At 56.4% G+C, this 55,411-nt stretch carries 66 protein-coding genes and 1 tRNA gene (2 of these 67 running past the window's edge); 47 read left to right on the top strand and 20 right to left on the bottom strand.

Features of this window, described 5'->3' with window-relative positions; all coding sequences use genetic code 11:
• Positions 1–555 carry the 5' end (the start) of a GspE/PulE family protein gene (locus SELIN_RS01535; RefSeq protein WP_013504947.1) on the bottom strand. 1,053 nt of this gene lie to the left of the window's left edge, so 555 of the gene's 1,608 nt are visible here — the first part of the coding sequence; the start codon lies at positions 553–555; its stop codon lies off the left edge, out of view.
• A 355-nt stretch (positions 556–910) separates the two neighbouring features.
• Here SELIN_RS01535 and sucC point away from each other — a divergent pair, with 355 nt between their 5' ends.
• The 4 genes from sucC (at position 911) to SELIN_RS01555 (ending at position 6,947) form a co-directional block, all read left to right on the top strand.
• The gene (sucC, locus tag SELIN_RS01540; protein ID WP_013504948.1) at positions 911–2,080 is read left to right on the top strand and encodes an ADP-forming succinate--CoA ligase subunit beta; all 1,170 of its coding nucleotides are present in this window, start codon (positions 911–913) and stop codon (positions 2,078–2,080) included.
• Positions 2,077–2,994: a succinate--CoA ligase subunit alpha gene (sucD, locus tag SELIN_RS01545; RefSeq protein WP_013504949.1), complete on the top strand. Its 918-nt coding sequence runs from the start codon at positions 2,077–2,079 to the stop codon at positions 2,992–2,994. Before sucC ends, sucD begins: the two co-directional genes overlap by 4 nt.
• Positions 2,995–3,025: 31 nt before the next feature.
• Positions 3,026–5,293 (top strand): NADP-dependent malic enzyme, encoded by a 2,268-nt coding sequence (locus SELIN_RS15400; protein ID WP_013504950.1) that lies wholly within the window; start codon positions 3,026–3,028, stop codon positions 5,291–5,293.
• Between the two features lie 127 nt (positions 5,294–5,420).
• Entirely contained in the window at positions 5,421–6,947 is a 1,527-nt protein-coding gene (locus SELIN_RS01555) for a DNA recombination protein RmuC (protein WP_013504951.1), read from the top strand.
• A gap of 977 nt (positions 6,948–7,924) precedes the next feature.
• Here the strand turns inward: SELIN_RS01555 and SELIN_RS01560 are convergent.
• The 8 genes from SELIN_RS01560 to SELIN_RS01595 all read right to left on the bottom strand — a co-directional run bounded on the left by SELIN_RS01560 (position 7,925) and on the right by SELIN_RS01595 (position 16,061).
• Positions 7,925–8,488, bottom strand: a complete 564-nt coding sequence (locus tag SELIN_RS01560; RefSeq protein ID WP_013504952.1) for a DNA-3-methyladenine glycosylase I — start codon at positions 8,486–8,488, stop codon at positions 7,925–7,927.
• A gap of 17 nt (positions 8,489–8,505) precedes the next feature.
• Complete coding sequence (locus SELIN_RS13660) at positions 8,506–9,006, bottom strand: NUDIX hydrolase (RefSeq protein ID WP_013504953.1); 501 nt, start codon at positions 9,004–9,006, stop codon at positions 8,506–8,508.
• A gap of 13 nt (positions 9,007–9,019) precedes the next feature.
• On the bottom strand, positions 9,020–9,934 hold the full coding sequence (locus SELIN_RS01570; protein WP_013504954.1) for a glutaminase: 915 nt from the start codon (positions 9,932–9,934) through the stop codon (positions 9,020–9,022).
• A 25-nt stretch (positions 9,935–9,959) separates the two neighbouring features.
• On the bottom strand, positions 9,960–11,015 hold the full coding sequence (locus SELIN_RS01575) for a serine hydrolase domain-containing protein (RefSeq protein ID WP_013504955.1): 1,056 nt from the start codon (positions 11,013–11,015) through the stop codon (positions 9,960–9,962).
• 161 nt (positions 11,016–11,176) lie between these two features.
• Positions 11,177–12,382, bottom strand: a complete 1,206-nt coding sequence (locus SELIN_RS01580; RefSeq protein WP_013504956.1) for an ATP-binding protein — start codon at positions 12,380–12,382, stop codon at positions 11,177–11,179.
• 92 nt (positions 12,383–12,474) lie between these two features.
• Entirely contained in the window at positions 12,475–13,194 is a 720-nt protein-coding gene (locus SELIN_RS01585; RefSeq protein WP_013504957.1) for a TIGR04282 family arsenosugar biosynthesis glycosyltransferase, read from the bottom strand.
• Positions 13,191–13,901, bottom strand: a complete 711-nt coding sequence (locus tag SELIN_RS01590; RefSeq protein WP_013504958.1) for a TIGR04283 family arsenosugar biosynthesis glycosyltransferase — start codon at positions 13,899–13,901, stop codon at positions 13,191–13,193. The genes SELIN_RS01585 and SELIN_RS01590 overlap by 4 nt, the downstream gene beginning before the upstream one ends.
• A 6-nt stretch (positions 13,902–13,907) precedes the next feature.
• Positions 13,908–16,061 (bottom strand): FAD-dependent oxidoreductase, encoded by a 2,154-nt coding sequence (locus SELIN_RS01595; RefSeq protein WP_013504959.1) that lies wholly within the window; start codon positions 16,059–16,061, stop codon positions 13,908–13,910.
• Positions 16,062–16,208: 147 nt separating this feature from the next.
• Here SELIN_RS01595 and SELIN_RS01600 point away from each other — a divergent pair, with 147 nt between their 5' ends.
• The 3 genes from SELIN_RS01600 to SELIN_RS01610 all read left to right on the top strand — a co-directional run bounded on the left by SELIN_RS01600 (position 16,209) and on the right by SELIN_RS01610 (position 18,265).
• Positions 16,209–16,769 carry a sigma-70 family RNA polymerase sigma factor gene (locus tag SELIN_RS01600; RefSeq protein WP_013504960.1) on the top strand — a complete coding sequence of 187 codons (561 nt, stop codon included), beginning with the start codon at positions 16,209–16,211 and terminating at the stop codon, positions 16,767–16,769.
• Position 16,770: 1 nt separating this feature from the next.
• On the top strand, positions 16,771–17,427 hold the full coding sequence (locus tag SELIN_RS01605) for an NrsF family protein (RefSeq protein ID WP_013504961.1): 657 nt from the start codon (positions 16,771–16,773) through the stop codon (positions 17,425–17,427).
• A gap of 64 nt (positions 17,428–17,491) precedes the next feature.
• Positions 17,492–18,265, top strand: coding sequence for a TSUP family transporter (locus SELIN_RS01610; protein WP_013504962.1), 774 nt, complete (start codon positions 17,492–17,494; stop codon positions 18,263–18,265).
• A gap of 51 nt (positions 18,266–18,316) precedes the next feature.
• On the opposite strand, the gene SELIN_RS01615 is transcribed toward SELIN_RS01610, so the two are convergent.
• From SELIN_RS01615 to SELIN_RS01665, 11 genes are all read right to left on the bottom strand, one after another.
• On the bottom strand, positions 18,317–19,012 hold the full coding sequence (locus tag SELIN_RS01615) for a potassium channel family protein (protein WP_013504963.1): 696 nt from the start codon (positions 19,010–19,012) through the stop codon (positions 18,317–18,319).
• Between the two features lie 19 nt (positions 19,013–19,031).
• On the bottom strand, positions 19,032–20,894 hold the full coding sequence (locus SELIN_RS01620) for a TrkH family potassium uptake protein (RefSeq protein ID WP_013504964.1): 1,863 nt from the start codon (positions 20,892–20,894) through the stop codon (positions 19,032–19,034).
• A 241-nt stretch (positions 20,895–21,135) separates the two neighbouring features.
• Positions 21,136–21,708, bottom strand: a complete 573-nt coding sequence (locus SELIN_RS01625; RefSeq protein ID WP_013504965.1) for a class I SAM-dependent methyltransferase — start codon at positions 21,706–21,708, stop codon at positions 21,136–21,138.
• A 14-nt stretch (positions 21,709–21,722) separates the two neighbouring features.
• On the bottom strand, positions 21,723–22,079 hold the full coding sequence (locus SELIN_RS01630) for a DsrE/DsrF/TusD sulfur relay family protein (protein WP_013504966.1): 357 nt from the start codon (positions 22,077–22,079) through the stop codon (positions 21,723–21,725).
• Between the two features lie 11 nt (positions 22,080–22,090).
• Positions 22,091–23,224 (bottom strand): cysteine desulfurase family protein, encoded by a 1,134-nt coding sequence (locus tag SELIN_RS01635; protein WP_013504967.1) that lies wholly within the window; start codon positions 23,222–23,224, stop codon positions 22,091–22,093.
• The gene (locus SELIN_RS01640) at positions 23,221–23,565 is read right to left on the bottom strand and encodes an ArsR/SmtB family transcription factor (protein ID WP_013504968.1); all 345 of its coding nucleotides are present in this window, start codon (positions 23,563–23,565) and stop codon (positions 23,221–23,223) included. The genes SELIN_RS01635 and SELIN_RS01640 overlap by 4 nt, the downstream gene beginning before the upstream one ends.
• Positions 23,566–23,794: 229 nt before the next feature.
• The gene (locus SELIN_RS01645; protein ID WP_013504969.1) at positions 23,795–24,415 is read right to left on the bottom strand and encodes a carboxymuconolactone decarboxylase family protein; all 621 of its coding nucleotides are present in this window, start codon (positions 24,413–24,415) and stop codon (positions 23,795–23,797) included.
• A gap of 13 nt (positions 24,416–24,428) precedes the next feature.
• Complete coding sequence (locus SELIN_RS01650; protein WP_013504970.1) at positions 24,429–25,109, bottom strand: DUF3047 domain-containing protein; 681 nt, start codon at positions 25,107–25,109, stop codon at positions 24,429–24,431.
• Positions 25,106–26,080: an arsenosugar biosynthesis radical SAM (seleno)protein ArsS gene (gene arsS / locus SELIN_RS01655; protein ID WP_013504971.1), complete on the bottom strand. Its 975-nt coding sequence runs from the start codon at positions 26,078–26,080 to the stop codon at positions 25,106–25,108. The genes SELIN_RS01650 and arsS overlap by 4 nt, the downstream gene beginning before the upstream one ends.
• A 349-nt stretch (positions 26,081–26,429) precedes the next feature.
• Positions 26,430–30,044 carry a hydantoinase B/oxoprolinase family protein gene (locus tag SELIN_RS01660; RefSeq protein WP_013504972.1) on the bottom strand — a complete coding sequence of 1,205 codons (3,615 nt, stop codon included), beginning with the start codon at positions 30,042–30,044 and terminating at the stop codon, positions 26,430–26,432.
• Between the two features lie 117 nt (positions 30,045–30,161).
• A tRNA-Ser gene (locus tag SELIN_RS01665) sits at positions 30,162–30,251 on the bottom strand.
• Between the two features lie 208 nt (positions 30,252–30,459).
• Between SELIN_RS01665 and rpsL the strand changes: the two genes are divergently transcribed.
• The 40 genes from rpsL to SELIN_RS01855 form a co-directional block, all read left to right on the top strand.
• Positions 30,460–30,834 carry a 30S ribosomal protein S12 gene (gene rpsL, locus SELIN_RS01670; protein WP_013504973.1) on the top strand — a complete coding sequence of 125 codons (375 nt, stop codon included), beginning with the start codon at positions 30,460–30,462 and terminating at the stop codon, positions 30,832–30,834.
• Positions 30,835–30,857: 23 nt separating this feature from the next.
• Positions 30,858–31,331, top strand: a complete 474-nt coding sequence (rpsG, locus tag SELIN_RS01675) for a 30S ribosomal protein S7 (protein ID WP_013504974.1) — start codon at positions 30,858–30,860, stop codon at positions 31,329–31,331.
• A gap of 13 nt (positions 31,332–31,344) precedes the next feature.
• Positions 31,345–33,420 (top strand): elongation factor G, encoded by a 2,076-nt coding sequence (gene fusA, locus SELIN_RS01680; protein ID WP_013504975.1) that lies wholly within the window; start codon positions 31,345–31,347, stop codon positions 33,418–33,420.
• 27 nt (positions 33,421–33,447) lie between these two features.
• On the top strand, positions 33,448–33,762 hold the full coding sequence (rpsJ, locus tag SELIN_RS01685; protein ID WP_013504976.1) for a 30S ribosomal protein S10: 315 nt from the start codon (positions 33,448–33,450) through the stop codon (positions 33,760–33,762).
• Between the two features lie 34 nt (positions 33,763–33,796).
• Complete coding sequence (rplC, locus tag SELIN_RS01690) at positions 33,797–34,426, top strand: 50S ribosomal protein L3 (RefSeq protein WP_013504977.1); 630 nt, start codon at positions 33,797–33,799, stop codon at positions 34,424–34,426.
• 22 nt (positions 34,427–34,448) lie between these two features.
• Positions 34,449–35,072 (top strand): 50S ribosomal protein L4, encoded by a 624-nt coding sequence (gene rplD / locus SELIN_RS01695; RefSeq protein ID WP_013504978.1) that lies wholly within the window; start codon positions 34,449–34,451, stop codon positions 35,070–35,072.
• A 1-nt stretch (position 35,073) separates the two neighbouring features.
• Positions 35,074–35,358, top strand: a complete 285-nt coding sequence (rplW, locus tag SELIN_RS01700; protein WP_013504979.1) for a 50S ribosomal protein L23 — start codon at positions 35,074–35,076, stop codon at positions 35,356–35,358.
• 22 nt (positions 35,359–35,380) lie between these two features.
• The gene (gene rplB / locus SELIN_RS01705; protein ID WP_013504980.1) at positions 35,381–36,205 is read left to right on the top strand and encodes a 50S ribosomal protein L2; all 825 of its coding nucleotides are present in this window, start codon (positions 35,381–35,383) and stop codon (positions 36,203–36,205) included.
• Positions 36,206–36,221: 16 nt separating this feature from the next.
• On the top strand, positions 36,222–36,503 hold the full coding sequence (rpsS, locus tag SELIN_RS01710) for a 30S ribosomal protein S19 (protein WP_013504981.1): 282 nt from the start codon (positions 36,222–36,224) through the stop codon (positions 36,501–36,503).
• A 21-nt stretch (positions 36,504–36,524) separates the two neighbouring features.
• A complete protein-coding gene (gene rplV / locus SELIN_RS01715) occupies positions 36,525–36,854 on the top strand; it encodes a 50S ribosomal protein L22 (RefSeq protein WP_013504982.1) in 330 nt (109 codons plus the stop codon).
• Between the two features lie 17 nt (positions 36,855–36,871).
• Positions 36,872–37,564 (top strand): 30S ribosomal protein S3, encoded by a 693-nt coding sequence (gene rpsC, locus SELIN_RS01720; protein ID WP_013504983.1) that lies wholly within the window; start codon positions 36,872–36,874, stop codon positions 37,562–37,564.
• A gap of 13 nt (positions 37,565–37,577) precedes the next feature.
• Positions 37,578–38,003 carry a 50S ribosomal protein L16 gene (gene rplP, locus SELIN_RS01725; RefSeq protein ID WP_013504984.1) on the top strand — a complete coding sequence of 142 codons (426 nt, stop codon included), beginning with the start codon at positions 37,578–37,580 and terminating at the stop codon, positions 38,001–38,003.
• Positions 38,004–38,201, top strand: a complete 198-nt coding sequence (gene rpmC, locus SELIN_RS01730; protein WP_013504985.1) for a 50S ribosomal protein L29 — start codon at positions 38,004–38,006, stop codon at positions 38,199–38,201. It begins immediately after the preceding gene.
• A 32-nt stretch (positions 38,202–38,233) separates the two neighbouring features.
• Positions 38,234–38,497 (top strand): 30S ribosomal protein S17, encoded by a 264-nt coding sequence (gene rpsQ / locus SELIN_RS01735; protein ID WP_013504986.1) that lies wholly within the window; start codon positions 38,234–38,236, stop codon positions 38,495–38,497.
• 16 nt (positions 38,498–38,513) lie between these two features.
• Positions 38,514–38,882: a 50S ribosomal protein L14 gene (gene rplN, locus SELIN_RS01740; RefSeq protein ID WP_013504987.1), complete on the top strand. Its 369-nt coding sequence runs from the start codon at positions 38,514–38,516 to the stop codon at positions 38,880–38,882.
• A gap of 100 nt (positions 38,883–38,982) precedes the next feature.
• Positions 38,983–39,303: a 50S ribosomal protein L24 gene (gene rplX, locus SELIN_RS01745; protein ID WP_013504988.1), complete on the top strand. Its 321-nt coding sequence runs from the start codon at positions 38,983–38,985 to the stop codon at positions 39,301–39,303.
• A gap of 18 nt (positions 39,304–39,321) precedes the next feature.
• Complete coding sequence (rplE, locus tag SELIN_RS01750) at positions 39,322–39,861, top strand: 50S ribosomal protein L5 (protein ID WP_013504989.1); 540 nt, start codon at positions 39,322–39,324, stop codon at positions 39,859–39,861.
• Positions 39,862–39,874: 13 nt separating this feature from the next.
• A complete protein-coding gene (locus SELIN_RS14405) occupies positions 39,875–40,060 on the top strand; it encodes a type Z 30S ribosomal protein S14 (RefSeq protein WP_013504990.1) in 186 nt (61 codons plus the stop codon).
• A 15-nt stretch (positions 40,061–40,075) separates the two neighbouring features.
• The gene (gene rpsH, locus SELIN_RS01755; RefSeq protein ID WP_013504991.1) at positions 40,076–40,477 is read left to right on the top strand and encodes a 30S ribosomal protein S8; all 402 of its coding nucleotides are present in this window, start codon (positions 40,076–40,078) and stop codon (positions 40,475–40,477) included.
• Between the two features lie 9 nt (positions 40,478–40,486).
• On the top strand, positions 40,487–41,029 hold the full coding sequence (rplF, locus tag SELIN_RS01760) for a 50S ribosomal protein L6 (protein WP_013504992.1): 543 nt from the start codon (positions 40,487–40,489) through the stop codon (positions 41,027–41,029).
• A gap of 19 nt (positions 41,030–41,048) precedes the next feature.
• Positions 41,049–41,414, top strand: a complete 366-nt coding sequence (gene rplR / locus SELIN_RS01765; RefSeq protein WP_013504993.1) for a 50S ribosomal protein L18 — start codon at positions 41,049–41,051, stop codon at positions 41,412–41,414.
• Positions 41,415–41,435: 21 nt separating this feature from the next.
• Positions 41,436–41,939, top strand: coding sequence for a 30S ribosomal protein S5 (rpsE, locus tag SELIN_RS01770; protein WP_013504994.1), 504 nt, complete (start codon positions 41,436–41,438; stop codon positions 41,937–41,939).
• 2 nt (positions 41,940–41,941) lie between these two features.
• The gene (rpmD, locus tag SELIN_RS01775) at positions 41,942–42,130 is read left to right on the top strand and encodes a 50S ribosomal protein L30 (protein WP_013504995.1); all 189 of its coding nucleotides are present in this window, start codon (positions 41,942–41,944) and stop codon (positions 42,128–42,130) included.
• Positions 42,131–42,132: 2 nt separating this feature from the next.
• Complete coding sequence (gene rplO, locus SELIN_RS01780) at positions 42,133–42,573, top strand: 50S ribosomal protein L15 (RefSeq protein WP_013504996.1); 441 nt, start codon at positions 42,133–42,135, stop codon at positions 42,571–42,573.
• Positions 42,573–43,874, top strand: a complete 1,302-nt coding sequence (gene secY, locus SELIN_RS01785; RefSeq protein WP_013504997.1) for a preprotein translocase subunit SecY — start codon at positions 42,573–42,575, stop codon at positions 43,872–43,874. Before rplO ends, secY begins: the two co-directional genes overlap by 1 nt.
• On the top strand, positions 43,874–44,521 hold the full coding sequence (locus tag SELIN_RS01790) for an adenylate kinase (RefSeq protein ID WP_013504998.1): 648 nt from the start codon (positions 43,874–43,876) through the stop codon (positions 44,519–44,521). Before secY ends, SELIN_RS01790 begins: the two co-directional genes overlap by 1 nt.
• 153 nt (positions 44,522–44,674) lie before the next feature.
• Positions 44,675–44,893 carry a translation initiation factor IF-1 gene (gene infA / locus SELIN_RS01795; protein WP_013504999.1) on the top strand — a complete coding sequence of 73 codons (219 nt, stop codon included), beginning with the start codon at positions 44,675–44,677 and terminating at the stop codon, positions 44,891–44,893.
• A 17-nt stretch (positions 44,894–44,910) separates the two neighbouring features.
• Positions 44,911–45,024, top strand: coding sequence for a 50S ribosomal protein L36 (gene rpmJ, locus SELIN_RS14410; protein WP_013505000.1), 114 nt, complete (start codon positions 44,911–44,913; stop codon positions 45,022–45,024).
• A gap of 12 nt (positions 45,025–45,036) precedes the next feature.
• Complete coding sequence (gene rpsM, locus SELIN_RS01800; protein ID WP_013505001.1) at positions 45,037–45,399, top strand: 30S ribosomal protein S13; 363 nt, start codon at positions 45,037–45,039, stop codon at positions 45,397–45,399.
• Between the two features lie 12 nt (positions 45,400–45,411).
• Positions 45,412–45,795, top strand: coding sequence for a 30S ribosomal protein S11 (gene rpsK, locus SELIN_RS01805; RefSeq protein WP_013505002.1), 384 nt, complete (start codon positions 45,412–45,414; stop codon positions 45,793–45,795).
• A gap of 10 nt (positions 45,796–45,805) precedes the next feature.
• Positions 45,806–46,432 (top strand): 30S ribosomal protein S4, encoded by a 627-nt coding sequence (rpsD, locus tag SELIN_RS01810; protein ID WP_013505003.1) that lies wholly within the window; start codon positions 45,806–45,808, stop codon positions 46,430–46,432.
• A 38-nt stretch (positions 46,433–46,470) separates the two neighbouring features.
• On the top strand, positions 46,471–47,535 hold the full coding sequence (locus SELIN_RS01815; RefSeq protein WP_013505004.1) for a DNA-directed RNA polymerase subunit alpha: 1,065 nt from the start codon (positions 46,471–46,473) through the stop codon (positions 47,533–47,535).
• A 2-nt stretch (positions 47,536–47,537) separates the two neighbouring features.
• A complete protein-coding gene (gene rplQ / locus SELIN_RS01820; RefSeq protein WP_013505005.1) occupies positions 47,538–47,957 on the top strand; it encodes a 50S ribosomal protein L17 in 420 nt (139 codons plus the stop codon).
• 97 nt (positions 47,958–48,054) lie between these two features.
• Positions 48,055–49,689 (top strand): phosphoglycerate dehydrogenase, encoded by a 1,635-nt coding sequence (gene serA, locus SELIN_RS01825; RefSeq protein WP_013505006.1) that lies wholly within the window; start codon positions 48,055–48,057, stop codon positions 49,687–49,689.
• A 2-nt stretch (positions 49,690–49,691) separates the two neighbouring features.
• Entirely contained in the window at positions 49,692–50,630 is a 939-nt protein-coding gene (locus SELIN_RS01830) for a bifunctional riboflavin kinase/FAD synthetase (protein ID WP_013505007.1), read from the top strand.
• Positions 50,631–50,644: 14 nt separating this feature from the next.
• Positions 50,645–51,619, top strand: a complete 975-nt coding sequence (locus SELIN_RS01835) for a chemotaxis protein CheV (protein WP_013505008.1) — start codon at positions 50,645–50,647, stop codon at positions 51,617–51,619.
• 135 nt (positions 51,620–51,754) lie between these two features.
• Positions 51,755–53,335 (top strand): peptide chain release factor 3, encoded by a 1,581-nt coding sequence (locus tag SELIN_RS01840; RefSeq protein ID WP_013505009.1) that lies wholly within the window; start codon positions 51,755–51,757, stop codon positions 53,333–53,335.
• A 209-nt stretch (positions 53,336–53,544) separates the two neighbouring features.
• Complete coding sequence (locus SELIN_RS01845; protein WP_013505010.1) at positions 53,545–53,859, top strand: helix-turn-helix transcriptional regulator; 315 nt, start codon at positions 53,545–53,547, stop codon at positions 53,857–53,859.
• Positions 53,856–55,127 (top strand): type II toxin-antitoxin system HipA family toxin, encoded by a 1,272-nt coding sequence (locus SELIN_RS01850; RefSeq protein ID WP_013505011.1) that lies wholly within the window; start codon positions 53,856–53,858, stop codon positions 55,125–55,127. Before SELIN_RS01845 ends, SELIN_RS01850 begins: the two co-directional genes overlap by 4 nt.
• A gap of 189 nt (positions 55,128–55,316) precedes the next feature.
• On the top strand, positions 55,317–55,411 hold the beginning of the coding sequence (locus tag SELIN_RS01855) for a nucleoside recognition domain-containing protein (protein ID WP_198007106.1). It continues 946 nt past the right edge of the window; the window shows 95 of its 1,041 coding nt (coding positions 1–95); its start codon is at positions 55,317–55,319; its stop codon lies beyond the right edge, outside the window.

Consider the following 55,411-nt stretch of genomic DNA (forward strand, 5'->3'; position numbering starts at 1 on the left):
GCCGGCAGCTTCGAAATGGATGTCGCTGGCTTCCATGTGCAGGGCGGCCTGCAGCAGGCCATTGACCATATCGATGGCCTGGTTGCTTCCTTCCGGGCTGGTGGTGTCATGGGTCTGCAGGGTGGCTGTCTGGGTGGAGGGCTGCGGGGGGAGCAGGTGTTCTTCCAGGAGGGACTGTGAGATGAGGGCTTTATGCACGGAGGTGTCGAAGTGGCGCCCGATGGTGTCGGCGGCGGCAAGATTGAGGGGGTCCACGATGCCCAGCAGGATGCCGCCGCTTTCGGTGCGGCTCAGGGGCAGAATGCCTTCATCCCTGAGCCATGCGGCCTCCAGACCCTCCTGAAGCGACCTGTCAATGGCGATTCTGTTCAGATCAACCATGGGAAAATGAAACTGGGTGGCGAGGGCTTGCAGGAGTTGGTCTTCTGCAATAAAACCCAGTTCACAGCACTGCTGACCAATGCGCATGCCGCTGTAGCGTTGCTGATTCAGTGCATTGTGCAGCTGTGCTTCGGAGATGCAACCCATCTCCAAGAGGATCTGCCCGAGTTTCATGGTGCCTCCTCGCCGGGGTTTCAAATGGAATTATAGTATCCGCGCGGATTATATCAAGTAAAACTCAAGCTTTTTAACGTAATATGAAAAAAACTTTTTGACTGCCGGGCTCGCTTCTGCGCCGAATTCCATGGCATAGTGAAACACAAAGCTTTTTTTTTGCCGTTGGTAACGGAAACGATGTTCTGGCGAAATGGTTTCGGTATAGTGTCAGACTGTTGTGCTGATTGTGCAGGTTGCTGAAGACTTCGTAAACAGGCAGACAATGGAAAGTGTCTCACTGCGGGCAGCAGGTGAGCGCCTTTCAACAGTCTGCAGCTAACTGGCCCAGAACCTTCATTGGCAGGGAGTGTGTATGAACATTCACGAGTATCAGGGCAAAGAACTTTTTGAGCAGTATGGCATTCCTGTTCCCAAGGGCAAAGTGGCCTACACCAACTGGCAGGCTGAAGACATCACCCGCAGCCTGGGCGGGAAATCTGTCGTTAAAGTACAAATCCACGCGGGCAACCGCGGTGCCAGTGGTGGCGTGAAGCTGGTAAGCAGCTCCAAGGAAGCCAAGGACCTGGCAGAACACTTTTTTAATACCCCTATCAAGACAGCTCAGACGGGCGGAAAATCCAAGCAGGTGCGGCGCATCCTGGTGGAAGAGCAGCGTGTCATCAACAAGGAATTCTACCTGAGCATGATCGTTGACCGCGAAGAGCGTCGCATTGCCATTATCGCCTCCACCGAAGGCGGTGTGAATATCGAGGAAGTCGCCGAGCAGCATCCCGAAAAAATTCTCATGGAGCACATAGAGCTCTCCATCGGCATTCTGGACTTCCAGATCCGCAAGCTGGCCTTTTCCCTCGGGCTGGCCGGGGAGCAGATCCGCCAGTTTTCCACCATTGTCAAAGGTCTCTATAAGCTCTTTACGGAAAAAGACTGCAGCCAGATTGAGATCAACCCCCTGATTGTCACCGACGATGGCAGCCTGTTGGCCCTTGATGCCAAGGTGAATTTCGATGAAAACGCCCTGATGCGTCATCCCGAAATTCTTGAGCTGCGGGATTTTGCCGAAGAGGACCCCCTGGAAGTGGAGGCCAGCCGCTATAATCTCAGTTACATCGCCCTTGACGGCACCATTGGCTGTATGGTCAACGGCGCTGGCCTGGCCATGGCTACCATGGACATCATCCAGCACTATGGCGGCGAGCCGGCCAATTTCCTGGATGTGGGAGGCGGTGCCAATACAGAGAAGGTTTCCAACGCCTTCAGCATCATTCTGCGCGACGAAAAGGTCAAAGCCATCCTGGTCAATATTTTCGGTGGCATCATGAAGTGTGACATCATTGCCCAGGGTGTGGTGGAAGCCGCGAAGACCATGGATGTCAAGGTACCCATTATCATTCGCCTGGCGGGAACCAACCTGGAGGAAGGCATGAAGGTTATCGAACAGTCGGGGCAGAACCTGATTGTGGCCAAAACCCTGGAGGAAGCCGCCAAGCTTGCGGTGGAAAAAGCCAGAGGAGGTGTGGCATGAGTATCCTGGTCAACTCCGATACCCGTGTTATCACCCAGGGCATCACTGGCAGCCAGGGGCTGTTTCACACAGAAATGGCCCTGAAGTATGGCACCAGAATGGTGGGCGGCGTAACCCCCGGCAAGGGTGGCACGACGGCCCTGGATGGCAAGGTTCCCGTCTTCAACTCCGTGGCCCAGGCCGTAAGCGAAACCGGTGCCAACGCCTCCATGATCTATGTTCCGCCCCTCTTTGCCGCCGACGCCATCATGGAAGCGGCCGACGCGGGCGTGGAAATCATCGCCTGCATAACCGAGGGCATTCCCATTCTCGATATGATCCGCGTCAAGGACTTTCTGCGCACCACGCCGGGCATCAAGCTGATTGGCCCCAACTGCCCCGGCATCATCACCCCCGACGAGTGTAAAATCGGCATCATGCCGGGATATATTCACAAGCGGGGCCATATCGGTATTGTCTCGCGCAGCGGCACCCTGACCTATGAGGCGGTCAACCAGCTCAGCTCCCGCAATCTGGGACAGAGCACAGTGGTGGGTATTGGTGGCGATCCCATCAACGGCTTGACGCATCTGGATATCATGAAGCGCTTCGCCGCTGACGATGATACTCTGGCCGTGGTGATGATTGGCGAAATTGGCGGTTCCAATGAGGAAAAGGCTGCCCAGTGGGTGGCGGAGAATATGCGTCACAAGCCGGTCGTTGGCTTTATTGCCGGCGCCACGGCCCCCGAGGGCAAGCGCATGGGCCACGCCGGGGCCATTGTCAGCGGCAATACCGGCTCGGCCCAGTCCAAGATCAGTGCCATGAAAGACGCCGGTATCCGCGTTGCCCCTACCATTGTTGATATCGGGACCATCATGGAGCAGTTCCTGCTCGATATGGACCTGTTGGATAGCTGCAGGATTTCATCTTAAGTAAATACAAAGAGGAAAGTGAGGAAGAACGATGACAAAAAAGGATATATACCAGGAGTCCCTGGAATATCACAGCACCGGCCGTAAGGGAAAGATCGAAGTAATCGTGACCAAGCCTTTTGAGACCCAAAAAGACCTGTCTCTGGCTTACAGCCCCGGCGTTGCCCGCCCTTGCGAGGAAATTGCCAAGGATCCGGAAGCCGCCTACGAATACACTGCCAAAGGGAACCTGGTAGCCGTTATCTCCAACGGTACTGCCGTCCTGGGCCTGGGTGACATCGGCGCCCTGGCTGGCAAGCCCGTTATGGAAGGCAAGGGTTCACTGTTCAAGAAGTTTGCTGATATTGATGTTTTCGACATCGAACTGCAATCCAAGGATAAGGACGAGATCGTCCGCACCTGTGAGCTGATCTCCCCCACCTTCGGTGGCATCAACCTGGAAGACATCGGCGCGCCCGACTGCTTCTACATTGAGGAAACCCTGCAGGAGAAAGTGGACATCCCCGTTTTCCACGACGACCAGCACGGCACCGCCATCATCTCCGCCGCCGCTCTGCTCAACGCCATCGAGATCACCGGCAAGGATATCAGTAAAATCAAAGCGGTTTTCAACGGTGCTGGCGCTGCCGGTATCGCCTGCGCCCAGCTCTTCGTCGACCTGGGCCTGCGCAAGGAAAACCTGGTGGTATGTGACTCCAAAGGAACCATCTACAAGGGCCGCACCCAGTCCATGAACCCATACAAAGAGCGCTTTGCCGTCGAAACCGACGCCCGCACCCTGGAAGAAGCCATGGTGGGAGCCGACCTGTTCTGCGGCGTGAGCGTCGCTGGAGCGGTCACCAAGGAGATGCTCAAAACCATGGCCCCCAATCCCATTGTCTTCGCCATGGCCAACCCCGAGCCAGAAATCACCTACCCCGATGCCGTCGAAGCTCGCCCTGACTGCATCATGGCCACCGGCCGCAGCGACTACCCCAACCAGGTTAACAACGTCCTGTGCTTCCCCTTCCTGTTCCGCGGAGCCCTGGATGTGCGCGCCACCAAAATCAACGCCGAAATGAAGATCGCCGCTGTACGCGCCATCGCCGCCCTGGCCAAGGAAGAGGTTCCCGATTCCGTCCTCAAGGCCTATGGTGTGGATAACTTCGAGTACGGCAAGGAATACATCATTCCCAAGCCCTTCGATCCCCGCGCCCTGCTCTACATTGCTCCAGCCGTTGCCAAAGCGGCCATGGATACCGGTGTGGCCCGCAAGCCCATCAAGGATTTCGACGCCTACCGCGAGCAGCTGGAATCCACCCTGGGCCGCTCCAAGGCCATCATGCGCTACGCCTTCAACCAGGTGAAGAAGCGCAACTTCAAAGTGGCATTCCCCGAAGGTGCCAACGAAACGGTTATTCGCGCCGTTGGTCGTATTCTGGACGAAAACCTGGTGCACCCCGTGCTGCTGGGTGACAAGGGCGCTATCGGCAGCCTGCTGGAAAAACACGCCATTGACGTGTCCAAAGTCACTGTTATTGATCCCCAGGAGAATGGCAAGAGTGGCGAGTATGCCCAGAGCATCTACGAAAAACGTCAGCGCAAGGGCATGACCATTTCCCGCGCCCGCGACCTCATGCACAAGGATACCGGTTACTACGGTGCCATGATGCTGGAGAAGGGTGACGTTGACGGCCTGATCAGCGGTCAGGATATGAGCTATCCCGACGGCATCCGCCCCATCCTCACCTGCATTAAGAACGAAGATCCCCACGGTGCCGTGGCTGGTGTCTATATGATGGTATTCAAAGGACGCACCATGTTCTTTGCCGATACCACCGTCAACATCGACCCCTCCGCCGAGCAGCTGGCCAAAATCGCCATCTCCGTATCCAAGTTTGTCAAGGAGTTCGCCATTACTCCCAAAGTGGCCATGCTCTCCTTCTCCAACTTCGGCTCCGCTCCTGTGCCCGAGTCCCAGAAGATCGCCAAGGCCACTGCCCTGGTGAAAGAGTGGGCTCCCGATCTGGAAATCGACGGCGAAATGCAGGGCAATATCGCCTTCAACGAGAAGCTGCGCGGCGAGCTCTTCCCCTTCAGCACCCTCAAGGGAGAGCCCAATATCCTGATCTTCCCGGATCTTGGCTCGGCCAACATCGCCTACAAGCTGCTGATGCGCACCGCTGAAGTTGATGCCATCGGGCCGATCCTGGTTGGCCTCGACAAATCCGCCCACGTTCTGGAGCGCGGCTCCACCGTGGAGGACATCGTCAACCTCACCGCTCTGGCTGGTCTGAAGGCAATTCAGCACAACTCCTGATCCGCTGATCCGCTTTCGCCCGTATCAAGCCCCCGCAGAGTCTGCGGGGGCTTTTTGCGTTGACACCGGCTCCCGATTATGGTGTGGTTTCTCAACCTGTATCCGTTATTTTTTTGAGGAGCTCACTATGTCACCACTGTTTGCCTATCTTCTGCTGGGGGGCAACCTGCTGCTCCTGGCTATGCTGGCCCTGATCTGGAATACCCTGCGCCGTCCGGCTGATACCTCCCTGGAGCGCGCTCTGCGCGAAGAGCTCCGCAGCGCCCGCGATGAGACGGCTCGTCAGGCCCGTGAGCTGCGCGAAGAAGTGGCCTCGGCCCAGATAAAGGCCACAGAGATGCTGGTCAGTACCGTGAACACCCTGGGGGATAACCAGAAGAACCTGCTGGACAGACTGACCCAGGCGACCAGCACGGCGGGAACCCAGATGCGCGCCGAGATAGAGCAGCTCATCCTGCGCAATGGCGAAGGCCTGAAAGAAGTGCAGACGACCACGGATATCAAGCTGGAAAAGGTGCGTGCCACGACCGACGAGCGCTTTGAACGCATTCGCCTGACCCTGGATGAGAAGCTGCGCGGCATGGGTGAAAACCAGCAGAAACACCTGGGTGAAGTGGTGACCGCCCTGCAGAGCGTGGAGCGCTCACTGCGGCAGGAACAGGAGAAAGCCCGCGAAGCTCTGGATTTGAAGTTTCGTCAGATACAGGAGAGCAACGAAAAGAAGCTGGATCAGATGCGCCAGACGGTGGACGAGAAACTTCACAGCACCCTGGAAAAGCGACTGGGTGAATCCTTCAAGCTGGTCAGTGAACGCCTTGAGGCCGTGCAGCGCGGACTGGGGGAGATGCAGACCCTGGCCAACGGTGTCGGCGACCTCAAGCGCGTGCTCAGCAACGTCAAGGAGCGGGGCACCTGGGGCGAGTACCAGCTGGGTGCCATCCTGGCGGAAATCCTCACCCCCGAGCAGTACGCACAGAATGTGCGGGTCAAGGACGGACGCGAAAGTGTGGAATTCGCCATCAAGCTGCCGGGGCGCAGTGATCAGCATGATAATCCCGTGTGGCTGCCCATAGACTCCAAGTTTCCCAAAGAGGCATACGAGCGGCTGGTGGAGGCATCCACCATTGCCGATGCCCAAGGGACTCAGCAGGCGGCGGCGGAGCTGTGCCGGGCCGTGACCAAGATGGCGCGGGATATCCAGGAGAAGTACATCAATCCGCCGGTCAGCACCGATTTTGCCATCCTCTTTCTGCCCACCGAAGGGCTCTTTGCCGAGGTGCTGCGTCAGCCGGGGCTGCACGATGAGCTGCAGCAGAAACACCGAGTGCTGGTGGCTGGCCCCACTACCCTTTCCGCCATACTGAACAGCCTGCGGGTCGGTTTCCAGACGCTGGTTATCGAGAAGCGCGCCAGTGAAGTCTGGACGGTGCTGGGTGCTGTGAAAACCGAATTCGGGAAATTTGGCGATGTGCTGGAGAAAGTGAAGAAGCAGATTCACACCGTCTCCAACACCCTGGATGAGTCTTCGCGCCGCACCCGGGTGATGGAGCGCAAACTGCGCAGTGTGGAAGAGCTGCCCGCCGATCAGACCAGTGTCGTGCTGGCACTTTCTGCCAGCGCGGATGACGAGGTGGAGGAGCAGCCCTCGTTGTAATTATTTACGGTGTGTTGGTACTCGCGCCAGCATTCCTCCCAGAGGCGCTCACTTTCATCCGAGGACCTACGTCTCTGCCGCTCGCCATCCGGGCTCGCTCTCGGAATACTGGTGCTCCTGCTGAAAAAAACGCAGGGTAGCCGTGAATGGTTACCCCTGGTTTTTCTCTCTTCCCGTTGACGCAACAAGGGTGTCAAGTTTCGCATCTTGTTGTCTTAGGTTAAGGTGTTATTATTCTGACATTTATCGCGCGGAAACTGTATTGATTTTGAATGCTTGACTTATCTGGTATTCCACTTTTTGTTTCCGGATGTTGTCCTTTTTGACCGCGCAAAAAGGACACAAAAACGCGCCCCCCGAACGCCCGTTTTTCCGGATCGTTGGCTCGCCTGTCCTGGAGATCCGGCAGACACTGCATCCCTGCAGTGCTGCCGGACCACTCACTTCCTGTGAGTGTCCCGTTCGGGTCTTGCCAGCCAGGCGTCGCACTCACCGGACGGGCTCAGGGGGGAACGGCCTGCTTCTGCCTCTCCCCCGTGTTCTTTCCCAGCCAGGACGCACCAACTGTCAGGCTGCTGAAAAGCCTCATCTGCGGCGTTGCTCACAAGTGCTCGTCGCTGCGACGTACAGGAAGTACGCCTCACTCCTCACCTTGCTTGCGCCTTGCACCTGAGAGCTTTTCAATTGCCTGTATAACGCGATGGACCCGCAGGGTTGCCGCCACGACGGCGGCAACCGCAAACCAAAAGCCACGGAGGGCGGTTGTTTGCGGTCCCCAGTTCCAGGCAAGCGGACGGCTGATAAGGACAGCACTGGGGATCGCTTCCCAGCCACTTTTGGCGACCCAAAAGTGGCAAATAACTCATAAAAAGGTAAAGGTAATGTAAGCGACGCAGTCTGTGGAGAACCACTCCCCCTCATTTCAGCATGACAGAAGGGAAGACGCTAACAACCTGTCGTTTCGGGGATGCGAAACTTCAGAAGGGTCTCGTAGCGCGATGGCAGCTGGTGAGATGGTCGTTGACCATACCCACCGCCTGCATGAAGGCATAGCAGATCGTTGATCCCACAAAGCGCATCCCGTGTTTTTTCAGGTCGCGGCTCAGACGATCTGAGAGGGCCGTGCTGGCCGGTACCTCGCTGATATGGCTCCAGGAGTTGACGATGGGCCGGTTATCCACATAGCCCCACAAAAAGGCGTCCAGAGAGCCATATTGGGCCTGAATCTGCTGTACCGCCCGCGCGTTGCCGATGGCGGAGCGGATTTTCAGGCGGTTGCGCACTATGCCCGCGTCGGCCAGCAGGCGCTGCACATCGTCCTCCGTGAAGGCCGCAACCTTGTCGATGGCAAAACCGGCGAAAGCGCGGCGGTAGTTTTCCCGCTTGCGCAGAATGGTTATCCAGCTCAGCCCCGCCTGGGCGCCTTCCAGAATCAGCATCTCAAAGAGCCTGCGATCATCATGGACGGGAATCCCCCATTCCTCATCGTGATAGGCGATATACAGCGGATCATCGCCGCACCAGTCACAGCGTCTGGTCATAGCTTCCCCCGTATCTTTCAGAATGTGAGCCCGGGATCCTTCCGGCTTGCCTGGAAGCGCGCCAGAATACTCTGGGCTTTGGCGGCTTTGCTGGTCAGCACTGCTTCCTCGGGAACCCAGCGGCTGACCAGACCGTGATGGGCCTCAGCGCCCTGCAGGTTCAGCGGATGCACCTCCCGGCTGTTGTCGATGGTAATGGCAAAGAAGAAGACCTTCTCATCGCTCATGCCCACAGAACTGTAGACATATCCCAGATCAAGCAGCTCGCCGGGCTGCGCGTCAATTCCCGCCTCTTCACGCAGCTCGCGCACTGCCGTCTGCAGGGGTGTCTCTCCGGCATCTATCAGCCCGGCCGGGAATTCCAGCACCCGCTGGGCCACCGGTGGCCGGTACTGCTCCACCATCAGGTAGAGGCCCGTATCGCGATTGTGAATCAGGACGATAACCGCTCCTTCGCACTGTACCCGGCTGACATACTCCCAGCCGTCTCTGCTTTTCAGTTCAAGATACTTTCCCACGCGAATTCCTCCATCAGAATATCGAGAGCCCGGTGCGTGACGTGAACATTTCCAGGGCCTTCTGTCCCAGCAGAGAGTTGTGGCTGGCATCCAGAGCCGGAGACCACACGCACAGGCTCAAGGTGTCCGGCACAATCGCCACAATACCTCCTCCCACACCACTTTTACAGGGCAGGCCGATGAGAAAGGCGAATTCACCGGCCGCGTCATAGGTGCCGCAGGTCAGCATCAGGGCGTTGATGCGGCGGGCCTGCCGGGCGCTGATCACCTGTACCCCGCTGAAGGGGTGGCTGCCATCGCGACACAGGAAATTGACTGCCCGGGCCAGCTGCAGGCAATTCATGGGGATGGCGCACTGGCGGAAGTAGACATCCAGCACCGTGCAGACGTCATTGTCCAGTTTGCCGAAGCTCTTGATGAAGTTCGCCAGCGCCACGTTGCGAAATCCGGTGGCTGCTTCGGAAGCAGCCACTTCCTCGTCAATGTGTACCGGCTCGTCGCAGAGGCTGGATATCAGGGCCAGCATCTCGGACTTGGGGTCATCGCCGCAGGTGACCAGACAGTCGGCTACCGCAATGGCACCCGCGTTGATAAAGGGATTACGGGGAATGCCCTGCTCGCTCTCCAGCTGCATCAGGGAGTTAAAGGGATTCCCGGAAGGCTCCCTGCCGATGCGTTCCCACAAACGCTCCCCTGCCAGGCGCATGGCCATGGTCAGCGAGAAGACCTTGGAAATACTCTGGATGGAAAAAGGCGTCATGGCATCGCCAGCCCAGGCCTCGACCCCATCGCGGGTGCGCAGGGCGATGCCGAACTGGCAGGGGTTGACCCGGGCCAGCGCTGGAATGTAGTTGGCGACTGCCCCCGCTTTGCCGAGCTGCGGGCGAATCGCCGCGACAATATCATCGAGAATTTCCTGAGAGTTCATAGCTTAACCCTCCCCTGTACGAGTTTCAACACCTGCCAGTGCCACAGCCACCTCCGCAGCCAGCGGAAAAACGCTCCGGCGCCAGCGCCACCAGCAGCTTCTGGGGAAGCCCCTCAAGGCTGCGACCGGGGGACAGGTGGTGCCACCAGGGCGGAATGCGATTGGTCAGAATCATGATTGCAACGGGAATATCCAGCGACCAACCCGCCATGGCGTGCTGCCCGAATGTGCCGCCGCTGTGCCAGGCCACCCGGCCCAGGCGCGAATCCTGGCTCAACATCCAGCCAAGCCCCATCCAGGTACCCCGGCCCACTGTGGCCTGGGGCTGCACCATCAAACCCGCCAGCGACACCCAGGGCTCGCCGGAGGCACCCATCTGGGCCAGCAGAAACTTCATCATATCCTCCCCCGTGGAGCGCCACACCCCCGCCGGCTCCATGCCACGCCACTGAAAGGGCGGCACCCGCCGTCCCCGTGAATCATGGCCCTGCACCAGGCGTTCGGCGGGATAGCCTTCATGGTCAATGGCCGTATCGCGCATTCCCAGAGGCTCCAGAATCAGCTCCCTCACCGCATCCCCGTAGGACTTGCCACATGCCTCAGCCAGAATGCGGCCCAGCAGCGCCATACCCACATTGGAGTAACGCATCTTGCCCGCACCACGCAGAACACGGGGCTGACGCAGCAGAAAGTGGCCCAGATCGTCCGGACCGAACGCCTCAGCCAGCTGACGCCCCCGCAGCAGCATCTGCCAGGTGGGAAACACATCACGGGGCAGACCGGAAGTATGGGTGGCCAGCTGATGCAGAGTCATGCTCTCGGCCCAGGGAAACTGAGGGAAGAAACGGCTGACCGGATCCGTCAGACCCAGCTCGCCCCGCTGCACCAAAAGCGCCAGCAGCGTCGTAGTAAAGAGCTTGCCCACCGAACCGACCTCAAACACCGGCAGCTCCATCCCCTCGACATCACCATGCCGCCAACTCCAGGAATCATGGCCGAGGCGCACCTGCACCTCCACGGCACTGCGCGGTGAACGGGCGAGAAAGGTCTTAAGCACGGAAAGAGCGGCATCGGTATGCATGGGAAGGTTCCTTTTGCAGGCTGCTGAGAAGTCCCCACCTGTGGCATTGCACCTTTGGACTTTTCAATTACCTGTCTGAATAATGTGTTTTCAGCAAGCAGTTAAAATTTGTCTTTTCTCTCTTGCAATTACGGTTATTCCTGTCATTCCACGTCATCACCTCAGTACAAGAACCCAAACAGCCACAGTGGCACTTTTCTGCCCGAGCCGATTTCCAGACCATCGGCGATGACCCAGGCGTTGTCGAGATCCTGTACCTGTCCGAAGCCCTTTGTCCTGCCTCCGATTTCCATGGTGTACTTTTCGTCTACAAGAAAGTCGCCCTGATCCAGATAGTGCAACTGGTGGTGGACGCCTGCCATGCTGGCAAAAAAGGTTTCCCGCAGGGTGCCTTTTTCCTTTTCCACGCTGAGGGCGGAGAAGAGGTTGGTATTGGACAGGTAGAGTTTATCGGCCTTGCGGATGGCTCCGAAGCGTTTGGCTTCGTGGCTTATGTGGCGCACCAGTTCGGCGCGGCTGAGGTAGTCGATGTACTTGTACAGGGTGGTTTTGGTTATACCGGTCAGGGAGGCCAGCTTGTCGATGGAAAGTTCCAGCGGTTTCGAGATGCTGATGGTGTGCAGCAGTTTCTTCAGGGTGGCAATTTTGTCGGGCGGGATATGGAAGAGTTTGCCGAGGTCGCTGTGCAGGGCCGTGTTTATGGTTTCGCCGAGACGATCCACATACTTGTGCGTGTCTTCAAAGTAAAAGGGGTAAGCGCCAACACGCAGGTACTCTTCAAAGTACTTGAGTATTTTACCGTTTGGGAGTGCCTGGATAAGGCGATGGGCCAGGGCTTCATGGTCTGCCAGCAGCTCCGGCAACGTCACTGGTTCCAGCTGAATTGACAGGGAGATTTCCAGGTACTCGCGCAGTGAGAGGATGGGAAGGTGGTACATGGAATAGCGGCGCGCAAAATCCGGGTTGGTGATGCGCACTGCCGAAGAACCGGAGAAGTACACCCGAATATTCAGGAAGTCATAGATGGATTTGAGGTGGGCCTCAAAATCCTCTGCCTCGTGAATTTCGTCAATCACCATGCACTCGCCGCCGCTTTTGCAGAAGCTGTCCACAAGGTCAAAAAGCGATACTCCCTGCAGCATGGGATGATCACAGGAGATATAGAGGGTGTTTTCCCGCTGGAGGGGCAGGTTGCGCAGCACCTGCAGCAGCAGAGTGGTTTTCCCCACGCCACGGGCACCGTAAACGCCTGTGATGCGGCTTTGGGAAGCAGCGATCTGCGGATAGTGAAAGCGCTGATACTTTGGCAGGGGCATATTCTGTTTGAGCAGCGAAAGGCGCTTGGCACCGAGAAGAATCTCTTCCATGGCTATCCTCCAGAAAAAACACTGCCGCAAGCTAGTCTATTGCGTTAGACTATAACCCATGATTTTAGTCTAATGCAATAGACTATCGCGTGTCACTCAGCAACGGGTACTTCTTTCGTGCCGTCGCGGCGTTCCACCCAGCCACCTGCCTGATAATGCCCATACCACTCCAGCAATGCCTGTTGTTCGGTGGTCCTTTCCCCTTGCCTTTTCAGAGCCGACATGACCAGTGCCAGATCATCCTCCACATCCACGTCAGCCAGGGGCTCCAGACTGGTAACCGGTGCAAACTTTTCCACACCAGCTGTCCACTGGGCAGCGGTCTGAGCACAGCTATAGGGGACATCGGTCCATGCTTTTGCTGGCAGGGGAATATTCACCCCGCACAAGTAGAAGCCTCCATCGGTGCAGAGGCCAAGCACCGCGCGGGGCTGGGAGTCGGCAAGGATTTCCAGCGCCTGGGCGATGTGGCTGATGTGCAGCTGGGGTGAGTCGGCCCCCAGCAGGATGGCGCTGCCGTGGCGACTTTGAAGGCATTGATAGACGTGGTGGAGGCGATCGCCGAGGCCACCCTCTCCCTGGCTGATGGTGGGGAAATCCTGCCAGAGGGGATCATGCAGGGCATTGTCTTCCGCCACAGCCCAGTAGGGCTGGATATTCCGGCTGATGGCAGCCTGTTTCAGAACGGAAGCCACCGCCAGGGCCGAGAGGCGGTGAAACTCCTCTGCCGCTGATTGTCCGATGGCAGCAGCCAGGCGGGTTTTGAGGGGGGAGTATCCGGGGGTTTTGACAAAGATGGCGGCGGCGGTCATGGCAGGCTCCGTTTGGAATTTCGTTGCGTTGAACGCCACTTCAGGTACTGGGGCACGGCCTGCCGGATGGTCAGCAAGCCATGCCGGGTGCTGGTGCGCAGCCAGCCCTGTTGCCGGTACTTGCGGGCGCTGGTGCGGATGGTGCCGCCACTCCAGCCCAGGGAAAATCCGTGCTGGCGCACGGCCCAGGCCAGCAGGTGGTCCTCGCCGTAGGGGGCGGTTTCATCGTAGCCTCCCACCTGTTGGAAAAGGGATCGCGGCAACAAAAATCCCTGGTCGCCGAAGGGCATGCCGCCGTATCGGGAGCGCAACCAGGCCCCAAAGGCAGTGATGGGCATAAGGGCGGAGCCGTCGGCCAGAAACTCCAGGCGGAAGTACCACAGGCGTGGCTCATGTTCCCCTGCTATTATGGAGTGCAGGGCGGGCAGAGTGGTTGGATCCAGGCGGCTGTCGGCGTGCAGAAACCACAGCCATTGACGGGAACTGTGACCCGCACCGGCATTCATCTGCTGTGCCCTGCCCGACGCGCTCACTATCCATTTCACTGCCTGGGTATTGGCCGCCCGATCCGGTGGCGGTTCAGGGGATACCAGCAGCACCTCGCCGCCTTCCTGCAGTACTGGCTGCAGATCGGGCAGCAGTTCGCGCCAGGTGGTGTCCCCTGGGGCAACGGGGATGATAATGGAGAGTTGCGGGTACAATGCCATGACTCCTCAGCCTCCCCGGCGCCAGCGGTGGAATCGCTCCACCCACTGCAGCAGTTTGACCGGGGCGTGGGCCTTCTTCCAGTTTCCGGCGGCAAAGCGATTGGCTTCGGCGTAGGTGGGGTAGATGTGGATGGTTCCCAGCACCTTGCCCATTCCCAGTCCATGCTTCATGGCCAGTATCCACTCACTGATGATATCTCCCGCCCGGGGCCCCACAATGGTAACGCCCAGTATTTTGTCCTTGCCCGGTGGCGTCAGTACCTTGATAAACCCCTGGGCGCAATCATCGGCGATGGCCCGGTCCAGGTCGGCCAGGTCGTAGCGGGTGACTTCATGGGTCACGCCCTTTTCCCTGGCTTCCCGTTCACTGAGGCCAACCCTTGCCACTTCAGGGCTGGTGAAGGTGCACCAGGGAATGACCCGATAGTCCACCCGCAGCTTGTGCAGGGGGCGCAGCAGGGCATTGATGCAGGCGTAACCGGCCTGGTGGGAAGCGGTGTGGGTGAACTGGTAGGGACCGGCCACATCGCCACAGGCGTAGATATTGGGAATGGTGGTTCGCAGGTATTTGTCGGTAACAATGGTGCCATCGGCAGCCGTCTCTATGCCCAGCTCCGCCAGGCCGAAATCTTCGGTGCGCGGTTTGCGTCCCAAGGCGACCAGAATGGCATCGCAAACTATGGCGAACTCCTGCCCCGTTTCACGGTCAACCGCCAGCAGGGCTGGTGAATTCTCACCGGAACTCTGCACTTCCCTGGCTTCATGGTTGACCAGAACTTCGACCCCTTCGCCCTGCAGCACGTTGGCCATCAGCTGCGCCACGTCCCGGTCCTCCTTGGGCAGCAGCTGTGCATTGCGCTGGACAATGGTCACTGCGGAGCCAAGGCGCGCAAAGGCCTGAGCCAGTTCGCAGCCAATGGGGCCGCCCCCCAGTACTACCAGGCGCTGGGGCAGGGCTTTCATGTCCCAGATGGTATCGCTGGTGTAGTGGGGAATCTGTGCCAGTCCCGGCAGATCGGGAGTCCACGGGGAGGCGCCAGTGGCGATGAGAATGCTGCGGGTGCTGATGGTCTGGTCGCCTACCTTCACATGGTACGGGTCTACAATGCGGGCGTGGCCGTGCAGGCAGTGGGTCCCCAGCTCATCCTGGTAGCGCTCCACGCTGTCGTGGGGTTCAATGCGGGCAATGGCGGCGCGGACGTGATCCATAACCCGTTCAAAGTCCAGGGCCTGCTCCTGCCACGGCATGCCCAGTTTGTTTCCCTGGCGCTGGATATGGCGCACCTTGGCCGCGTGCAGCAGGGCCTTGCTGGGGACACAGCCCGTATTCAGGCAGTCACCGCCCATCTTGTCCCGCTCGATCAGGGCTACGCGGGCCTTCAGGGTGCGCCCCACATAGGCGCTGACCAGTCCTGCAGATCCGGCACCGATAATGGCCAGATCGTAGTCAAAGCGCTTGGGTTTGGGGAAGCGCACCAGGCGTTTGCGGGCCACCAGCAGCTCCACCACTTTTTTGGCGACGAGGGGAAAAACGCCGATCAGGGCAAAGGAGAAAATCAGCGCAGGTGAGAGAATGCCCTGCAGGGAATCGAGCCGAGCCAGCTGGGTTCCCGCGTTGACATAGACCGCCGTGCCCGCCAGCATGCCCACCTGGCTGACCGCAAAGAACGTGACCGTGCGCATGGGGGTCAGGGCCATGAGAATATTGATGAGAAAAAACGGAAAGACGGGGATCAGCCGCAGGGTAAAGAGGTAAAAGGCCCCTTCGCGTTCCACACCGGCATTGACGCGTTTGAGGTGCTCTCCAAAGCGCTGTTGGACAAAATCACGCAAGAGAAAGCGCGCCACCAGGAAGGCACAGGTAGCACCGATGGTGCTGGCAAAGGAGACCGCCACCAGCCCGGTAGCAAAGCCGAAGATGGCCCCGCCCGCCAGGGTCATGATTACCGCCCCCGGAATAGAGAGGGCCGTAACCACCACATAGAGAGCCATGTACAGGGCGATGACCGGCGCCTGGTTGTCGCGGTAGTAATTCACCAGCTGCCCATGCTGGCTTTTGAGGGCATCCAGGCTCAAATAGGTCCCGAAAAAGTGGGAGAGAACAAGCCAGGCCGCTGCCAGCAGGGCCAGGATGGCGACAATACGTAAAGTGGATTTCATGGGTGCTCACATAATAGTTGATTGCGATTCGACATTCTGGATAGTGTACGTCCAGCTGCTTGTTCACGCATCCCGTATTTCGCCGTGGGATGGAAAAGGTTACCCGCTGAGTAGCTATATCGCGGAATACTGAAACAAGGACACCTGATGCCCCGCTCCAGCCATACCGACCAGCAGCTGGCCCAGGCCATGCGCAAGGCCCAGACTGGTGACCAGAGCGCCTACCACCAGCTGCTGGTGAAAATCACCCCCATGATCCGGGGCTTCCTCGCCAAACGCCTGGGAGGCCATGAGGATCTGGAAGACCGGGTACAGGACGTGTTGCTGGCCATTCACCGTGCCAGCCACACCTTCAACACCGAGCGCTCCTTCCTGAACTGGATGTTTGCCATTGCCGACCATAAACTCAAAGACTATCTGCGGGCTCACTACCGGCGCAAGGCTGCAGGCAGCAGTGTGGATGTGGACGATGTGAAGGAGCAACTTCCGGCAGCAGATGAGCCGCTGGATTTGGGCGATCGGCAACTTCTGCAACGATTACTTGAAACCTTATCGCCTCGGGAGCGAACCATAATACAGATGATGAAAATAGAAGGATACAGCGCCCGTGAAGTAGGTGCCGAACTGAAGATGAATGAAACCGCCGTCAAAGTGGCCGCCCACCGGGCCATGAGGACCCTGACCAATATGGCTCGCCAGGAAACGTAACATGCAGACAAACGAACTTATAGCCCAGCTCGCCCGTGAGGGTGCACATAAGCCCGCACCACCGCCAGCTCGCATTCTGGTGAGCTGGCTGGGATTTATGATTCTCTACTTTTTCGTCCTGCTGGCCATCCACGGACTGCGCAGCGACATCGGGCAGAAGCTCCAGCAGAGCCTGTACTTCAGCGAAATTCTCTTGATGCTCGCCATCGCGCTGCTCAGCGCTCTGGCCGCCAGCTGGCTGAGCCTGCCCGATGCCAACCAGAAAGCCTGGATACGTTTTGTGCCCCTGCTGCCCCTGGGAGCGTTTGCCGGCATGCTCATCTACGGTATGCTGACCACCAGTGCCCTCACCCTCAGCCAGTGCCTGCAGCTGGCCCGCTACGACTGCGTCATCCGTATCATCCTCTATGGCCTGCTGCCAGGGGGCATCATGTTCTCTGTCACCTCGCGGGCCGCCCCTACACGTTGTTGCTGGGCCGGCAGCATGATCGGCCTCAGCGTTGCCAGTCTCGGCTACATCCTGCTGCGCCTGGTGGACCCCAGCGACGATCCCACCCAGCTCATCATCTGGCACTTTCTGCCCGTACTCTTTATGACCGTCATAGGAATGATGCTGGGGGGATGGCTGTTGGGGAGAGTGTGGCGTAAGGCAGGATAAGGAACCAGGGAAAGCGCGAAACGGGAAGGTTCCACACAAAACCAGCTAAGTAACCGGAGGAAAAATGGAATTTCTCATCGTCTGTATCGCTGCGTTGACGGCCTCTTTGCTGACACTCTTTTCCGGTTTTGGACTGGGCACACTGCTCATGCCAGTGATTGCGCTGTTCTTTCCACTGGAGCTGGCCATAGCCATGACGGCCATGGTTCATCTGGCCAATAATATTTTCAAGGTTGGACTCATGGGGCGGAAGGCCGATGTGTCGGTGCTGGTGCGGTTTGGCCTGCCTGCCGTGGCAGCAGCCTTTGCGGGTGCCGTGGTGCTGCTCTGGCTTGGGGAGATGCCTTCGCTGCACACCTATGCCGTGGGGGGACGGGAATTCCACATTTCTGCCCTGAAACTTGTTATCGGCTTTCTCATCATGTTTTTCGTCATACTGGAAATTTCTCCGGCATTTTCCCGCCTCGCCCTGGATCGCAAGTGGCTTCCCTTTGGGGGAGTGATCAGCGGGTTCTTTGGGGGACTATCGGGCCACCAGGGGGCGTTTCGCAGCATGTTTCTGATCAAGGCTGGTTTGAGCAAGGAAGCTTTTGTGGCCACTGGTGTGGTGTTGGCGGTCATGGTGGATATATCCCGCCTGGTAATCTACGGCACGGATATTCTGGCGCGCAGCCAGGCGGTTGATTGGCAACTTGTGATTGCTGCCAGTGGAGCGGCCTTTGCGGGGGCGTACCTGGGCGCGAAAATCCTGGGAAAGATAACCCTGCATACAGTACGTGCCGTGGTATCCGTTGTGCTGGCGCTGGTCGCCGCTGGGATGATGACGGGACTGCTGTAATCTGTCTTCAGCCAGGTTCTCCTTTGGTGGGACGCATATGTTATGTATAAACTAATGCAGTTCCAGCAACTTGTCGCAGTCGCTTTTTTTTCCGAAGACGACAATTCGGTCGCCACTGAGAAACTTTGTCGTTGGTTCAGGAATGCCAAGAGTCTTCAGTATGCTCTCGGTTTCTCCTTCTCCCTGACTTGGCCGACGAATGGTAAGGACGTTGATTCCATAGCGCTCGCGCAACTTCAGTTCCACGATGCTGTAATTCAGCATGCTGTTCGGAACTTCAATTTCAAGGATGGAAAAGCCATCACCAAGTTCCAGCAGATCGCGCATGCCATTGCGATTCAGGGATATTCCCATGCGCTCTCCCACCTGCCGTTCGGGGTGAATAACTTCTGTGACGCCTATGCGTTTGAGGATTTCCTCCTGAGTTTCGGTGGCTGCCCTTGCGTATACCTCCCGGACGCCGGATTTCAGAAGTTCCATGGCGATAATAACGACGGGCTCAAATGTTTTGCCAATTGCTATAACGGCCTTATCAACTTCTGTAATGCCATGGTTGCGCAACTGGCGAACATCTGTGGCATCGAAGCAGATGGTATCCCTGGTGAGATGCTTTACCTCATCCAGATGATCCATGTTGGTGTCAACGGCAATGACATTGGCACCTTCGCGCCCGAGGGTTTTGACCAGCGCCATCCCGAAGGCTCCCAGGCCAATGACGGCTATTTGTGGTTTGGTGCGTTTCTTCATTTTCAGCTCCAGTGGTATATCAGTTTACCAGTACTACTTCTTCGGGATAGCTATAGGTGCGGTTGTCTGAGCGAACGGCAAAGGCGACGGCAAAGGTAAGCAGGCCCACCCTCCCTAAAAACATGGAGAACACCAGCACCAGTTTGCCAATATTGGTGAGGTCTGCGGTAATGCCTCGGGAGAGCCCAACAGTCATAAAAGCGGAAATCTGTTCAAAGAGAATATCGAGAAACGGAAAATCCTCGGTGATAGTCAGAATAATGGTGCAGACGCTGAGAATCAGAAACGCCAGAAAGGTTGCACTGATGGCACGAAAAATCACAGATTGCGGCAGGGTACGGCTGGCGATTTCCACACGGTCTTTCCCCTGGATTGTCGCGATCATGGAGGCGAAGAGCACGTACACCGTTGTGGTTTTCAGGCCACCCGCCGTGGAGGAAGGCGAAGCTCCAATAATCATCAGCAGCATAATGATCAGGGATGTGGCGGCGCTCAAGGCTCCCGTATCCAGGGTATTGAATCCGGCTGTGCGGGAGGTGACGCTTTGAAAAAGGGAAAGGAGAAATTTTTCGCTGGTGCTGTAACCTGCCAGAACCCCATGCCATTCAATCGCCAGCACCAACAGGGTTCCTGCCACGATCAGGCCAGCGGTCATTCGCAGTACGATGAGGCTGTGGACACTCAGGCACCGGTGCCTGGTGGCGGGTGCACCGAAATATTTCTGCACAAGTTCCGATACGGTGGTGAACCCCAACCCTCCAACAATAATCAGGGACATGGTCACGATATTGATGGGGAGAGACACCGCGTTACTAGGATCGGCAAGACTGTTGGAAAAAACGGAGAAGCCAGCGTTGCAGAATGCGGATACTGTGTGAAAGACCGCAAAAAACAAGCGCTCTCCCATATCCGGTATGAACTCTTTCCAACTGAAAAAATACACCGCTGCTCCTATTCCCTCGAAACCGAGGGTAAACAGGACAATGCGTTTGAGGGTGCGGGAAACCGCACGCACATCATCCTGTTGAACCACTCCGCGCAGCAGGCTGCGTTCGCTGACTCCAATGCCCCCTGAGAGGTAGAGGGCGAGGTAGGTGGCAAAGGTTATGACGCCAATACCTCCCAGCTGAATAAGGATCAGAATCACTGACTGTCCGAAGCGGCTCAGGTGGGTGGCCGTATCAACCACAATCAACCCGGTGACACAAACCGCACTGGTGGACATGAAAAGGGCATTGATAAGTTCAAGTCCGCTTCGGTCATGGGTGCTTGCCGGAAGCATAAGCAGTAGGGTGCCCACCAGAATGACACCGAGAAAGCTCGACAGAATGAGCTTTGCGGGATTGTCACTGTTGGCGATGGTCTCGGGGATGGCCTGGATAATCTTGATGGTGACCAGGGTAACCAGGTAGATCTGGATAGCCAGGAGCATAAGGGTATCTGAACCATAAACACCAATCCCTTGCAATGCTGAAACAAGGTGGCGTCCATCGGCGAGGAGGAGATCCAGACCCATGGCGCAGGCAAGGGTTGCTCCGGTGCCTTCAGCCCAGCGCTTTCGCAGGAGCTCTTTTTTGCGGGGTGTCAGGAGAAGCCGCGTAAAAAAGTGCAGACCAAATGCTACGAGCAAAGTTTGTTCAACAAGCATTGCTACGGGTGACTGGCGTGAGGAATCCATTGCGAGGGGGATCAGCAGCGACCCGAACACAAGAACCCCAAGCACAATGGAAAGGGCTTTCAGGACAGGGTGTGCGCGCTGACTGAAATCGTAAAGATCATCCTGGAAAAACTGATAGGTAAGCCTGGCCCTGCGGTAGTGCTTTTTCCAGGCAAGGTCAAGGCGTGCAATCCGGCGGCGCCAGTGGTATGGAAGCTGGCTCATAGCTTCTCGCGATCTCCCTTAGGGCAATGTCCCCCCCCATATACGCCTTTTACAGGCAAGAGGCAATATGCGGGTGGAACGATTCGGTCCGGCAGAAGAATGTAGTGACTCGCAAATGCTGAATACTTCGCTTTCTTGCACGTCACTTTGAGTTTTTTGTCCATTGGCCAACATACCCCGGCAACATCCTCAGGGCACCCAGTTTGCCCCATGGGTTATCCCTGGTACAGTCTTTGTCTTCCTACGCTTTGCGCAGTATCAGGCCGTAGTGGTAGGGCGGGAAGTCAAACACAGTGCCAGGGCTGCATTCCAGCCCTGCCTGCTTGCCCCATTGTATGCACTGCTGCGGCGTGGGGCGGATATCCATGGCTGGCCCTCTGGGAGTAGCGGGATCGGGATTCCAGTGGATAATAGCAATGCGACCGCCTCGAACCAGTGCAGAGCTGGCTTCTCGCAACAGTGTCAGGGGCTGCTCGTGGTGGAGAATATTGAAGAGCAGGGCGACATCCATGCTGCCAGGCGGCAGACCGGTACCCTCGACGATGAAATCACGAACCTGAACATGTACGTTTGCGATATTGCTTCGGGCACATTTCTCTTTTACTCGCTGGACCATGGAGGGTTCGATATCCAGAGCGTAGACAGTTCCATGAATCAAGGCGGCAGCCGCCAGGGTGAATGTTCCATAGCCACTGCCAAATTCCACGATGTCCTGCGTGTCTTTGTTCAGGCCCAAACTTTGCAAAATACGCTCAGCGTCAAAAAAGCTCTCCCACAGCATCTCTTCGGGCATGCCACTGTCACGGACTTTCATATGGTATCACTCCATCAAAAACTCAGGACGCGATCGCTGTCCACAACCCACTGGGAAAGCTGCTGCATGGTGGACTTTTCGGCACCTTCGAAATAGGGTTCATTTTTGTAAATTCCGCAACGGGCCATGCAGGTACCGCACACTTTGACGGGGATGCCCTGGGCTATCAGTTCCCGGAGCATCTGGCTCAGGTCCTGATCATAACCCTCGGGCGGAACGCAGCTATTGCGGGCCATATCCACGGCATCGTTCATCAGAAAGACGCGCACTTCCTGAGCGTCCTTATGCAGCTGTTCCGCCAGGCGCAGGCCATTCCAGGTGACGTCGGTGTTATCGTAGGGTTCGCGATTGAAGATGAGCAGAACTTTCATGATAGCCTCCTTTATGTTGGGTTATGGGTATTCACAACTTGTGTCAGGAGCTCCAGCACCCTCTGCAGCTCCGCATATTTGGTGTTACGCCCCAGGCTGAAGCGCACCGCTCCCATGCCCGCACTTACGGGAACTCCCATGGCTTCAAGCACCGGCGAGAGGCTGATAGCGCCAGCGTGGCAGGCCGAGCCAGTGGATGCCGCCACTTCCGGCATTTGCTCCAGGATTTCCGCGCCGATAGCACCGTGAAAGTTCACGTTGAGAGTATTGGGAAGGCGTTCAGTGGGGTGTCCGTTAAGACTGATGCGGTTGCCGAATTGGTTTTGCAGGTGTTGCCAGAATTCATCACGCATGGCGATCATTTCAGCGGCTCCTGTCCACTCTCCTGCCAGTTCGCAGGCAGCACCCAGGGCTACATTCAGCAGAACGTTTTCCGTTCCTGCGCGGCGGCCTGCCTCGTGGGCCGCCCCATGCACAAGAGGCACGATGGGCGTTCCTTCGCGGATGTACAGGGCTCCCACCCCCTTGGGTGCAGAGAGCTTGTGTCCGGCAACACTGAGCAAATCAACGCCCAAGGCATCCATCACCGTGGGAATTTTCCCCACACTCTGGGCAGCATCGGTGTGGAACAGTATGCCTGCTGCCCTGGCAATTTCCCCAATGGCTTCTATTGGTTGAATGGTTCCGGTTTCATTATTGGCGTGCATGATGGAAATAAGGATGGTGTCTTTGTCGATTGCCCGGCGCACCTGCTCCGGGTCAACCATTCCGTAGCCGTCAACCGGCAGTCTGGTTATCCGCGCGCCCAGGCTTTCCAGAAAGCGACAGGGCTCCAGTACAGCTGGATGCTCCACAGCGCTGGTAATAATGTGGTTTCCTTGATAGCGCAGGGCAAAATAGACGCCCTTGATGGCGTGGTTGTTGGCTTCGCTGCCACCACTGGTAAAGACGACTTCGGTCGGGTCGCAATCCAGCAGGTTGGCCACCTGGCCGCGTGCTGCCTCCAGGGCATCTTTGGCACCGCTGCTGGCCCAGTGCTGGCTGGAAGGATTACCGAAGTGATCCTCCAGATATGGCTGCATGGCAGCCAGTACTTCCGGGGCAACGGGAGTACTGGCGTTGGAGTCAAGGTAGATCAGGCTCACTCTTTCACCTCCGCAGATAACTCCTTCTCCCGCTGAATCTGCTCCTTTGTCTTGTGGATAGGACTACGCTCCTGGGCCAGCAAGTCAAAGAAACCGGCCACCAACTGGGGGCGGCTGAGGTAGTAGCAGCGCAGGGCACCGTCCTGGGCAAAGTCCACAAGGCCGGCATGGCGCAGCACCGCCAGGTGCTGGGAGATATTGGCCTGGGATACGGGCAGGATGTCTTCCATGTCCGTAACACAGCGCGTTCCCTGCAGCAGTTCAGCGGCAATCAGCAGACGGGTTGGATGGGCCAGGGCTTTGAGTATGGCCGCCCAGTTTTGCGACTGTTCAGAGTGCATGGGTACTCCTTAATGGATATTCGAATATCCTTATATGTCATAATAAGGGCTATGGCAAGGAAGTTTCATGGCGAAAGAGAAAAAACCGCGCGCTTTCCCTAACGCTCATTGCTCATCGCCAGCCAGAGAGGCTTTCTCCGGCGGTTTTGATCTTTGCTGGTAGCGAGCAGCAGGCAGTGTGTGGGAGGCAAGGCGCCCGTTCAGGTTGAGGATTAGAAGTGGGTTGCTTTCAACTCTTTATTTCTTGGTGTTTTGGTGGGCTTTGCGTGACACTTGTCCCCGTCTTTTCTGTGTCCTGACTCTCAGGCGTTTTCACCTGGCAGAATCCCTGGGCTGGCACATCCAAAGCGGCGTTGAACTTGCTGGAGAGGTTCTGAAAGGCAATAAGGCCGGTGAGCTCCACCAGCGCGTCATCGTCAAAGTACATCCGCAGCCGCGCCATCAGATCATCACTGACCTGCCCATCGGTGCGGGTTATGGCTTCGGTGTACTCCAGCACCGTCCGCTCTTTTTCATCAAACAGGTCGCTTTCACGCCAGCCACTCAGCGCTTCCACCTTGTCCATGCTGCTGCTGCGCCTGGCCAGGGTAGCGGAGTTGATATCCACGCAGAAGTGGCACCAGTTTATCTGGGATACCCGCACGGTGACCAGGGAACGCAACACGGGATCGATGGGGGATGAGCGGCGATCAAGCACGCCGTAGAGTATAGCCACGGCGGCGAAGAGTCTGGGCACCCGGCCCCAGAGCAGGCCCGGTTGCAGTACGCTGCCATAGCGGCGTTTCTGGCTCCAGAAGAAGGGTTTCAGCCACCAGGGATAGGCATTCAGTGGCTTGGTGGGTATGTGCATATGGTTCTCCTTTTCATGGGCAATACTCCTGTGGATCGGCATGGGAATCTGCGGCTAGCAATCGAATATCGGCGTACCAGGCGCGGGCCTGGCTGCCGGTATTGTCAGTATCGGTCATCAGGGCAATGGCGCCAGCTTTTGGAGGTATGCTTCCAAATATTTCCCGGTAGTCCTGGTAGACATTGCGGCACTGGGTAATCCAGGTTCCGGCATGCTGGTTGCCACTTTGCACGGCTACCATACGGGCATTGCTGAAGAAGGGGTTGGGTACCACCTGCCCCTGGGGCAAATGGTTGGCCCAGATATAGTTGATACTTTTGGTATTGGGGCGAAACCAGTGGGGAAAGACCACATACACCCGTGCTGCGTAGTCGTCCCCGGCTTTGGTCAGGGCATTGCCATCGGGGATGATGTTTTCCACCTTCCAGCGCCACTGCAGAATGGGGTATGTGGCGAGATCAATCTCAACTTCATGCACCAGGCCCGATGCCTGGTTCTGGCTGCTGGCCTGCAATGCCAGCGTTCCTTCCTCTTCCACCAGCTCATAATGGGTGGGGCTGGTGCCGCGAAACTCCTGGGCTTGCCACTGCGGGCTGATACCGTCCTGTATACTCCCAAAGGGCAGGGGAATAGATGAAGCCCCGAAGGCAGCTGAACCCAGGAGAAACACCAGGGCCATGGAGCCGACTCTCATGCGATGGCCCCGCCACAGGAGCTGCCCGCCCCGGCGGTGCAGCCGAAGCAGTGCGAGGCGGTGGCGATGGAGCGGGGGATCTGCTCCAGGTTTTGCACATCCCAGATATGCAGAGGTGTACCACCTATGGGCAGGCCTGCCATCTGGTTGAAGTCGCAGTCGTAGAGGCTGCCATCCCAGGCTACTGATACTTGCTGCATGCACATAAGGTTGTGGGCGGCCGCAGGGTTGAAGTTGTCCACCAGCAGCTGCATATAGTCGTCATACTGCCCGTGCTGTCGCAGGTGGCGGGCGTAGCGGGTGACGGGAATATTGGTAAGAGTGTAGAGATGGTTGAAGAGGATGCCGTAGTGCTGGGCCAGCTGCTGACGGTAGGATTCCTCCAGTGCCGACTGGCTGGGGGGCAGGTGGGCGCCGCCGGGGTTATACACCAGGTTCAACTTCAGGCTGCTGCCCGGCTGGCCATAGCCCAGTCCATTGAGCAGGTGCAGCCCCCGTATGCTTTTGTCAAAAACACCTTCGCCCCGCTGGCGGTTGACGTTGTCTTCCAGGTAGCAGGGCAGGGAGGCGATGACTTCCACACCATGTTCGGCCAGAAAGGCGGCGGTATCTTCCTGCCCGGGTTCAAAGAGCACACTGAGGTTGCAGCGATGCAAAAGCGTTCTGCCCATGGCATGCACTGTGCGCACAAAGGCCCGGAAGTGGGGATTTAATTCCGGCGCGCCCCCGGTGATGTCCACGGTGTGCACTCCAGGAGCATTCTGCAGCAGCTCCACCAGTCGCTGGAAAGTGGTGGCCTCCATCATCTCGCTGCGCAGCGGACCAGCTTCCACATGGCAGTGGGTACAGGACTGGTTGCAGACCTTGCCTACATTGATCTGCAGGGTAGTGATGGGCTGACGTTTGATGGCAATTCCATAGGTATCAAGAACATGCCCAAACGTGGGAATATGGCACTGCAGACTTGGCATATGAGCTCCGGGTAATAGTTTTCCTGTATATTCGCCATTTAATAAGGAAAAGTTACAGCATAAGTAACTCTTCACGGTGTAGCAGCACTTGCGCCCGCATTCCTCCCGGAGACACTCGCTTTCATCCGTGGCTCGAGTCTCCGTTGCTCGCCATCCGGGCTCGCTCTCGGAATACTGGCGCTCCTGCTAAAATATTACTGTGAGACCGTGAATGGTTGCCAGCGAAATTATTCCACCTTGCGTCTTGAGTAAGCGGAGCGAACGGGAGTGAGATACTCTTGTTGCCTTTCTTTGAGCTTTTGAGAGCTTTGCGTGGGGTACTGCCTTTTCCCATCTCGGCTTTTTCCGCTCAACCAGCGCCAAATCCTCCGCCTCCCGGTGTCTGTACCACAACCACATCACCCTTTTGCATGGTGGCTTTACCGGTGCTCAGCAGCACTTCTTTCGTGCCGTCGCGGCGCTCCACCCAGCAGTGGCCGGTGGCTCCATTGCTTCCGCCCTGCAGGCCGCTGGGGGCGACCTGGTGGCTGTTGGCGAGGATGGCGACTTCCATGGGCTCCAGGGTGCGGATGCGCCGCTCGGCGCCATTGCCGCCTTGCCACGTGCCTGCGCCTCCCGATCCATGGCGAATGGAGAAGCTTTCCAGCAGGACGGGGAAGCGGGTTTCCAGGATTTCGGGGTCGGTGAGGCGGCTGTTGGTCATGTGGACGTGGACGGCGCTGGCGCCGTGAAAGCCGTTACCGGCTCCAGCTCCGCCACAGAGGGTTTCGTAGTGCTGGTAGCGGCTGTTGCCAAAGGTGAGGTTGTTCATGGTGCCCTGGCTGTTGGCCAGTACGCCCAGGGCGGCGTAGAGGGTATCGGTGATGACCTGGCTGACTTCCACGTTGCCGGCGACGACGGCGGCGGGGTAAGTGGGGCTGAGCATGGAGCCCTGGGGGATGATGAGCTGGATGGGCTTGAGGCAGCCGTCGTTGAGGGGGATATTGTCCTGCACGAGGGTGCGCAGGGCGTAGAGCACGGCGGCGCGGGTGACGGCGCGGGGCGCGTTGAAGTTGCCGGGCTGCTGGGGGGAGCTGCCGGTGAAGTCGACGGTGGCGCTGCGATGGTGGCGGTCGACGCGGATGGTTACGCGGATGCGGGCACCGCAATCCATGATTTTTTCCCACTGGCCATCTTCCAGGACGTGGAGCACCCGGCGCACCTGCTCCTCGGCGTTGTCCTGCACGTGCTGCATATAGGCGTGGACGACGGGCAGGCTGTAGTGGTCGACCATTTTATGGAGTTCCCGCACGCCGCAGTTGTTGGCGGCGATCTGGGCTTTGAGGTCGCTGATGTTCTGGTCGGGGTTGCGGGCTGGGTGAGCACCGCTGCTGAAGAGTCGGCGCACTTGCGGTTCCAGCAGTTGGCCGTCCCTGACCACCTGGAAGTTGGTGATCAGGACCCCTTCGTCTTCAATGGCCCGGCTGTCGGGGGGCATGGAACCGGGGGTAATGCCACCGATATCGGCGTGGTGGGCGCGGCTGGCCACATAGAAGAGAATTTCGGCGCCGCTGTGGTCAAAGACGGGGGTGACCACGGTGACATCGGGCAGGTGGGTGCCGCCCTGGTAGGGGTCGTTGAGCATATACACATCGCCGGGCCGCATGGTGCCCTGGCGCTGCTGAAGAATGGCCCGTACGCTTTCGCCCATGGAGCCAAGGTGCACGGGCACGTGGGGAGCATTGGCCACCAGGGCGCCGCCATGGTCGAAGATGGCGCAGGAGAAGTCCAGGCGTTCCTTGATGTTGGCGGAGCTGGCGGTCTTTTCCAGGGTGGTGCCCATCTGCTCGGCGATGGACATGAAGAGGTTGTTGAACACTTCCAGCATGACCGGGTCCACCTCCGTGCCCACGGCGTACTGCCGGGGGCGCGCCTGATAGCGCTCCAGGATGATGTGTCCCTTGGGGTTGACGCTGGCCTGCCAGCCTGGCTCCACCACGATGGTGCCCACCGGCTCCTGAATAATGGCCGGGCCCTGCAGGCAGTGGCCGGGCTGCAGGTACTGGCGGTCATGGACGGGGGTGGCGTCGTGAAAGGTGCCCGCCATGAAGGTGCGCACCAGGTCCAGGGGCTTGGGGAGTGGGCCTGCGGGGGAAGGAAGGTCGGGTTCGTCCTGCAGGCTGGCGCTTCGGCTGATGACTTCCACCACGGCGGCACTGACCAGCAGGGGCGTATCGGGGGTGCAGAAGCCAAACTGCTGCTGATGGAGGGCTTCGAAGCCATGGCGAATGGATCCGACGCTTCCGAAATCCACCAGCAGGGAGGTGTCGGTACCCTGGTAGCGCACCAGCAGCTGATGTCGGCTGTGGATGCTTTCCGGCGCGGCTCCCTGATCCAGCAGCTCCCTGCGGCCCTGCTGTTCCAGTTCATGGATGACCTGTTGCAGGCGCTCGCACAGGGTGGGGCTCAGGGGCTCCTCCACGGTGGCTTCGCCGATGGTGGTCATGTCGGCCAGACCCATGCCATAGGCGGACAGAACTCCGGCCAGGGGATGAATCAGCACCCGTGGCATGCCCAGGGTATCGGCCACCAGGCAGGCGTGCTGGCCTCCGGCTCCGCCGAAGCAGTTGAGGGTGTAGTGGGTGATATCGTGGCCGCGCTGTACGGAAATGCGTTTGATGGCGTTGGCCATGTTTTCCACGGCGATCTTCAGGAAGCCTTCGGCCACCTCTTCGGGGCTGCGTGCATCGCCGGTGGCCGCGCGGATCTGCCGGGTCAGCTCCTGGAAATGCTCGGCGACAATTTCGGCATCCAGGGGCTCGTTGCCATGGGGGCCGAAGACGGCGGGGAAGAAGCGGGGCTGCAGCTTGCCCAGCATGACGTTGATATCGGTGACGCTCAGGGGGCCACCGCGCCGGTAGCAGGCGGGGCCGGGGTCGGCTCCGGCGGAATCGGGGCCGACCCGGTAGCGGGAGCCATCAAAATGGAGGATGGAGCCGCCGCCAGCGGCCACGGTGTGAATGGTCATCATGGGGACGCGCATGCGCACTCCGGCGATGACGGTTTCAAAGCTGCGTTCCAGTTCGCCGCTATAGTGGGAAACATCGGTGGAGGTACCCCCCATGTCAAAGCCGATGACCTGGTCGTACCCCGCAATGCGGGCGGTGTGAATGCAGCCCACAATGCCGCCCGCCGGGCCGGACAGAATGGCGTCCTTGCCCGCAAAGCAGCGGGCATTGGTCAGGCCGCCATCGGATTTCATGAACTGCAGGCGGGTGTTGCCAAGGGCGGCTGCCACCCGGTTGGCGTAACGCCGCAGGATGGGGGAGAGGTAGGCATCCACCACAGTGGTATCGCCCCGCCCCACAAACTTGATGAGGGGGCTGACCTGGTGGGAGACACTGACCTGGGGAAAACCCAGATCGCGGGCGATCCGGGCTACCTGCTGTTCGTGGCGGGGAAAGCGGTAGCCGTGGAGAAAGGCGATGGCACAAGAGCGCAGTCCACTGTTATATGCCCGCTGCAGCGCGTTTCGCACCTGCTGTTCGTCGGGGGCCTGCAGCACGGTGCCGTCGGCCATGATTCGCTCATCCACTTCCACCACATCGCCATAGAGCAGTTCTGGCAGGGCGATTTCCAGGGCGAAGATATGGGGACGGGCCTGATAGCCAATGCGCAGGGCATCGGCAAAGCCTTTGGTTATCAACAGGAGTGTGGGCTCGCCCTTGCGCTCCAGCAAGGCGTTGGTGGCGACGGTGGTGCCCATTTTCACCGCGTCGATGTGTTCGGGGGGAATGGGGGCAGTGGTGTCCAGGCCCAGCAGGTCGCGAATGCCCTGGAGGGCGGCGTCATCATAGTGGCCGGGATTTTCAGAAAGCAGCTTGCGGGTGAGGATGGAGCCGTCTGGTGTGCGGGCGATGACATCGGTGAAGGTGCCGCCCCGGTCGATCCAGAACTGCCACTGTCTGGGGTTGCTTGGGTTCATGTCTGTCTCCGGTGAAGTTTCTTCCGGTGCCTGACTGTACCATGGACGGGCGCTGCTGAAAATTCCCCGACGCAAAAGGCCCTGAATCTTTACGATTCAGGGCCGGGCTGTGCGTAATGGCGGAAAAGGGGGGATTCGAACCCCCGATACCCTTGCAGGTATACACGCTTTCCAGGCGTGCTCCTTCAACCGCTCGGACACTTTTCCATATTGACAGCCTGCGAATTATACAAATTTTTTCTGCCGGTGCAATGAAAAAATGCGTGCCGTCTGCCAAGTCCTTTTTACAGCATGAAAAAAAACGTTCAATCTCCTTGACAGACCCCACGGGGTTTGATAACTTCCGTAGGTTTTTTGCACACGGCACAAGTGCGTCTTGTGCCGGGATTTTTTTGATGTAGGGAGGTAACTACGGATGCCAACAATTAATCAGTTGGTCCGCAAGAACCGTCAGTTGCAGTTGTCCAAGACGGGCTCACCTGCCCTGAAGAACTGCCCCCAGAAGCGGGGAGTGTGTACGCGCGTGTACACGACGACGCCCAAGAAGCCGAACTCGGCGCTGCGTAAAGTAGCTCGTGTAAGGCTCACAAACGGCATCGAAGTGACGTCGTACATCCCCGGTATCGGGCACAATCTTCAGGAGCACTCGGTTGTCCTGTGTCGTGGCGGCCGTACCAAAGACCTTCCCGGTGTTCGGTACAAGGTCATTCGCGGCGCGCTGGATACGGCGGGCGTCAATGGTCGGCTTCAGTCGCGTTCCAAGTATGGCGCGAAAAAGCCGAAGAAGTAACTGTCGTTTTGAGGAGTTGAGGAATGCCTAGAAGAAGAGTGCCGGAGAAACGGGAAGTACTGCCTGATCCCATTTACGGGAGCGTGCTGGTTTCCAAGTTCGTCAACCGCTTGATGCGGGACGGCAAGAAGAGCGTGGCCGAGAGTATTCTCTACGGTGCGCTTGACAAGGTGAAAGAGCGATTTGGTGATGACGAGGCCCTGAACGTTTTCCAGCAGGCGGTGGAAAATGTGAAGCCGGCTCTGGAAGTCAAGTCGCGTCGCGTCGGTGGAGCAACTTACCAGGTTCCCGTTGAAGTGAAGCCCCGTCGTCAGGAGACACTGAGTATCCGTTGGATCATTGCCTATGCCAAGAAGCGCAAGGGCAAGGGTATGGTTGAAAAACTGGCCAACGAGATTACAGATGCGTCAAAGAGTTCCGGGGAAGCTGTGAAGAAGCGGGAAGACACTCACAAGATGGCGGAAGCAAACAAAGCGTTTGCCCACTATCGCTGGTAAGGAGAGGATTCAATTGGCTAGAGAGATTTCACTGCAAAACACGCGCAACATCGGCATCATGGCCCATATTGATGCAGGAAAGACGACGACAACCGAGCGTATTCTTTTCTACACCGGCGTAAGCCACAAGATTGGCGAAGTGCACGATGGCGCGGCGACCATGGACTGGATGGAGCAGGAGAAAGAGCGCGGGATTACGATCCAATCCGCTGCAACGACCTGTTTCTGGAAAGAAAACCGCATCAATATTATCGATACTCCAGGACACGTGGACTTCACCGTAGAGGTGGAACGGTCCCTTCGCGTTCTCGATGGCGCTATCGCCGTGTTCTGCTCTGTCGGTGGTGTGGAGCCCCAGTCTGAGACTGTGTGGCGCCAGGCGGACAAGTACCATGTACCCCGCATGGCCTTTGTAAACAAAATGGATCGTATTGGCGCGGATTTCTTCCGTGGCGTGAAAATGATCCGTGAGCGCCTGGGGGCGAACCCTGTTCCCCTGTGCCTGCCCATTGGTGCCGAGGACGAGTTCCGCGGTATCGTTGACCTGGTGCAGATGCGCGGTATCGTCTGGAATGACGAGACCATGGGCGCCAAGTATGACATCATTGATATTCCCGCTGATCTGCAGGAGCAGGCAGAGGAATATCGTGAGAAACTCCTTGAAGCAGTTGCCGAGGTCAATGACACCCTTCTTGAAAAATACCTGGGCGGAGAAGAACTCTCCCTGGAAGAAGTGAAAGCGGCTATCCGCAAGGGAACCATTGACCTGTTGTTTACTCCAGTGCTGTGTGGCTCATCCTTCAAAAACAAGGGTGTGCAGACATTGCTGGATGCGGTTATCGATTACATGCCGAGTCCTGTCGATATCCCCGCCATCAAGGGCGTGGACATGCAGGGTGAGGAAATCGAGCGCCATGCTGACGATACCGAGCCCTTCAGCGCTCTGGCATTTAAAATCATGACCGACCCCTTTGTGGGAACCCTGACCTTCTTCCGCGTTTACTCCGGTGTGCTCCAGAGTGGCTCCTATGTGCAGAACAGCACCAAGGAAAAAAAGGAGCGCGTTGGTCGTCTGCTGAAGATGCATGCCAACAAGCGTGAAGAGATCAAGGAAGTGTATTCCGGTGATATCGCTGCTGCGGTTGGCCTGAAGTACACCACCACCGGGGACACCCTGTGCGATCCCGATAAGCTGGTTATCCTGGAGTCCATGGTATTCCCGGATCCCGTTATCTCGGTTGCCATTGAACCCAAGACCAAAGCGGATCAGGAAAAGCTGGGTATTTCCCTGCAGAAGCTGGCCCAGGAAGATCCAACCTTCCGCGTGAACAGTGATCTCGAAACAGGTCAGACGATCATCTCCGGTATGGGCGAACTGCACCTGGAGATCATCGTAGACCGCCTGCTGCGCGAGTTCAAGGTAGATGCCAACGTGGGCGCTCCTCAGGTTGCCTACCGTGAAACTATTCGCAGCACGGTTTCCCAGGAGCACAAATACGCCAAGCAGACTGGTGGTAAAGGTCAGTATGGCCACGTGTTTCTGCGTATCGAGCCCCTTGAGCCCGGCGCTGGTTTTGAATTCATTGACGAGATCAAAGGCGGTGTTATTCCCCGCGAATACATCCCTGCTGTCGAGAAGGGTATTGTCGAAGCTCTGGACAGTGGCGTCATGGCCGGCTACCCCATGGTCGATGTGCGTGCTGCCGTATACGACGGCTCCTATCACGATGTTGACTCCTCGGAGATGGCGTTCAAGATCGCAGCCAGCATCTGTTTCAAGGAAGCGTGCCGCAAGGCCAGCCCTGTGCTGCTTGAGCCAATCATGGCCGTCGAGGTGGTGACACCCGAGGACTACATGGGCGACGTTATGGGCGACCTTAACTCCCGCCGTGGTCGTATCGAAGGAATGTCAGACCAGGCAGCCGCCAAGGTCATCAAGGCAATGGTTCCTCTGGCCCAGATGTTCGGATATGCGACAGATCTGCGCAGCGCCACCCAGGGTCGCGCCGCGTACAGCATGCAGTTCGATCACTATGAGGAAGTTCCCAAGAACATCGCTCAAGAAATCATTGAGAAGGTGAAGGGGTAACCCCCCTTCTGAAGAGGATAGTAAGCTATGACAGCAGCAAACCAGAAGATCCGTATCAAGTTACGGGCCTATGACCACAAGATCCTGGACGCCGCAGCCAAGGAAATCGTGGAAACGGCTGGTCGTACGGATGCTAAGGTGGCAGGTCCCGTACCTCTGCCCACGAAGATCGAGAAGTTCTGCGTCATCCGCAGCCCCCACGTGAACAAAAACTCCAGGGAACAATTTGAGATGAGGACCCATGTGCGACTCATTGATATCCTGGACCCGACTTCCAAAACCACTGACGCTTTGATGAAGTTAAATCTTCCCAGCGGTGTGGAAGTCGAGATCAAGCTCTAAGAGCCTGTAACACACTCTAGAGAGGGTTGGTTCGATGAAGTCTCTAATCGGGAAAAAAATAGGTATGACTCAGATCTTCTGTGAAGATGGTACAGTCATTCCCGTTACAGTTGTGGAAGCTGGTCCTTGCACGGTTGTGCAGGTGAAAACAGTGGATAGTGACGGTTATGCCGCTGTGCAGGTTGGCTTTGAAGAGGCGCTGAAGGAAAAAAGAGTTTCCAAGCCCCTCAAAGGCCACTTTGCCAAGTCCGGGGTTGCTCCCCAGCGGCATTTGAAGGAGTTCCGTGTAGAAGACCCCGCTGGTTTCAGCGTAGGTCAGCAACTCACGGCTGAAGTTTTTGCTGCTGGTGATAAAATTGATGTCACCGGCACTTCTAAAGGTAAAGGTTTCCAGGGCGTTATCAAACGCCATGGCTTCGGCGGAGGTCGGGCAACTCACGGCTCCACATTCCACCGTGCCCCTGGTTCCATCGGTATGTGTGCTACCCCCAGCCGCACCTTCAAGAACAAGAAGATGCCTGGCCGTATGGGTGGAAAGACCACAACCGTGCAGTGCCTTGAAGTAGTGAAGGTCATGGCTGATCAGAACCTGTTGCTGGTGAAAGGGGCCATCCCCGGTTCCAAAGGCGGGATCATTGAAATCAGCCAGTCGCAAAAGGCCTAACAAAGGATATTGGAGTTTGTAGATGCCTGTAGTAAGCGTTATAAACGTGAATAACGAAAAGGTGGGAGAGGTTGCCCTGAGCGATGAGCTCTTCGGTGGCGCCGTAAAACCCCACCTCATGCATGAAGTGGTAGTAGCCCAGCTTGCTGCCCGCAGGCAGGGAACCCATGCGGTGAAAAACCGCAGCGCGGTTTCCGGTGGCGGCTCAAAGCCGTGGCGTCAGAAGGGTACCGGTCGCGCCCGCGCTGGTACTTCCCGTTCGCCTCTGTGGCGTACTGGTGGAGTCATCTTCGGACCAACTCCCCGCAGCTACGAGAAAAAGGTGAACAAAAAGGTTCGTCGCCAGGCACTGGTTTCAGCTCTCAGCGAAAAAGCCGCTCAGCAGAGCATCGTGGTATTTGACGATTTCGCGCTGGAGTCCCCCAAGACAAAGCTGGCCAACCAGGTATTTGCCAAGTGCTCCCTGGATCGCAAGGTTCTGTTTGTGGTGGATGAGATGGACAGCCCCAAGGCGCTGGCCATGCGCAACCTGCCCTTCGTCAAACTGATCAAGCCCGAGGGCCTGAATGTGTACGACGTGGTAAATGCCAAAGTGCTGGCCTTTGAAAAGTCAACGGCTGAACGTCTGAGTGTGGGGGAGCAGTAATATGCAGATGTATGACATTATCAAGCGTCCCATCATGACTGAGCGTTCCTTTGTCCTCAATGAACAGCGCAACCAGGTGGCCTTTGAAGTGGACACCCGCGCCAACAAGATTGAGATCAAGAATGCCGTTGAGAAGATCTTCGATGTGAAGGTTGCCAATGTCAACGTCATGAACATGAACGGGAAAGTGAAACGTACCCGCATGGGCATGGGCAAACGCAAAGACTGGAAAAAGGCCATCGTAACCCTGGAAGCGGGCAGCCAGATCAAGATCTTCGAGGAATAACCCAAGAGCGAGGAATGACACAATGGGTGTGAAAAGACATAAGCCGACTTCTCCGGGTCGACGCCAGCTGGTCACCATGGATTTTGCCGCCGTAACGGCGTCAAAGCCTGAAAAAAAGCTGGTTGAAGCTCTGCCGAAGTCCGGTGGACGTAACAACAACGGTCGTATCACCAGCCGTCACCGTGGCGGCGGGCATAAGCGCAAATATCGTATCATCGACTTCCGTCGTGATAAATTCGGTATCGAGGGCAAGGTTGCCACGATCGAATATGATCCAAATCGCAGTGCCCTGATTGCTCTGGTGAACTACCGTGACGGCGAGAAACGCTACATTCTGGCTCCCAAGCAGCTGCAGGTTGGCGCAACCGTGGTTGCCGACGAAGCTGCTGACATTGTCATCGGGAACGCCATGAAGCTGAAGAACATCCCGGTTGGTACCATTGTACACAACATCGAGATGCGTCCCGGCAAGGGAGCTCAGCTGGTTCGCAGTGCTGGAGCCTTCGCCCAGGTTATGGGTAAGGAAGAGCGCTATGTTCTGGTAAAACTCACCAGTGGCGAAGTTCGTTACATTCTGGCAGAGTGCATGGCCACTATCGGCCAGGTTGGGAATCTCGAACACGAGCAGCGCAGTCTGGGCAAAGCCGGACGCAACCGCTGGATGGGCGTTCGTCCCCAGAGCCGGGGCGTTGTCATGAACCCCGTCGATCACCCCCATGGTGGTGGTGAAGGTCGCACCAGTGGTGGCCGTCATCCCGTAACTCCATGGGGCAAACCGACCAAGGGTTACAAGACGCGCAATAAGAAGAAGCTCTCCAGCAAATTTATCGTGAACCGCAGAAAGTAAGACGAGGAGGTATCCTTTGCCACGTTCAATTAAAAAGGGGCCCTTCGTGGATAACTACCTGATCGTAAAGGTAGAGAAGCTTAACGAGGCCAAAGACAAAAAGGTCATTAAGACCTGGTCCCGTCGCAGTACCATTATTCCCGAGTTTATCGGCCACACTTTTGCTGTACACAACGGCAAGCAGTTTATCCCTGTGTATATCACAGAGGAGATGATCGGTCACAAGCTGGGCGAGTTCAGCCCGACGAGGACATACCGTGGTCACGACAAGGACAAGAAAAAAGGTTCCAAGCGTTAAACGGGATCCATGGAGCGGTAGATGGAAGTAAAAGCTAAAGCCAGATTCGTGCGGGTCTCCCCGCGCAAAGCCAGATTGGTTATCGACCAGATTCGCGGGAAGAAGGTCAACGATGCCAACAATATTCTGAAGTTCTCCCCCAAGGGCGCTGCAGAGGATATCAAGAAGGTTCTTGATAGCGCTGTTGCCAATGCCCGTGAGAACTTCCAGCTCACCAACATCGATGAGATGGTGGTGACCGAAGCATATGTCGATCAGGGTCCTACCATGAAACGCTTCATGCCCCGTGCAATGGGTAGGGCGTATGAAATCAAAAAACGCACCAGCCACATCACCATTGTACTGGGCTAGTTGACTGGAGGTACATTTTGGGTCAGAAGGTTCATCCAACGGGTTTACGCCTGGGAATCATAAAGACATGGAATTCCAAATGGTATGCCAACAAGGACTATGCAGATTTTCTGCATGAGGACCTGCGCATCGAGAAGCACCTGCGCAAGGAGCTTTACCATGCCGGCATCTCCCGTGTTGAAATCGAGCGCGCGCCGGGGAAGGTAAACATTACCCTGCACACCGCTCGTCCAGGCATTGTCATCGGGAAAAAAGGTGCAGAGATTGAGAAAGTCCGCAAGTCGCTTTCCGACATGACCAAGAAGAATATCTTCGTCAATGTCAAGGAAGTGAAGAAGCCGGAGCTCGACGCCCAACTGGTGGCCGAGAACGTAGCTATGCAGCTTGAGCGTCGTGTGGCATTCCGCCGCGCCATGAAGAAAGCTGTTGGCATGACGATGAAGATGGGTGGCGAAGGGATTCGAATCGCCTGTGCCGGCCGACTTGGTGGCGCTGAAATCGCCCGTACCGAATGGTACCGCGAAGGACGAGTTCCCCTGCATACCCTCAGAGCGGACATTGACTATGGCTTTGCTGAAGCCAAGACCACGTACGGCATCATCGGTGTCAAGGTGTGGATGTCCCATGGTGAAATACTCGACACTTCCAAGAAGGCGCAGAAGGTCGAGGCGGCTGCCGGTGCAACCCGTGAAGCCGTAAAAGAAGCTTGAGGAGTCACAAGATATGTTGATGCCGAAAAAGCAGAAATACCGTAAACAGTTCCGTGGCAAAATCAAGGGCACTGCACAAAAGGGCAATGAAGTCAGCTTTGGCGATTTTGGCCTGCAGGCTCTGGAGCCAGCCTGGATAACTTCACGGCAGATTGAAGCGGCACGTATCGCCATGACCCGCTCCATTCGTCGTGGTGGTAAGATCTGGATCCGCATTTTCCCCCACAAGCCGATTTCCGCACGTCCTGCTGAAACGCGCATGGGTAAGGGAAAGGGCAGCGTAGAAGGATTTGTAGCCGTGGTGAAGCCCGGTACAATGCTGTATGAAATGGATGGTGTAAGCGAAGAGCTGGCTCGCGAGGCGATGCGGCTTGCCATGCACAAGCTTCCCATCAAGTGCCGCTTCGTGAAGCGAACAGAGCAAGAGGGTGAGAAGTAAATGATGGAAGAGCTCAGACAATTATCCGTGGAAGATCTCCACTCAAAAGAGCAGGACTTGCGTCAGGAAATCTTTCACCTGAAGTATCAACTGGCGATGAATCAGCTGGAGGATACTGCTTCCGTGAAAAAGAAGCGCAAGGAAATTGCCCGTATCAAGACCGTTCTGCGTGAAAAATCCGCGCAGAGCTCTGTGTAAGCAATTTCAAGGTCTTTTAAGGAGATTTCCCAATGGAAGAACAAAGCAAAAGTGGCAAGAAGTCCTTTGTTGGGGTTGTGCTCAGCGATAAGATGGACAAGACCGTCGTGGTTTCTGTCGAGTCCCGCAAGCCGCACCCCAAGTTCAAGAAGTTTGTTAAGCACCGCAAGAAGTACAAGGCTCATGACGAGCAGAATCAGTGCAATGCCGGAGATACCGTTCGTATCATCGAAAGCCGTCCTCTGAGCAAGGAAAAGCACTGGGTCGTCACCGAGATCTTGGAACGCGCGAAGTAAGGAACGGGAGAACCACATGATTCAGATGCAGACCAGGCTTAACGTGGCCGACAACTCTGGAGCCAAGCAGCTCATGTGTATCAAGGTGCTTGGTGGTTCAAAGAAACGTTATGCCTCGCTGGGTGACGTGGTGATCTGCTCAGTGAAAACTGCCCTGCCCAACTCCAACGTCAAGAAGGGTTCAGTGGTAAGGGCTGTTGTTGTGCGAACCACCAAGGAAGTCCGTCGTGCCGATGGCTCCTATGTGAAGTTTGACAGTAACGCGGCAGTAATCATCAATAAGAACAATGAGCCGGTTGGTTCACGTATTTTCGGTGCAGTAGCCCGTGAGCTCAGAGCCAAGAACTATATGAAGATAGTTTCCCTGGCGCCAGAAGTCGTCTGAGCGGGCCCGATGTTCCCTATGCCATTGTCCCGTCCGGGAAACGTGGTAAGGAACGAACCCGGAGCTGCCAGCTCCGGAGCAACAGGAGGCAGTGTTAAACATGTCCAAAGCAAAGCTGAAGATCAAGCGCGACGATCAGGTTATCGTGATTGCCGGGAAGGACAAGGGTAAAACTGGTCGTGTGACCAAAGTCTACCCCCAGAAAAGCAGAGTGATCGTTGAAGGTATCAATGTGGTCAAGCGTCATCGCAAGCCCACGCAAATGAGTGAAGGTGGCATTGTGGAAAAAGAGATGCCCCTGCACGTTTCAAACGTCATGTACTATGACGCCGACGCCGGCAAAGGCTGCAGGATCGGGTTCAAGATTGAAGATGGGAAAAAAGTCCGTTACTGCAAGCAAACGGGAAAAGTCATTGACTAGGCCGGGAAGGAGTGATTCATGTCTGGCTTGAAGGAAAAATTTCAACAGGAAACCATTCCTGCTCTTATGAAAGAGTTTTCCTATAAGAACGTCAACCAGGTTCCGAAACTGGAGAAAATTGTCGTCAATATGGGCCTTGGTGAAGCGGTGCAAAACGCGAAGATTATCGAGTTTGCAGAACAGGAGCTTATTGCCATTACTGGTCAGAAGCCCCTTCTGTGCCGCGCCAAGAAATCAGTGGCAACCTTTCGCCTGCGCGAAGGAATGCCCATCGGGCTGAAAGTGACCCTGCGCGGTCAGCGTATGTACGAGTTCCTCAACCGACTCGTCAACATCGCGCTGCCCCGTGTACGCGACCTCAAGCCCCTGAGTGAGAAGTCCTTTGATGGACGGGGGAACTATTCGCTGGGTGTGAAGGAACAGATTATCTTCCCTGAGATCACCTACGATAAGATCGACAAGTTGCGCGGGATGGACATCACGCTTGTAACTACCGCCAAAACGGATGAAGAAGGGCGCGCTCTCCTGAGGGAAATGGGCCTGCCTTTCAAGAAATAGCCAGGAGGAAATTGTGGCGAAAAAGTCCATGATAGCGAAAGCGAAGCGCAAGCCCAAGTTCGCCGTTCAACAATATAACCGATGCGAAATATGTGGCAGACCTCGGGCTTACATCAGAAAGTTCCGTATTTGCCGTGTATGTTTCCGCAAACTCGCAGGCGAGGGCCGATTGCCTGGGGTAACCAAGTCAAGCTGGTAAGAAGGAGAACAAGGCATGTACCTGACATCGGATCCAATTGCAGATATGCTTACCAGGATACGCAACGCCAACCAGGAAAAGCACGATAAAGTGGATGTTCCCCTGTCCAAGCTCAAGCTTCACGTTGTGAAGCTGCTGAAGGAAGAGGGTTTTATCCGCGGTTACAATGTTATGAAGAAGGGCAAGTTCGATGTGATTCGAATCAGCCTGAAGTACACTCCAAGTGGAGATCGCGTTATCAGCGGTCTGAAGCGTGTATCCCGTCCGGGACGCAGAGTGTATGTGAAGAGTGAAGAGATTCCCAAGGTTTTCAACGGCCTGGGTATAGCCATCGTATCCACGTCCAGTGGCGTTATCGTGGATCGTCTGGCGCGCAAACAAAAAGTGGGCGGGGAACTTCTCGCCTATGTATGGTAAGGAGGGGCTGTGTCTCGAATAGGCAATAAACCAATCGAAGTACCGGCGAATGTGACCCTCACCATTGAAGAGAGTGTGGTCAAAGCCAAGGGACCCCAGGGCGAACTTACCTGTAAGGTTCATCCCAATATGAAGCTGGAAATGGAAGGGAACGTCGTGCGCGTCGTGCGCCCTGACGACTCCAAGGAAAACCGCAGCCTGCACGGCCTGACCCGCACCCTGGTGAACAACATGGTGGTGGGAGTAGGCACTGGGTTCAAGAAGAGCCTTGAACTGGTCGGTGTTGGTTACCGTGCGGCCCTCAAGGGCAATAACCTTGAACTGAGCCTCGGTTTCAGCCACCCGGTTGTCTACCCGACACCCAGCGGACTGAAAATCGAAGTCGAGGGTCAGAACAAGATTCATATTCTTGGTGCCGATAAACAGCTTGTAGGTCAGGCCGCAGCGGAGATCCGATTCTTCCGTAAGCCCGAGCCCTACAAGGGCAAAGGTGTTCGCTACGCTGGCGAGCGCATTCGCATGAAAGCCGGCAAGTCCGGTAAGAAGAAGTAAGCGCAAGGAGTAGTGAAAGATGGCAAAGACCAGTAATACAGTCATCCGCAGACAGGCTCGCCATCGCAGGGTGCGCAAGAAGGTCCAGGGTTCGACCCAGCGGCCTCGCCTGGCGGTGTTCCGTAGCAACTCCCACATATACGCCCAGATTATCGATGACGCTCAGGGTATCACCCTCGCCGCAGCCAGCTCTTTGTCAAAAGAGCTGGAGTCACTGCAGAACGGTGGCAACATTGAGGCCGCCAAGCAGGTGGGTGCTCTTCTGGCCCGCAAGGCCAAGGAGCAGAACATCGAATCAGTGGTGTTTGACAGGGGCGGATTTATCTATCATGGTCGCGTTCAGGCCCTTGCCGAAGCTGCAAGGGAAAACGGCCTGAAGTTTTAACGGCAGGCAAGGGAGGATAATTTGCGAGACGAAATTCGTTCTGAGCAACCTGAGCTTCAGGATAAGATCATACACATTGGCCGCGTGGCCAAAGTGGTAAAAGGCGGAAGAAGGTTCAGCTTTACAGCACTGGTTGTTGTCGGTGACGGTAATGGCAGTGTTGGCGTAGCAAAAGGCAAGGCCCGTGAGGTTCCCGAAGCTATTCGCAAGGGAATTGAGAAGGCGAAGAAGAATATGGTTACGGTTCCCCTGCGCAAGGGCACTATCCCCTGCGAAATTATCGGTAAATTCGGCGGCGGCCAGGTGCTCCTGAAGCCCGCCTCCGAAGGTACGGGTATTATCGCCGGGTCTGCGGTGCGCGCTGTGCTGGAAGTAGCCGGTGTTACCAATATCCTCAGCAAGAGCCTCGGCAGCAACAACCCACAGAATATGGCCAAGGCCACCATCGAGGGACTGCGCAACCTCAAGTCACCGGAAGAAGTGGCTGAGATGCGGGGTATCCCGGTGGAACAACTCAGGGGGTAAACATGGCAGCAAAAGTCAAAGTGACTCTGGTGCGTAGTGTCATCGGACGTCCTGAAAAGCAGCGCCGGGTTGTCAAGTCCCTGGGACTGGGCAAAATCGGCAGCTCCAGTATCGTGGAAAATGTGCCAACCATGGCAGGGCAGATCCGCAAGGTTCAGCACCTGATCAAAGTGGAAGAAGTGGAGATATAAGCATGGGTTTGCATGACCTGCAGCCGGCTCCCGGCTCAAGAAAAAATCGCAAGCGCATCGGTCGCGGCCCCGGTAGTGGCTGGGGCAAGACCGCCGGCAAGGGCCATAAGGGACAGAAGTCCCGCAGTGGTGGTAAGGTTGCCGTTGGTTTTGAGGGTGGTCAGATGCCTCTGTATCGTCGCCTGCCCAAGCGCGGCTTCAAAAACCCCTGTGGCAAGGAATATGCCATTGTGAATCTTTCACAGCTGAATTCCTTTGATGAGGGCACCGTTGTTGACCTGGACCTGCTGTGCAAGACCGGAGTGGTGAAAAGCTCCCTTGATGGCATTAAAGTTCTGGGGAATGGCGAACTGGAGAAGAAACTGGTCGTCAAGGCCGTGAAATTCAGCAAATCCGCCCGTGAAGCCATCGAGGCTAAAGGCGGTCAGGCCGAGGTTGTGTAGTGCTGGGAGCATTCAAGCACATTTTCACGCTGCCCGACCTGCGCAAGAAGGTACTGTTTACGCTGGGAGTCCTGGCAGTGTACCGTCTGGGTGCTCATATCCCCTTACCGGGGATTGACCCCCAGGCGCTGTCTGAGTTTTTCTCAGCCCAAAGCAGTGCCCTCCTGACGTTTTTCGACATGTTCAGTGGTGGCGCGCTCGGGAGGGTGACCCTCTTTGCCCTGGGAGTTATCCCCTATATCAGCGCCTCCATTGTGCTGCAGCTGATGACGGTAGTGGTTCCAGCCCTTGAGAAACTCAAGAAGGAACCCGATGGTCAGAAGAAAATCACCGAGTATACCCGCTATGCCACCGTGGTTCTGGCATTTGTACAGGGCTATGGCATAGGAATTGGACTGGAGGCCATGACCTCTCCCAGCGGCATGCCCATCGTCATGTATGGAGGCTTCAGCTTCCAGCTGATGACGGCGATCTCCCTGGCTGCGGGAACCACCTTCCTGATGTGGCTGGGTGAGCAGGTGACTGAACGTGGTGTTGGAAACGGGATTTCCCTGCTGATATTCGCTGGTATTGTGGCGGCTATCCCAGGCGCTATCGTACAGTCCTACACGCTTCTGCAGTCCGGCGAGATGAGCATATTCCTGGCCCTTGGGCTGGTATTTGCGGCACTGTTCATGATTGCCGCCATCGTATTCATCGAGCGTGGTCAGCGTAAAATACCCGTGGCCTATGCCAAGCGTATGGTCTCCGGGAAGGTTGTGGGTGGCAAAAACACCTACATCCCCCTGAAGGTCAACACCGCTGGTGTTATCCCGGTTATCTTTGCTTCCAGTATCATCGCTTTTCCCCTGACGTTTGGCGACATGCTGGAGCGGACGCCCAACGTGGAAATGTTCATGCAGCTGTTCTCTCCGGGAGGCTGGCTCTATACCGGACTGCTGGCGGCCTTCATTATCTTCTTCTGCTACTTCTATACGGCGATTATCTTTAATACCAAGGATGTTGCCGAGAACCTGCGCAAGAATGGCGGGTACATACCCTCAATCCGCCCGGGTGCAGAAACTTCCATGTACCTGGATAATGTGCTTTCGCGTCTGACCTTTGGCGGATCACTTTACCTGACTCTCGTGGCAGTGAGTCCAACTTTCCTGATCAAATACCTCAGCGTGCCCTTTTATTTCGGTGGAACGGCACTGCTGATCGTGGTCAGCGTCGGCATGGACACCATGAATCAAATAGAAGCCCATCTGCTCTCACGCAGCTATGACGGCTTCCTCACCAACAGATCGGGAGGCAGATAATGCGACTGATTCTTTTGGGAGCGCCGGGATCAGGCAAGGGCACTCAGGGCCCTCGCCTGGCAGACAAGCTCGCGATTCCCGTTATCTCGACAGGGGATATTCTGCGCGCTGCGGTAGCTGCGGGCAGTGAGTTGGGTGTACTTGCCAAGTCGTTCATGGATAAAGGTGAACTGGTGCCCGATGATGTGATCATCGGAATCGTGCGCGATCGCCTAGCCCTGGATGATGCGGCAAACGGATTCATCCTTGATGGTTTTCCCCGCACGGTTGTTCAGGCGCAGGCCTTGGACGAGATGCTGAAGAATGCATTCAGCGTGCGTATCGACCACGTCCTGAACCTTGAAGTTTCTGAAACGGAACTGGTGAGTCGCCTGGCTGGTCGCCGCGTCTGTTCCGGTTGCGGTGCGACCTACCATGTAGTCGCTGCTCCTTCCCGGGTGGAGGGAATATGCGATCAGTGTGGAGGCCATGTCGTGCAGCGGGACGATGACCGCGAAGAGACGGTGCGTAAACGCATGCAGGTCTTCCAGAGTCAGACGGAGCCGCTGATCGGTTACTATGGCGGCCATAATCTTCTGCGTACCATCCGTGCGACAGGCGATGTGGAACACATCTTCAGCGCTATCCTAACCGCCATTGGAAAATAGACTTGCATATGGCATTTGAATAGTGTACATATAGAACGTTTTGTTTCTGGTGCCGTTTTGGCGTGGCGATAATAGCGAAGCTCCTTTTGTGGAGCGCTTTAGCGACAATGACAGTCGCGCGGAGGAATTACCTGTGAGCAATAGAGGATGTTGATGGCGAAGGAAGGTGCGATAGAGGTTGAAGGCACGGTTGTGGAACCGCTGCCCAATGCGATGTTCCGGGTTGAACTGGAAAACGGGCATCGGGTACTGGCCCATATCTCTGGTAAGATGCGAATGCACTTTATCAAGATTCTTCCTGGCGACAAAGTGACTATAGAGCTCTCTCCCTATGATCTGACCCGTGGGAGAATTACGTATCGTTTTAAGTAGTATAGGAGTGGGATGCCATGAAGGTTAAGGCAAGTGTGAAGCCTTTGTGTGATAAGTGTAAGGTCATTAAACGCAAAGGCATCGTGAGGATTATCTGTGATAATCCCCGACATAAACAACGGCAAGGATAAGCTGGAGGTAGCATGGCGCGAGTTGCTGGTGTTGATTTACCAAAAAACAAACGTGTTGAGATTGGATTGACGTATATATACGGTGTTGGACGTTCCCGTTCCCGCCAGATTCTGGCCAATGTGTCCATCGACATGGACAAGAAGGTCGGCGAGCTGTCTGAAGATGAAGTGAATACCCTGCGTAAGGCCCTCGAAGAGTACGATGTCGAAGGTGATCTGCGCAAGAATGTCTCCCTTGATATCAAGCGCCTGAAGGATCTGGGTTGTTACCGTGGCCTGCGTCACCGTTCAGGCCTGCCTGTCAGAGGACAGAACACCAAGAACAACTCACGTACCCGCAAAGGTCCCAAGCGGACTGTGGGCAAGAAAAAGTAAGGAGTACGCTTTATGGCGAAGCCTCGGACCCGTAAAAGGGAAAAGAAAAATGTACCCAAGGGTGTAGTACACATAAAAGCTTCTTTCAACAATACCCTGATCACCATAACCGACCCTCAGGGGAATGCGGTTTCCTGGAACAGCGCTGGCTCCCAGGGCTTCAAGGGCTCCAAGAAATCCACACCCTTTGCCGCCCAGGTTGCTGCAGACGTGGCAGCCAAGGCAGCTGTTGACCATGGAATGAAAGAAGTTGAAGTGGAAGTACGCGGACCGGGATCCGGCCGTGAGTCATCCATCCGCGCACTGCAGGCTGCTGGTTTGAGGATCCTGTCCATCAAGGACGTGACACCTATTCCGCATAATGGCTGCAGGCCACCGAAACGTAGAAGAGTGTAAGGGGGAAGCATTGGCTCGATATACTGGCCCAGTCTGCCGCATGTGCCGACGGGAAAATCAAAAACTCTATCTGAAGGGGCTGCGTTGCGAAACCAGCAAATGTGCATTTGAGCGACGCGCCTACGCGCCGGGCAGCCATGGTCAACGCCGCGGAAAGCCCAGTGACTACGCCATTCAGCTGCGCGAAAAGCAAAAGGTTCGCCGCACCTACGGTCTGCTGGAAACACAATTCCGCCGTACCTTTGACAAAGCGGTTCGCATGAAGGGTGTTACCGGCAGCAATCTGCTGACCCTGCTGGAGCTGCGTTTCGATAACGTGGTGTATCGTCTTGGCCTCGGCGTCAGCCGCTCCCAGTCCCGCCAGCTGATCACACACGGTCACTTTCTGCTCAACGGCAAGAAAGCCAATATTCCCTCTATCCAGCTGCGTGCTGGTGACGTGATTTCGCTGCGTGAAAAGTCTGCCAATCTTGATGTGGTCAGAGGAAGCGTTGAAGCAGGTCCCAGCCGTACTGTTCCCCAGTGGCTGGAGTTTGATGCGGAAAAGCTTACCGGCAAAGTCAAGCAGCTGCCTGTACGCGAAGATGTCACAGAGCCTGTGACAGAAAACCTGATTGTCGAACTGTACAGTAGGTAATCACAACGAACACAACAGCGAGTGGGGCCTGATATATTATGATGATGAACTGGAATGAAGTCATACGCCCAAGAGCCTTGGTATGTGATACCAAAACTGCGACGGATTCATACGGGAAGTTTATTGCGGAACCCCTTGAGCGCGGTTTCGGAATAACTCTAGGCAACGCGCTGCGCCGTGTACTGCTCTCCAGCCTTGAAGGGGCGGCGGTAACGGCCATTCGCATTGATAACGTCCTGCATGAGTTTTCTACGGTTTCTGGTGTGGTGGAAGATGTGACGGATATCATCCTGAACGTGAAACAGCTGCGCTTCAAACTGTTGAGTCCCGGCGAAAAGGTGCTGACCCTGAAGGCCAGCTCTGTTGGCCCCGTCACCGCGGCATCCCTTGAGTGCCCACCTGATGTGAAGGTGCTCAACAGCGATTGTGTGATTGCCACCCTGGGCCGTGAAGATGCGGAGCTCAACATGGAGCTGCGCGTTGACATCGGACGGGCGTACCGTTTGGCTGAAGAGAACAAGAAAGCGGACGATGTGATTGACATGATCCCGGTGGACTCCCTGTTCAATCCGGTGGTCAAGGTGAATTACACGGTCGAGCAGGCGCGGGTTGTTCAGGACACAAACTTCGATAAGCTCATTCTCGAGGTGTGGACTGACGGCAGCGTGAAGCCTGAGGATGCAGTGGCCTTTGCCGCCAAGATCATCAAGGATCAGCTGGCCATCTTTATTAACTTTGAAGATGTGGAAGAGCCGGTGGCACTGGAAAGCGTTGAAGATGGCAGCGAGGAGCTGTTTGCGCTTCTGAGCAAATCCGTTGAGGAGCTGGAGCTGAGTGTCCGATCCTACAACTGCCTGAACAATATCGATATCCGCACGATTGCCGACCTGGTGGCGCGCTCTGAGAACGAGCTGCTGAAAACCAAGAATTTCGGCAAAAAGTCGTTGCTGGAAATCAAGGAAATCCTCAAAGAGATGAACCTGACCCTGGGAATGGATCTTGATGCCCTGGGTTATCAACCGGTTGTCGCCGCTGAGTCTGGTGATGAGCAGGACAGTGACGATGAAACCGTGGAAGAAACCGAAGAAAGTACACGAGGTTAATCATGCGTCACAATAACGGTTACAAAAAACTCGGGCGTAACAGTTCGCACCGCAAGGCGATGATGAGAAATCTGGCCTCCAGCCTGATTCTCCATGGTCGCATTGAGACCACCCTGGCTCGCGCCAAGGCGATTCGTCCTTATGTGGAAAAGCTTATCACACTTGGAAAAAAAGGCGATCTTCACGCGCGTCGCGTCGTGCTGAGCCGTGTTCCCAACAAGAATGTTGTCGGAACGCTTTTCCATGAAGTGGCTCCGCGCTTCAACGAGCGTGCTGGTGGCTATACGCGAATCTACAAGACGGGATATCGCGCCGGGGACAATGCTCCCATGGCGATCATTGAGCTGGTGGAAGGTGCAGACACCACTGAGCTGCAAGTCAACCAAGGGCAAGGCGAGCAGGAAACTTCTGCAGCTGAATAATCGCCTCTTGTAAACGAGAAGCGGGCATTGTACTTTTTACGGGTGCAATGCCTTTTTTCGTTCTCTGCGAACGTCACTATTACTCAGGAGTACCACATTGGAACAGCAATTCAACGTACTGGTATCTGATGATATATCTGAAAAGGGTATCGAGCTGCTGGAACAGGAGCCGGGCATCCATGTTGACGTGAAGACCAAGCTGACCCGCGAGGAGCTTTACGCCATTATCGCCAATTACGATGGTCTGGTGACGCGCAGCATGACCACCGTGGACCAGGAGCTGCTTGACCATACATCGGGACGCTTGCGCGTAGTGGGTCGAGCCGGGGTTGGGCTGGATAATGTTGATGTGGAAGCCGCTTCCAAGAAGGGTATTGTGGTACTGAATACGCCAACCGGAAACACTCTGGCGGCCACGGAACACACCATGGCCATGCTGCTGGCAGCGTGCCGCATGATTCCCAAGGCCCATAACACCCTGGTTGGAGGCAAATGGGATCGTAAAAGCTTCATGGGATTTGAGCTCTACAAGCGAAAGCTTGGAGTTATCGGTCTTGGTCGCATTGGCAGCCAGGTTGCGCGCCGCGCCCGTGGCTTTGAGATGGATGTTTACGCCTATGATCCCTATATCCTCAAGGACAAGGCTGAGGCGCTGGGTGTGAAGCTGTTGGGCAGTCTTGATGAACTGCTGCGGACGGTGGATGTTATCACCCTGCATACTCCCCGAACGCCCGAGACGCTTGGCATGATCGGCAAGCGTGAGCTGGAGCTTCTGCCCGATGGCGCTATTGTGGTCAATGTGGCCCGGGGCGGATTGATCAATGAAAAGGATCTCCACGATGCCCTGAAGTCCGGCAAACTGCGTGCTGCGGCTGTGGATGTATTTGATAAGGAACCCGCCACGGATAATATTCTGTTGGGACTTGATAATGTGATCGTCACCCCCCACCTGGGAGCGAATACCGATGCCAGCCAGATCAACGTGGCGGTCATGGTGGCTCAGCAGGTGATCAACGTGCTGAAGGACAGAGATTATGAAGGCGCGGTGAATATTCCCTCGGTACTCACCAAGCTGGCCGATGACTTCCGCGTCTACTTCGAGCTGGCGGAAAAAATGGGCAAGGTACTCGGCAGCATGATCGGCGAAGCCATTGAGGAGTGCTCCATTGTGTATCGCGGCAGCCTCTTTGATCGTGAGTTCGGCCCCCGCTCCTTTGACGTGCCACTGAACCTGATGCCCTTTTCTGTCGCAGCCCTCAAGGGAATTCTGGAGCCGAAGATGCAGGAGGGCGTCAGTTATATTTCCGCACCCTATATCATGCGGGAGCGCGGTGTCGCCATAGAAGAGAAGAAGATCTCCCAGAGTCGCGACTATCTTTCCAGCGTGGAAATCATCGTCAAGACAGAGAACTCCACCCGTTCCATTGTGGGTACCGTATTTGAAAACGCCATGGCACGGGTTATCCGCCTTGACGAATACGATGTGGACTTCAACCCCGAAGCGCCCATGCTGATCTTCAAAAATCAGGATCGCAATGGTTTGATTGGAGAGGTGGCAACGCTGCTGGGTGAGGCCGGTATCAATATTTCCCACTTTGCCCTGAACCGCCACCCCCGTGGAGAGACAGCGCTTGGTGTTGTGAATACCGGAGTGGCCGTATCCGCAGAACTGCTTACTCGTCTGAACCGTGTTCCGGGAATCATGAATGCCTGGGTAATACGCAGCCGCTGATCATGGAAGTTTACACAAGCATTGATCAGGTACCGCCGGGGCGTTATCAGTGCCCGGTGCTCACCATCGGGAATTTTGACGGAGTGCACCTCGGGCACCGTCGTGTTTTTGAGCGGCTGCTGGCCAGTGCCGATGAGACCGGCAGCCCTGCGCTGTGTCTGAGTTTCGACCCCCACCCGCTGAAAGTCCTTGGCCGACGTGACCTCAAACTCCTTATTTCCCGTGAGGAGAAGATCCAGGTTATCCGCTCCCTGGGCGTGAACGGCCTGATCCTGCACCCCTTTGACATGGATTTTGCTGCCCTTGAACCGCAGCGCTTTGTGGAACAGGTGCTGCTGGAGAAGCTGGGTATCCGCAAGCTGGTGGTCGGTTACGACTATGCCTTTGGCAGAAACCGCGCCGGTGATCACCATTTTTTCCGGCATTTGCGGCAACAGGGGCTGCTTGATGTGGAAATAGTGGAACCGGTGAGCGTGGATGGGACCATTGTCAGCTCTTCGCTGATCCGGCAACTGGTGCAGGATGGCGACATGTCTGCCGTGGCCAGGTACCTGGGGCGTCCCTATTGCCTCTCGGGCACCGTGGTTGAGGGGGACATGCGCGGCAAGAAGATCGGGTTTCCCACGGCAAATCTCGCCTATATTCAGGAGATTCTGCCCCCCACTGGGGTCTATGCCACTGTGGCCAGGGTCGGCAACAAGTCATTTGTGGCGTTGACCAATATCGGGTATAATCCTACTTTTGTGGAGCGTCGAGTTGTTTCCGTGGAAACCCATATCCTTGATTTTTCACGAAACCTGTACGGATTTCCCCTGGAGTTGCTTTTCCTGGAACGCATTCGGGGAGAGGTGAAGTTTGCCTCCGCACAGGACCTGATCGCTCAGATCCACAAGGATATTGAACACACACGACAGCGCATTGACTCCCACAAACACCCATGACTGGAGGACGCCCCATGCCGGACGCCAAGCGAACTGAAAACTACCGTGGTGACCATATTCCCAAGCGCCCCCTGGAAGTACTTGAATTTATTATTCAAAGTCAGGAAAAGGGCGTCCTGGTTGAGAAGTCCTTTGCCATAAACGTCATTCGCGTCAAGGAGATTATCAAGCGTCCACGGGTGACGAAAATCATTGAATCCGGAACCAACGTGCTGGGTGTCTTCCACCTGCGTGAAGACCTGATTCCCCTGGTTGACCTGCCTGGCTGGCTGGGCCTGGAAAGCGAAAAGCCCGGTGACGTGGTTATCGTGACGGACCTTGGCGATAATCTCAACGGCTTTGTGGTTCACAGCATCAAGAAAATCCACCATCTCAGCTGGGATAATGTCAAGGTTCCCGACAAGATCGACCGCAACCAGTCGGAGTTTATTGCCGGTATTATCAGCACCGAAGGCCGCCTGATCATGATGCTGGACTTTGAAACCATCTTTGCGGAACTCTCCCAGAGTGAAATCAAATATGATATCTCCCGCTTTGAACCCATGTACTTTGCCAAGCGTGAAGAGCACACGATCATGGTCGTGGATGACTCCGTTTTCTCCCGCAACTATGCTCAGCGGGTGTTCACGACCATCGGTTATCAGGTCGTCACTGCCGCCAATGGGGTGGAAGCCCTTGACATGCTGCGGGGCGGTACCCGGGTTGACTTTATCTTTACGGACCTGGAAATGCCTCAGATGGATGGCGGCGAACTCCTGGCCACCGTGCGCCATGATCGCGATATCGAGGATATTCCCGGGCTGATTGCCACTTCACTCACCAATCTGGTCACCCTGCAGGAGCAGCAGGATGAAAGCCAGCGCGCCGGTCAGCCGAAAATCCTCGCCAAGAAAGACATGTTCACCATTATTGAAACCATAGATGACGCCCTGGGCGTCGATCCCAACGAACTGCCCAGCCAGTGGGACTCCTATGGCAAGGAAGGCTGAGAGCCGTTTTAATTGTTGATACCTCAACCTCGCGCCTGTACTTTTCTGGCAGCAGCCAGTGGGTGCAGGCGTACTGCATTGCACCATAACCGTTTTGGAAATACTTTTCATCAGGCAACCTGCCAAGGAGTAACCGTGTCACGCCTTTCCACTGAAATCCAAAAGCGCCGTACCTTTGGCATCATCTCCCATCCCGACGCCGGGAAAACCACCCTCACCGAAAAACTCCTGCTCTTCGGCGGTGCCATTCAGATGGCTGGAACCGTCAAATCCCGCAAATCCGACCGCCACGCCACCAGCGACTGGATGGCCATAGAAAAGGAGCGCGGCATTTCCGTGACTTCATCGGTTATGAAGTTCCACTACCGCGACTTCGACGTCAACCTGCTGGACACCCCCGGCCACAAGGACTTCTCCGAAGACACCTACCGCGTGCTGACCGCCGTGGACAGCGCCATGATGGTCATCGACAGCGCCAAAGGCGTGGAGGCCCAGACCGAAAAGCTCATGGAAGTGTGCCGCATGCGCAACACGCCCATCATCACCTTTATCAATAAGTTGGACCGCGAAGGCATGGACCCGCTGGATATCATGGCTGACATAGAAAACAAGCTGCAGGTGGAGTGCGTTCCCATGACCTGGCCCATTGGCATGGGCAAACGCTTTCGCGGCGTCTACGACCGCTATCGACGCCAGATTCAGCTCTTTACCGCAGGCAAGGCCATGCGCGGTGACGAAAAGGGCATCCTGATCAATGACCTGAATGACCCTCGCCTGGATGAAATTCTGGGCAGCCAGGCCGATGAGCTGCGCGCTGAGCTGGAACTGCTGGAAGCCTCTTCACCCCTGGAACGGGAGGAGTTCCTCAAGGGCAGCCAGACCCCCGTCTTCTTCGGCAGCGCCATCAATAACTTCGGCGTGCGCGAACTGCTGGACGCCTTCGTGGAAATGGCCCCGGCCCCCGGACCTCGCGAGACCGTGCAGCGCATGGTTGAACCCGCCGAAGAGGACTTCTCCGGCTTTGTGTTCAAGATCCAGGCCAACATGGACCCGGCCCACCGCGACCGCATCGCCTTTCTGCGCATCTGTTCCGGCACCTTCACCCGTGGCATGAAAGTGCGCCACCACCGCATTGGCAAGGATGTGACCATCTCCAACGCCACCATCTTCATGGCCCAGGATCGCACCGGCGTCGAAGAAGCCTTCCCCGGTGATATCATCGGCCTGCACAACCATGGCACCATCAAGATCGGCGATACCTTTACCGCCAAGGAACTCCTGCAGTTCACCGGCATCCCCAACTTCGCCCCCGAAATCTTCCAGAAAGTCGTGCTGCGCGACCCCCTGCGCTCCAAGCAGCTGCAAAAAGGCCTGCTGCAGCTTTCGGAAGAAGGGGCCGTGCAGGTTTTCCGCCCCCTTATGGGGAATGAAATTATCCTGGGAGCCGTGGGCGTTCTGCAGTTCGACGTCACCATGGCCCGCCTGAAAAACGAATACAACGTGGATGCCATCTACCAGCCCGCCCAGTACTTCACCGCCCGCTGGATCGACGGCGAAAAGAAGCAGCTGGCCGAGTTTGAGAAAAAGCTGCGCGCCAATCTCTTCCACGACGCCGAAGATCACCTCACCTACCTGGCCCCCAACAAGTGGAACCTGGACTACGTCATGGAACAGTGGCCCGACATACACTTCCTGAAGACCCGGGAGCATGGCTGAGGGCAATACCAGGGTTTTCAGAAGCTGGCAGGAACGAGTATTCTCCAGAGAGTGCAAAGGCATCATTGCGGGAATTTCGTTCAGATTTCCCCTTGTTCCATAATCGTGCCCAAAATTTATAGCAGCTTATGAGTTGCTTTATCAGTAAAAGCAATATATAAGCTTCTTTATGAGGCCATAGGCAACTTATATATTGCAGGGTGCACGGTATGAGCAAAATACTTGAACAACTCAGACAGCGACGCAAGGAGCTGGGGCTGACGCAGGCACAGATGATGCTGCGTGTCGGCATGTCCCGCCAGCAATACCAGCGGCTGGAGTCAAAGGGGAATCCGCGTCTCGATAATCTTGAGCTGCTCGCCAAGGGGCTGAAGCTTGAGCTGATGCTGATCCCACAGGAAAAGCTCTCAGCTGTGAAGGCCCTTCTTGAAGGTGGCGCAGAGCCTGGAGATTCTCCATCCGCCCAGGCAGAGGTGTCCGGTGGAGAAAATCCCTGGAAGGGCCTGCTGGAGGATGAAGAATGAAAGCGGCTGAGCAGGTGCGCGTTCTTCAGTTGATGCTGCATGACACTCTGGTTGGGCATCTCGTTGGTTCCCAGGGAGGGCGCAACGCGCTGGTATTCGATGAAGGATTTCGCAAGAACCCTCATCGCCCTACCCTCAGCTTGACCATCCATAGGGATTTTCCTGGTGCTGATAAACTGATCGGTGAGCCCTGGGTGCGCAACCAGCGGCTTCATCCCATACTGTCCAATTTGCTGCCGGAAGGGGCACTGCGTGAGCTTTTGGCTCAGGCGCTGAAAATTCATGTGGATAACGAATTTGAGCTTTTTGCTCACCTGGGGCAGGACCTTCCCGGTGCCCTGGTGGCTACTGCCCTGGAGCCGGATCAGATTCCCGCCCATGTCCTTGACAGTTACCAGAACGCGGCTCCCATTTCCCTGGCGTCACCGCTGAGGCAGGGGCACTTCTCCCTCGCCGGTGTGCAGATGAAGTTTTCCATGCAGGAAAAGGATGGCCGCTACCGGCTTGCCCACAGCGGATGCCTGGGTGACTGGATTCTCAAAACACCCTCCACGCGTCACCGTGACGTCCCTCTGAATGAGTACAGCGCCATGACCCTGGCGAAGCACGCTGGGGTGAATATTCCCGATATCGCCCTGGTGCCCCTTGAAAAACTGGATACCCTGCCCCAGATCAACCTGCCCGCTGAACGCTTTGCCTTCGCCATTCGCCGCTTCGATCGTCATGACGGGCAGCGCATCCACATGGAGGACTTTGCCCAGGTTCTGGTGAAGTATCCCCATGAAAAGTATGGCTCTGCCAACTATGAGCAGATCGGCAAGGTGCTCTATCAGTACACGGGCGATGGGCTTGGGAATGTGCAGCAGTTTGCCCGCAGGCTGCTGGTGAATATTCTGCTGGCCAATGGCGATGCGCACCTGAAAAACTGGAGCCTGCTGTACGCCGATACGGTCACTCCTGAACTCTCCCCTGCTTACGACATGGTGACCACCAGCGTCTACATTCCCGACGAAAGCCAGTTTGCCTTGAATCTGGGTAAGACCAGGCAGTGGTATGATGTTGATTCTACCCACTTCGAAGCATGGGCCGGAAAAGCGGATATTCCATGGAAAGCCATCAGGCTTCATCTGGAAGATACCATGGAAAAGGCGCGATCACTCTGGCCCGATGCGCTCAGCGATTTACCCATGAATCAGGAGCACAAAGCTCAGCTCATTGCCCATTGGAAAAGGCTCCAGCCAGATTTTTGCATAGAAGCAGGCAGCTGAAAATTCTCCATCTGTGGTGTTGCTTGTCAGTGCAACGTACGGGGAGTACGTTGCAATTCTCGCTCTGTGGGCGCCTTGCACCTGGAGGCTTTTATTTGCCCGCTTGTATTGAGGTACTTCCGAGGAGGAGCCAATACCGTGGCTCTTGTTTTTTCCACTGACTGGAGTATAAGGGGAGTCCAAAATACCGTGAAGGAAATCGGTGCCAGAATGACTCACCACTATCCCGTTGCCTTTTCCCTGCTTGCCAGAGGCATAGCGAATATCTTCAAGGACACCATTCG

The sequence above is a fragment of the Desulfurispirillum indicum S5 genome, assembly GCF_000177635.2.
In the GTDB taxonomy this organism is placed as follows: Bacteria; Chrysiogenota; Chrysiogenetes; order Chrysiogenales; family Chrysiogenaceae; genus Desulfurispirillum; species Desulfurispirillum indicum.

Coding starts and splice junctions, on each gene's coding strand:
- rpsK (WP_013505002.1), top strand. CDS start 45,412: ATGGCGAAGCCTCGGACCCGTAAAAGGGAAAAGAAAAATGTACCCAAG.
- rpsQ (WP_013504986.1), top strand. CDS start 38,234: ATGGAAGAACAAAGCAAAAGTGGCAAGAAGTCCTTTGTTGGGGTTGTG.
- rplO (WP_013504996.1), top strand. CDS start 42,133: ATGGGTTTGCATGACCTGCAGCCGGCTCCCGGCTCAAGAAAAAATCGC.
- rpsM (WP_013505001.1), top strand. CDS start 45,037: ATGGCGCGAGTTGCTGGTGTTGATTTACCAAAAAACAAACGTGTTGAG.
- rplQ (WP_013505005.1), top strand. CDS start 47,538: ATGCGTCACAATAACGGTTACAAAAAACTCGGGCGTAACAGTTCGCAC.
- SELIN_RS01830 (WP_013505007.1), top strand. CDS start 49,692: ATGGAAGTTTACACAAGCATTGATCAGGTACCGCCGGGGCGTTATCAG.
- SELIN_RS01835 (WP_013505008.1), top strand. CDS start 50,645: ATGCCGGACGCCAAGCGAACTGAAAACTACCGTGGTGACCATATTCCC.
- SELIN_RS01560 (WP_013504952.1), bottom strand. CDS start 8,488: ATGACCAGACGCTGTGACTGGTGCGGCGATGATCCGCTGTATATCGCC.
- rpmC (WP_013504985.1), top strand. CDS start 38,004: ATGATGGAAGAGCTCAGACAATTATCCGTGGAAGATCTCCACTCAAAA.
- rpsJ (WP_013504976.1), top strand. CDS start 33,448: ATGACAGCAGCAAACCAGAAGATCCGTATCAAGTTACGGGCCTATGAC.
- rplE (WP_013504989.1), top strand. CDS start 39,322: ATGTCTGGCTTGAAGGAAAAATTTCAACAGGAAACCATTCCTGCTCTT.
- SELIN_RS01585 (WP_013504957.1), bottom strand. CDS start 13,194: ATGACCGCCGCCGCCATCTTTGTCAAAACCCCCGGATACTCCCCCCTC.
- arsS (WP_013504971.1), bottom strand. CDS start 26,080: ATGCCAAGTCTGCAGTGCCATATTCCCACGTTTGGGCATGTTCTTGAT.
- SELIN_RS01590 (WP_013504958.1), bottom strand. CDS start 13,901: ATGGCATTGTACCCGCAACTCTCCATTATCATCCCCGTTGCCCCAGGG.
- SELIN_RS01605 (WP_013504961.1), top strand. CDS start 16,771: ATGCAGACAAACGAACTTATAGCCCAGCTCGCCCGTGAGGGTGCACAT.
- SELIN_RS01815 (WP_013505004.1), top strand. CDS start 46,471: ATGATGATGAACTGGAATGAAGTCATACGCCCAAGAGCCTTGGTATGT.
- SELIN_RS01610 (WP_013504962.1), top strand. CDS start 17,492: ATGGAATTTCTCATCGTCTGTATCGCTGCGTTGACGGCCTCTTTGCTG.
- SELIN_RS01595 (WP_013504959.1), bottom strand. CDS start 16,061: ATGAAATCCACTTTACGTATTGTCGCCATCCTGGCCCTGCTGGCAGCG.
- SELIN_RS01630 (WP_013504966.1), bottom strand. CDS start 22,079: ATGAAAGTTCTGCTCATCTTCAATCGCGAACCCTACGATAACACCGAC.
- rplP (WP_013504984.1), top strand. CDS start 37,578: ATGTTGATGCCGAAAAAGCAGAAATACCGTAAACAGTTCCGTGGCAAA.
- SELIN_RS01580 (WP_013504956.1), bottom strand. CDS start 12,382: ATGGAAGAGATTCTTCTCGGTGCCAAGCGCCTTTCGCTGCTCAAACAG.
- SELIN_RS01640 (WP_013504968.1), bottom strand. CDS start 23,565: ATGCACTCTGAACAGTCGCAAAACTGGGCGGCCATACTCAAAGCCCTG.
- SELIN_RS01790 (WP_013504998.1), top strand. CDS start 43,874: ATGCGACTGATTCTTTTGGGAGCGCCGGGATCAGGCAAGGGCACTCAG.
- SELIN_RS01850 (WP_013505011.1), top strand. CDS start 53,856: ATGAAAGCGGCTGAGCAGGTGCGCGTTCTTCAGTTGATGCTGCATGAC.
- rplN (WP_013504987.1), top strand. CDS start 38,514: ATGATTCAGATGCAGACCAGGCTTAACGTGGCCGACAACTCTGGAGCC.
- SELIN_RS01600 (WP_013504960.1), top strand. CDS start 16,209: ATGCCCCGCTCCAGCCATACCGACCAGCAGCTGGCCCAGGCCATGCGC.
- sucD (WP_013504949.1), top strand. CDS start 2,077: ATGAGTATCCTGGTCAACTCCGATACCCGTGTTATCACCCAGGGCATC.
- rpsH (WP_013504991.1), top strand. CDS start 40,076: ATGTACCTGACATCGGATCCAATTGCAGATATGCTTACCAGGATACGC.
- SELIN_RS01650 (WP_013504970.1), bottom strand. CDS start 25,109: ATGAGAGTCGGCTCCATGGCCCTGGTGTTTCTCCTGGGTTCAGCTGCC.
- rplV (WP_013504982.1), top strand. CDS start 36,525: ATGGAAGTAAAAGCTAAAGCCAGATTCGTGCGGGTCTCCCCGCGCAAA.
- SELIN_RS01625 (WP_013504965.1), bottom strand. CDS start 21,708: ATGAAAGTCCGTGACAGTGGCATGCCCGAAGAGATGCTGTGGGAGAGC.
- rplB (WP_013504980.1), top strand. CDS start 35,381: ATGGGTGTGAAAAGACATAAGCCGACTTCTCCGGGTCGACGCCAGCTG.
- rplD (WP_013504978.1), top strand. CDS start 34,449: ATGCCTGTAGTAAGCGTTATAAACGTGAATAACGAAAAGGTGGGAGAG.
- sucC (WP_013504948.1), top strand. CDS start 911: ATGAACATTCACGAGTATCAGGGCAAAGAACTTTTTGAGCAGTATGGC.
- SELIN_RS01555 (WP_013504951.1), top strand. CDS start 5,421: ATGTCACCACTGTTTGCCTATCTTCTGCTGGGGGGCAACCTGCTGCTC.
- SELIN_RS01575 (WP_013504955.1), bottom strand. CDS start 11,015: ATGCATACCGATGCCGCTCTTTCCGTGCTTAAGACCTTTCTCGCCCGT.
- SELIN_RS01660 (WP_013504972.1), bottom strand. CDS start 30,044: ATGAACCCAAGCAACCCCAGACAGTGGCAGTTCTGGATCGACCGGGGC.
- SELIN_RS15400 (WP_013504950.1), top strand. CDS start 3,026: ATGACAAAAAAGGATATATACCAGGAGTCCCTGGAATATCACAGCACC.
- rplW (WP_013504979.1), top strand. CDS start 35,074: ATGCAGATGTATGACATTATCAAGCGTCCCATCATGACTGAGCGTTCC.
- rpsG (WP_013504974.1), top strand. CDS start 30,858: ATGCCTAGAAGAAGAGTGCCGGAGAAACGGGAAGTACTGCCTGATCCC.
- rplR (WP_013504993.1), top strand. CDS start 41,049: ATGGCAAAGACCAGTAATACAGTCATCCGCAGACAGGCTCGCCATCGC.
- rplX (WP_013504988.1), top strand. CDS start 38,983: ATGTCCAAAGCAAAGCTGAAGATCAAGCGCGACGATCAGGTTATCGTG.
- SELIN_RS01645 (WP_013504969.1), bottom strand. CDS start 24,415: ATGCACATACCCACCAAGCCACTGAATGCCTATCCCTGGTGGCTGAAA.
- SELIN_RS01845 (WP_013505010.1), top strand. CDS start 53,545: ATGAGCAAAATACTTGAACAACTCAGACAGCGACGCAAGGAGCTGGGG.
- SELIN_RS01615 (WP_013504963.1), bottom strand. CDS start 19,012: ATGAAGAAACGCACCAAACCACAAATAGCCGTCATTGGCCTGGGAGCC.
- rpsL (WP_013504973.1), top strand. CDS start 30,460: ATGCCAACAATTAATCAGTTGGTCCGCAAGAACCGTCAGTTGCAGTTG.
- SELIN_RS01620 (WP_013504964.1), bottom strand. CDS start 20,894: ATGAGCCAGCTTCCATACCACTGGCGCCGCCGGATTGCACGCCTTGAC.
- rpmJ (WP_013505000.1), top strand. CDS start 44,911: ATGAAGGTTAAGGCAAGTGTGAAGCCTTTGTGTGATAAGTGTAAGGTC.
- SELIN_RS01570 (WP_013504954.1), bottom strand. CDS start 9,934: ATGAACTCTCAGGAAATTCTCGATGATATTGTCGCGGCGATTCGCCCG.
- rpmD (WP_013504995.1), top strand. CDS start 41,942: ATGGCAGCAAAAGTCAAAGTGACTCTGGTGCGTAGTGTCATCGGACGT.
- infA (WP_013504999.1), top strand. CDS start 44,675: ATGGCGAAGGAAGGTGCGATAGAGGTTGAAGGCACGGTTGTGGAACCG.
- rplC (WP_013504977.1), top strand. CDS start 33,797: ATGAAGTCTCTAATCGGGAAAAAAATAGGTATGACTCAGATCTTCTGT.